Here is a 57,671-nt window from a genome sequence, read left to right as displayed (position 1 = left end):
ATTTTACTATGCCATTTCCTCCGTAAACCCCTTGGGTGACAATAGCCATAAACCTTTTGCCGTACATGTTTGGCCTGTGAAAAACAAATGCCAGCCTGTCTAAAAGACTCTTTGCCAGTGCAGGCACCTGAAGTGAGTAGTTGGGAACAGCCATTATCAATCCGTCAGCAGCCATGATTTTTTTATATATTTCATCCCTGTCATCCTTAAGTGGACATTTATCCTCCCCTTTAAAGAGACATACAAAGCATCCTAAACAGTTTTTAATACTTCTATCTTTTAAAAGTATCCATTCTATCTCGATACCTTGCGTATCAGCAAACTTCCCGGCAACATATTCGGCAACCTTATATGTTGCTCCCTTTCTGTGGCCGCCATGTATTATAACAATCTTCATAATATATCCTCCCTTACTATAAATTATATCGACAAATTCCATAATTTTATAATTACATTCTAATTATACTATGTTAAGCCTTATTAGGTAATATGGGAACGCCTTTCGTAACTCATTATTTACTCATGCACTCAAAATATTGTAATGCGTCATTTACAAACGTGATAATTTATGATATTATTATCTTAAATTAGTTTCAATATATTATGTATAGCCAACTCGGGGATTCCACTCACTGTGTATAACTAGTTTTACAGTTTGATATATGTTGGAAAAGGTTATGAATACTACCTATGCTATCAAGCAATTTACACAACACCTGAATATATATTATATTTTTTAAGCAGATAGAATTTTTTCGATCTGCTCCTTTTTATTTCATCGTATATGTTTATAAAATATGTTCACTTTTAAACCTAAACTTACCCTAAAACGTGATACCTTAAATATTCTGCCATTTATTATCAATAAAGTGCTGGCATTATTTCTAAATATAGTGTAAAATACTTTTAACATATACTATAGGTTGTTTTGCATTATACTGTTAAATGAACTACAGCTATCTTTAGAACAATGTACGAATCTTAAATAAAGAGGTGTCAGAATTGTTTATCTTAAGCAACGCAAAAAAGCTTTATAGTTTAATCGATAAAAAAATAGCCCTGCAATTTATATTAGTCCTATCCTCTAGCCTTATACTATCTATATTATTATCCAAATTTTTATGGATAAAATACTTGGGTATGTGTCATACCATATTGGAAGTGACTTGTGTTTTTATTGCATTGTCCTCATTTTTAATAATATGGCTTAGCCATGATGTGCGGAAGTATTCGCTCACGACTCTTGGCTTCGGCTTCCTGTCAGTGGCTGTTTTCGACATTTTTCATGTTATTTATTACCCGGAATTAAAATTATTTCCCATAGGATACGATGATTTATCAACAAGGTTTTGGGTTGTTGGCAGAATTTCCGAAGCAGCAATATTAACCCTATCTACATATAAAGCAGGTATATTCTCAAAAAACAAGTATATGCTTCTTACCATTTCATTATTTTACTCCTTTGGGGTTTCCATGGCACTTATAAATTTTCCCTCAATTATGCCGACTCTTTTTATTCCTTCTATAGGTGTAACTAATGTGAAAATAGTTCTCGAGTACGCAATTATAGCCCTATTTATCTTTGGAATATATCGCATTTCAAAGATGAAAAGAAAAAGCAAGATGATTTCTTACAGGCATATTTATTTATCTATACTTTTACTGATTTCAGCAGAGTTTTGTTTTACAAAATATGTATCCTATTCATCGTTCAGCACTACAATGGGCCATGTACTTAAAGTAGCAAGCTACTTTTACGTATATTATGGTATTTATGTAAACAATATAAAATACCCTTATGAAAAAATGAAAATAGCAAAAAGTAATCTTAAAGAAACAAAGAAAGAATTGTATGCTATCTTAAACGGATTGCCTTTAGCACTGGCTACATATGACAATAGCCTGCATGTGGCTTTTATAAACGACAAAGCCCTTGAGCTTTTAGAATGTAATCGTAAAGATGTATTAGGCCTGACTGCTGATGAAATGGCAAAGAAGTTTATGTGCACAGACTTTATTCAAAAGAAAAACTTGATTGCACATTCTATCACCAGCAATAAAAATATTCCCCCCGCACTAAGCCATTATACAACACAAAAGGGAAATCAGCTTGATTTAAGTATAAGTACCTTCAAATACAACCGGGGTTTAATGGTCTCATTCTCTGATGCAAAAAAAGATCAGGAGCTTGCCGACCTAGAGATTCAGACATTAACTATTTTAAATTCATTAAGTAATCTTGTATTGTTGACAGACAGCAATGCAAGAATTATTCTTGCTAATAAGGCTCTCTTGGAGTTTATTGATATGGATTTCAAAAATATCGAAGGTATGCATATAAGGGACTTTAATACCCTTCTTAGCTTCAGCATAGATGGAATTCCTTACAGTTCCATTAAAGGAAAAATCAAAATGAGCAAGCCCACTGAAGCTTCATTAAAAACATTAGACGGCAATACAAAACATGTCCTTTTTCACAGTAGCCCGATCAAGAATACAAAGGGGCAAACTATTGGACATATTGGAGTATCATCAGATATAACACAATACAAAAAGGAGCAGGAAAAGATACTCCAGCAGGAAAAATTGGCAATAATGGGACAAATGGGAGCAGGTATAGTTCATGAAACCAAGAATCACCTAGCTTCTATTAAAGGGTACTGTCAGCTTTTATCCATATCCTCAAATGAAAAGTCAAAAAAATATATTGAGAGAATAGAATGCATTTCTGGAGACCTTAACAGGGTTATCATTGACTTCCTTACTATAGCAAAACCTTCCCCGCCGATAATGGATATCGTTTCATTAAATGAAATCATCGAATCAATGCGGTATATGCTGGAGAGCCCTTCGTTTATAAAAGGCGTTAAAATAGACATAGACTTGGCTGAGTTTGATGGTGACATTATAGCAGATGAATCGGGAATAAAACAAATAATTCTCAATATGACCAAAAATGCAATTGAGGCAATGTCAGGCGTAAGTGATGCAAGGCTTTGCATACAAACCAGTTTAAGTCGTACCGGGGATGATGCACTACTCATAATAAGCGATAATGGCCATGGCCTCTCACCAGAACAGATAAAAACGCTTGGCACCCCTTTTTATACAACTAAATCAGCGGGCACCGGTCTAGGTCTTAGTGTATGCTATAGAATTATAAAGGAGCACAATGGGAGAGTGGAGGTGGAAAGCACAAAAGGTAAAGGTACAAAATTTACAATCAGCTTTCCTCTTTACACAGATAACAGCACATACCAACTTTCTAACACATCTATGCTTCTGCCTGCAGCTTATCTTCGTGCAGAAGCTGTAGAAAGGTTTGGTACATATAAGTAGTACTATTAAAATCCAAGCCCTCCCATATGCAAAGCATCTAAATTTCTATCAAAATAGGCAGTATCATAGGCTTTCTCTTAGTTTTCTGGTATATATACTCCCTAAGCGTATCCTTAATCGCCCCCTTCTTGGAGGACCAGTTTCTTCCTTCAGACTTTAAAACCGCTTCCTTGCATACCTGTTTTACTTCATCCATAAAAGGTTCAGACTCCCGAACATATACAAAGCCCCTAGAAATAATGTCCGGCCCTGTAATTACGTTGCCCGTTTCCCTCTGTATAGTCACAACAACAATAATAAGTCCATCCTCAGATAGGTGTTTTCTATCTCTTAATACCACACTTCCAACATCACCAATGCCAAGCCCGTCAACAAGAACTTTTCCTGAAGGTACACTGCCGTTTATTTTTGCTCCATCGGAATTTATTTCAAGGACTTGTCCAATCTCCATTATTATTATATTCTCCTTCTCCATGCCGAGGCTCTGTGCAAGGTTGGAGTGTTTCTTCAGGTGTCTGTATTCACCATGAACAGGCATAAAATATTTAGGTCTTACAAGCCGCTGCATAAGTTTGAGCTCCTCCTGACATGCATGACCAGAAACGTGGATATCTGCAAGTGCTTCATATATCACTTCTGCACCTTTTTTAAAAAGGTCATTTACAACACCCGATACGGATTTTTCATTACCGGGAATAGGTGTAGCCGAAATCACTACCAAATCTCCCGGTGCTATGTCAACCTGCCTATGCTCCCCTATTGCCATTCTTGAAAGAGCAGACATGGGCTCTCCCTGACTTCCCGTGGAAATTATGACAAGTTTATCCTGATTAAGGTTTTTTATACGTTCAATATCAACAAGTACTCCCTCAGGTATGTTGAGATATCCCAATTCCATGGCCTTTTTAGTTACATTTATCATGCTTCTGCCGCAAACAGCAACCTTACGATCGTACTTGACTGCGGCATTCACTGCTTGCTGAATTCTGTGGATATTTGACGCAAAGGTTGCAACAATTATTCTGCTCTTTGCATTCATAAAAATTTCTTCAAAAGTCTCTCCAACGGTCTTTTCAGACATTGTATATCCCCGTCGTTCCACATTGGTGCTATCACTCATAAGAAGTAGTACACCCTTCTTGCCAAGTTCTGCAAACCGTGGTAGATCAATTGGCTCTCCGGAAATAGGCGTATAATCCACCTTAAAATCCCCTGTATGCACAACAATTCCTACCGGAGTATGTATCGCAAGTGCAACTGCATCTGCAATACTGTGAGTAGAACGGATGAATTCCACCTTAAACGCACCAAGCTCTAAAGTTTGGCCCTGCACTACCGTTTCCAGCTTGCAGCTTGAAAGAATTCCGTGCTCTTCCAGCTTGTATTCCAAAAGGCCTAATGAGAGCCTGGTTCCATATACCGGAACATTGATTTCTTTTAATAGATAAGGAAGTCCTCCAATATGGTCCTCATGGCCATGAGTCACAATAATCCCTTTTATCCGTTCCATATTCTTTGTTAAGTATGTAGTATCAGGCAGAACCAAATCTATACCCAACATTTCATCATCTGGAAATGCCATACCACAATCTATAACAATAATATCTTCACCATATTCAAATACTGTTATGTTCTTCCCTATCTCCCCTAATCCTCCAAGGGGAATAATTTTTAGCTTCTTCTTACTTTTCGCCACTATAAACCTCCAAATGTAATTTGTATATTCTTTCTATATATTCTTCCCAAATCCTTTTTAAGGAATTACTATTTTTGAAATCTTTTTTTATTTTTCTAGACATCTTGAATAAAAAAGAACATCGGAGGAAATATCCAACCGGATGTTCTTTTATTATTTAGCCTATTTATTCTATTAAGGACTGGTCATACAGATTTATTGAACTTGGCTGCAACCAGTATAACATCAGACATATTGATTGCTCCGTCACCATTTACATCACATTTTCTGTCATAATTACCGCCTGTTGAAACAGCATTGAAATGTGATGCAATAAGTATTACATCCGACATATTAACCACCCTATCTCCATTTATATCCTCAGGTGCTGACGAAGCCGGAGTGTTAGTCGGGGTGCTTGTCGGGGTGTTTCTCAATGTACTGGTAGGTGTACTCGTTGGTGTGTTTGAAGGTGGTGTGCTTGGTCCGTTATCACCTACAAGGGCTATCTGGGGAATAGGCGGTGCAGCCATACCGCTGCCTATGAAGAACCCAGTGTGAGGCGGCTGATTGTAAGCAACATTCTGCCATGCAACCCCATTTCTGTAAATAGGATCATGCATCAAAGTGTAAATCCTTCTATTTGTAATACTGGTAGTAGTATATATGCGAAGAGCAGTGTTGTCACTTGTCCTGCAAATAAGTTCCTCTCTCCAATCTCCGAGTATATCCGCCTGCAGGTTCGGATTGGACTTTGTGCCGTTGATTTTAGTACAACCGGTAGCACTAAGCAAAGTGCCTCCACCGTGTTTTGTTATTGTAGTGCCGTCCAGAAGCTCTCTTAGTTCATCCCCATCCCACCATATGGCATGGTTAGTTGACCCTGGAGCACTTCCAAGGTTCTGACCTGTAGCACTAAATAATGGTGAACCTGAAGCCCACATTTCTTCCCCGGGAGATGAAGCTACAATATCAGCAGTACAAGCTCTTCCCGTATCAGCATCAGCATTCCATCTGAAAAGAATTGCACCTGTTCTTGCGTCATGCAAGTCAGCTCCGCCTTCCCCTTCATGACAAGACCATACCTCCAGGCCTGCTCTATTGGGATTGAGGTCTCCAAAGTGCATGGAATCCCCATGTCCTAAACCAGTGGTATACATTCCCTTGCCATCATCATCTATAGCACATGCACCGTATATAATCTCATCCTTACCGTCGTTATCAACATCTCCAACACTTAGGTTATGATTGCCCTGTCCTGCAAATTTGGTATTTGTGTTACTGTCAAAAAGCCACCTCTTTGTAAGCTTTCCGCTTCTAAAATCCCATGCTGCAATAGTCAACCTGGTATAATATCCGCGGCACATGACTATACTTGGCTGAACCCCATCAAGATAAGCCACACAAGCTAGAAAACGATCTACACGGTTGCCGTAGTTATCCCCCCATGAGGAAACAGTACCTCTTGGAGGATCATAGTTTACAGTTGCAAGGGCTTCGCCTGTCATCCCGCTGAATACTGTAAGAAACTCAGGACCTGCTAATATGTATCCGTTGCCATTTACATAATTTGCATTTGCATCACCTATTACCTTGCCTTTACCATCCTTCGTACCGTCTGCGGTTTTGCATGCAACCTCTGCCTTTCCGTCACTGTCAAAATCCGCAACCATGAACTGGGTGTAGTGTGCACCACCGCGGATATTTTTGCCGAGGTTTATTGTCCACAAGCGAGTACCGTTCAGTTTATATGCTTCAAGACATACAGGATCAGTAACACCAGAATTTGCATTATCCTGAGTAGCACCTTCCCACTTTATAACAATCTCATATTGCCCATCTCCATCCAAATCACCAGTGCTGCAATCCCCTGCTTGATATCCGCTGATCGGTGCTTTAATAGGTACTGTAAGATAATTCTGCCCCCATACAGAAGCTGTCTCAGATGCAACTTGTTCCTGGCCATTTAGAACAGGACGCACTGTATAGGTTGAGCTTGTGGCTCCGCTTGCATCAAGATAGTTGGTACTTGTAGTAAGCGGTGAATCGTTTAATTTGGTACCATTCCTATAGACATTAAATCCAATGCTTTCCGGGTCTGTACCAAACATACGCCAGCTTACAAAAACCCCATTACTAACCTTTACTGCCACAAGACCCCTGTCCAGTTTTTCCATAAGTCTTAACGGTGCTGCATCAGCCCATTGGCCTGGTATGATCATTAGCCCGATCTGCACCATTACCAATAATAGCAGGAAAAATCTCTTTGTGTTTTTTTTGCACTCGTTCATTAAAATAACCCCCTTTTATATTTAAGCACAATCAAAAAAATATAGATTAAGAGTGATAAGTCTTCATCTGCGAAGGTATACTTATATTTTACTATATTGGCTAAAATCTATAAATATCTTGTTCAATTAGAGATGCGTAAATGGTAAATTTTTTACGGGTATCAAATTAAAATTATTTGAAAAGCACCTCCATTCTATCTATATTGGGTCCGTCTTTTAGAACTGCAGAAGTCCTTATTACATTTATTCCAGCCTTTAAGTTTACCCCAATATATTGCCTGCCCCATTTAGTCCAACTACCTGTTGAATCAAAACTCAGCCGACTGCAAACCAAGCTGTCGTTTATACGTATCTCCAAGGGTCTGTCAATGTCCGCACCATTAGCATACCAGAAGTTTAAAGTATATAAACCGTCATTCTTTATATTTATAACCCAATCAATATAACCTCCTACCTCATTATTGAAATTTATATAGCCGCTGCCGGAAAAACCGGTGTTGGTGGACTCCTCCATGCTTCTTGAAAAGGCTGCCTTTTCTCCCTCATATACATCAGCCTTATGGAATAGCTGGCTCGATGGTATTATCTCTTGCTTTTGTGAGTCACTTCTCCAGGACAGCTTGACTTGACAAGATTTAACATCTTCAAAGTATTCCAGCTTTATTTCATAACACTTTCCCGCCTCCAAGTCGATGCTTCCCTCTGTAAGCACCGGTGATTGGGACTTCCAGTTATCTATAATCAAGGTATTGTTTACCCATAATCTCACTCCATCGTCAGCATATGTACTAAAGGTATACCTTTCGGAAAATCTGGGAACCACAAAGCCTGTCCATCTTACCGAAAAAGTATCTTCTCCAATCATAGCATCCGGGGCGTTTTCAGCCCACCTGAAGTTAACTTCCGGATCAATTCTGCTTATAACGTATTGGGTAAAATCACTGCAGTTATAATACTCTCCAATAAGCCCTTTACTCATAATGGTTTCGATTTGCTGGGGTGTTGGCACCGGCTTGGGTGTTGGTACCAGCTTGCTTGTTTGTAACTTCAGCGGAGTTGATTGAGGTAAAGTTGGTATAATCATTGGTGTTGGTAATGTTGAAACAGCATGTGTCACAGGTAATGACGAAGATCTCTCCTTTGGAGTGGGTTTAATGCTTTCGGAAGCAGACGGCTGTTTTGTAACTAGTTCAGCCTTTTCATTATTTACATTGGTATCTGTATTATCAGAACGAATCCTTCCTAAAAGCACTCCTAATTCTGTTGTATATAATTCTTCAATAGATATTTTCCTGCCATTCTTTCCAGCCTCTGAATAAATATAATACCTTCCCATGGAAAGATCAATTCTCTCAGCCTTTTCCCTGAGTCCTTGCGGAACTTTGACAACCTCTGCATTCAAGAGGCTGCTGTATGTCTTATTTATATCTTTTTTTATTCTATTAAGAAATTCATCAAACTTTTTTTCCCCTTCAGTTTCTTCCTTAACATTGTCATTTTCCAATTCAGCCGCAATCAATATGGTGCCCCTCTCGTCATTTCCCTTAACATAACCCATTTCCCTTGATTTCTCTATGATCAACCTTATAGCATTATTGATATCTATGCCTTTTACTTTTATATTTTCCATTAGAATCTTTCCATCTATGTTTAAAGCCCTGATATCATCTATGCATTCGTTGTCATCTACTTCTAGTTCAATACTTGGATTAATGTCTATGCTCATATACAAGTAGGGCTTGCTGGTATCAAAAAAGAAATGGAATGAAGCCAGAATAATCAGTAATAAGGAGGCTATAGCTGCAAATACAGGATAAAAGTATTTTTTGTTTGCCTTGCTATCCTGAATAATATCACTATCACTTATAAGGATTTTTTGCCCTTTATATATCCCCGGTCTCTTCTTGATCCTTTTAAACACCACATCATCAGTCATTACAATGGCTTCATCTTCATCAATCCTGATAACTACCCCTATATTATCCAAATCATTCATATTTATCCCTCTTTTCCATGTTCACAACAAACCCCTTAAGATCATCGAGCCTGCTCCTTAGTATCAGGCTCACTGCGATAATGAATTTTCTATTTCTGACAACCGTTTTTTTGCTGATTTGAATTTTTTTAAGGAGATCTGATAACGGAATACATCTTTTTCTAATCATCTTTTGGTATAATACCTCATCTTCAGCCAAAACCCTTGCAATTTTAATGGACATCATCCTTGAGTCCTTATGTTTCGGTGAGCTTGATATCAAATCCCCTAAGGAAATTTCATAGTCTGAAAGACTCTTCTCAAAAAGATCAATTTCTTCAGCCAGTTCAATTTTTTCAAACTGATAATGAGAATTGGATATCATATACTTATTGCTAAAATCATGATCATCCTCTATTGAAGAAAACAGAAGATTATTTTCATGCCTCTTATTCTTTCTCAAATTGTCAATAAGCCTATGCTTTATAACCATGTAAGAGTATTTGTAAAAGTCCCCGTTTCTCTTATTGTCAAAATTATCAATAGCTTCATTGAAAGCTAATAGTCCTATACTGAATTCTTCACTGTTCTTATTGTCTATATATGACCCTACAATATTGGAAACTAACTTGGTTATATATAATATGTTATCTTTAATGAATTCTTCTTTTAGATTTGTGTCTCCTGACTTAATCTTTGCAACTATGTATTCAACACTGTTTTTGTCTTCCCTAAGATTAAAACCCAATTTAAACAAATACTATCACACCCCTGTTATTTATGCGTAGCCGCTGATCTTTTTGGGATATATTTTATGTGAAACGCTTTTCATACACTCATATTAAACTTCAATGCAACCTTTATTACATCACTCATGTTAATTACGCCATCGCCATTTAGATCGCAGTTTCTGTTACTTTCAGTCACCTGGGTGTTAAAATTTAAGGCAATCAGTATAACATCCGCCATGTTTACTGCCCTGTCCTTGTTTATATCTTCCACCGGTAATTGGGCAGTAGCAGTTGGTGTATTTGTTGTTACAGGTGTATTGGTTGGGACTTTTGTAGGGGTAGAGGTGTTTGTGGGAGTCGGTGTATTAGTATTCTTTGCAGGTGTAGGTGAATTAAGAGGCAGCTTCAGGTTTTCGTATACTAACCTTGCAAGCTGTGTCGCTCCCTGTCGGTTAGGGTGCAATGTATCTCCCGTCATGTAAAGTGCAAGGGTAGCATCAGGCCCTATGGATGTGAAATATGCCGAACTTAAAACATTAAGGTCCAGCAATTGTACATTCTCTTCCTTTGCCAAGGCGATGGTAGCTTGCCTGTACCATCTGCCGACAGCAGTATGTACATTTGCAGAATTAAAGTCCGTCGCCCTTCCCTGGGGAGTTGATAACACAACGGTAGCACCAGCTGCCTTTGCCTTTACTACCATATCTCTCATTATTTCTTTAAACTGTGCTTCTGTAGTGTTGTTTTTTGTATTTGTATCATTTATACCAAGCTGTAGAATAAAATAGTCACCGGGCTTTATATATTTCATGATTGCCTCAAATTGCCCGTCATCGCGAAAACCCCTTGCAATCTGTCCACTTGTCGCCATGTTTCTTATTTGAAAGTAGTCGGTGCTTACATACTTCGGAAGCATCTGTCCCCATCCAGCCTGTACGCTTGTGTCTAAAGGGTAATAATTACACACAGTTGAATCTCCGCCAATGTATATGGTCCTGTTTGTTACCGGACTATCCGACAGCTTCCTGATTTCCAGAGCACTAAGAGTAAATGCCGTACCCGCTTTACCCTCGGTTACCAATAAATTTAACTGGCCATCAGTTATCGGTATCTGGAATTTATCCACTGCATTGTTTCCGGTCATGTTCATAACCTGGAATACACCTTCAGCTGCCACGCTTGCCCTGCTTGTGTTTCCCAGTGTGACCGTCACCTCATATAAACCGTTGGGAAGGTCTACATTAAATGTGTTTGTACTTTTTGTCCCAAAAGTCACAAATTGGACAGCATCGCTAGCCGCTCCACTGCCCGATGCTGTGACATTTTTCATATTTTGAGGGGTATTAAACCCATATCCCAAAGACTTACTATATGCGGTAGATGCACTTACCCCGACATAGCCAGGTTGTACTGCACCGCCTCCAAAATCAAATTTATAATCTGCTGCAGCCTTGACACCAGAGCCGCCTGTATTAAAGCCTATTACTGTAAAGATAACAAATGAACTTACAAATTTGCTTAGTTTTTTCCATCTATACATATTCTAACTCCTCCACTTTAATCTATTATTACATTAAACTTCAATGCCACCCTTATTACATCACTCATGTTTATTGCCCCGTCATTATTTATATCGCACCTTTTGTTGCTTTCATTAACCGATCCGTTAAAGCTTTGGGCAATTAGTATAACGTCTGACATATTTACTATTTTGTCTCGGTTTATATCCTCAGGAATAAAAATCGGTGTGTTGGAAGGCTTAGGTGTTGGAGTAATTATTGGCTTCTGAGTAGGAGTACTTGTTGGAGTGGATACATCAGAACTTATTAGATATTTTGCCATGTCCAGCCCTGCTTCCTTTACCCCCTCCGAAACTATCCTTGCTATCTGTGTGGCACCAACGTCAGTAAAATGTGTATAATCCGTTCCATTGGATGAAACCATATAAAAGGGATAAACCTTATCATATCCTAAAGATGTATAGTAGCTGATACTTTTACTCATTAAATCAATACAGGGTACATTCTTTTCCTTTGCCACTTCTTTCATGGCTGTACAATAGGCAGGGAAATCATTTTTAAAAATCCCATTAGAATAATTCAATCTTGCTACAGGCGTAATAAGAACCGGTATTGCACTTTTGGCCCTTGCTCTGTCAATAAATTGTCTCAAGCATTCCTTGTAAGTGGTATTGGGTTCTGCATAACGCTCAGGCTTGCTTATGGTTGCATCATTGTGACCAAACTGCACAAATAGATAATCATTAGCCTTTATTACATTTATGATCTCATCCAGGCGACCATCAGCTATAAAGCTTTTGGAACTCCTGCCCGCTATAGCTTTGTTTACAAACAAAATATCTGTGGTAAAATACTTGGCAATAAATTGCCCCCAACCCGCCTGGGGTGCATAGCTTGCTGAATAGGTCTGAACTGTGGAGTCCCCGCAAATATATACAGTAGGCTTTGCCGCTGCTGCCTCAGTATTTAACAGCCCTTGCGGAATCATCATAAGACATGTAAACAATACAAACAATATCAAGCTTATACTTATAACTTTTCTCATAGTATGTACCTCCCGTAAATTAAAAAAAGCTTCCATAATATAATGCGTATAAATTTTTTATTTAAGGGTGCTTTTTTAAAAAATAATTCGCATATTTACCGGAGACTTATTATTGAAAGCTCCTTACGGTAAATGTATACTTAGATTATTCCTTTAATAATTTCCAGTATGGTAATCAGGGAGGTTGCAAATAATGATAAAAAACTATAAGAAGGTTTTGTCCATACTCTTGGTATTTTTTTGTTCTTCCGCAGTTTTTCTATTCCTTGGCAAAGCCGTATCTGCTGAAACCTATTCCGCATACATCATGGGGTACTTTAAGCAGGAAACAGGTGGTTATGGCCTAAATCTCTGCTACAGCACCGATGCTATGAACTGGAAAAATATAAATGACGGTAAAGCCGTGCTCTATGCAAAGTTAGGTACAAAAGGAATTCGAGATCCATACATTCGTAGGAAACAGGACGGAACTTTTGTAATAGTAGCCACCGACATGCTTGGAACCAATTGGTCGGATCACAGCCAGTACATACATGTTTGGGATTCCGATGACCTCATAACTTTTAAAAACGAGCGTTTATTGAAAGTGCACTCAACAAACATGCACGCATGGGCACCTGAGGTATTCTATGACTACAATAAAAAGCAATACGGCATCATATGGTCGGGAAACACCAACTATAATCGTACATATGTAAACTATACCACTGACTTCAATACAATAACCGAGAGCGAGGTATTTTTTGATCCGGGATATGACGTAATAGACTCTGACGTAATTCAGCATAACGGTACAGCTTATTTGTTTTTCAAGGATGAGCGTTCCAGCGGAAAATCAATTAAAGCTGCCAAATCCACAACATTAAACCCAAACAGCTTCAACGTATTTACCCCGAATTTTATCACGTCCGCAGGCACTGAGGGCCCCTTCGTATTCAAGGACAACAACTCCAACACATGGTATATGTATGCTGATCTTTTCAATCAAAATGGCAAATTCGAATGTTGGAAGACAACAGACTTAGGTGCTACTTCCTGGACAAAAGTGGCAAACATCAGTGTTCCGGCAGGCGTAAGGCACGGAAGTGTTGTTAGCGTGACCCAAACTGAATTGGACGGCATACTTGCAGGAAAGCCTATTGCCACGCCCACCCATACACCTACACCAACCGCTGCACCTACTTCCACACCAACCGCTACTGCTTTTTCCTACAGCGTTTCAGGTTATATATCTCCCGACTTTTCTTTCCCTGAAAGTTCAAAATCCATACTGACTTCAGGGTTTAGGGTTGAGATTACACAAACAGGCAAGTCAACATCTACCGATCAAAACGGGTATTTTATAATTAGGGATGTACCGAAAAGCAGTTCAGGCTATACATTGAGGATAAGCAAGGGAGGCTATCTGACTCGAGAATTAAAAGACATTATAATAGACTCAAACCTTCAGATTTCTACACAGATTTCTCCAATAAAACTCTGGGGTGGGGACTTTAATAAGGACAATTCCATTAACATGGCAGATATTATAATATTGGCAAAATGCTTTAGCAGCATAACCAATGATTCCAATTATGATGCAGGTATTGACCTCAACATGGACGGATCTATCAACATGAGTGATGTAATTATTGTTGCAGTAAATTTTAATAAGACAAATTTTAATTATTAGGTTATTAGGTTAATAAGAAATCTTTAAAATGGTACCATCTATTCTATTTGACCCAAATTAGTATGTTAAAACATTTATAAATTTTCTAGAAAGGAATTGTTAAAATTATAGCGAATATTGATATACTAGTAAATTTTTAGAATAGTTATATTTTACTGATCGTTATAAACTGAAATTAATAGGTGGGTTAAAGATGGTATTTACTAAAATAATCACTCCTGATAATACGAATATAAAAAAGGATGATTTGAGGTTTTACTTATTTTCAAGTCATTTATATCTTCTTTGCCTTATAATTCATGCAGCACTTGCTACATTTTAAAAGAATTAATGATACTTATGGGCATTTAACAGGCGATAATGTGTTGGTTCAAGTTGTTGAAATTATAAAAAATAGCATTTTTTATAAAGATTTAATATGCAGGTATGGCGGAGAAGAATTTATAATATTGTTTACAAGAACTTCTATGGAGAGGGCAATAACAGAGTCTGAGAGAATTCGTAAAGAAGTTGAACAGTATAGTTTTATTTTTAACGATGAAATAAAAGATGGTCAAGTAACAGTAAGCATCGGTTTGGCATATTTTGATGAAAATATGCCAAATGGTATCGAGAGTATACTTGAGCTCGCAGATAAACGACTTTATACTGCTAAAGCTTCAGGAAAGAATAAATTGATTTATCAATAGAATTTGAATAGCTAGGTCTAAAAAATTTCCTGCCCAAATTACCTGCTTATACAGGATTTGGGCAGGTGTTTTATATAGATACCAAACTGATATATAACTTTTCAGTTCGGTATCCATAGAGGGAATAATCTTATCATTACGGTCTTCTTATTGGTATTGGTCCCGGAGTGGGTATTGGCCCTGGTGTGGTTTTTTGTATAATACCCGTAGCATTTGGAGGCGGCATCTTGTGATCGTCAGGCGGTATATCTGGCCTCCTTGAGGGTACTGCAGGCGTGGAAATTGGTCCGCCCGGCACCCATGTAGGCTTTGACCCTGGCGTTATTTCAGGTTTCATAGTAGGCACAGGCACCCATGTAGGTATATTTCCCGGTGTGATATTAGGCTTTCCTGGCGGTTTACCGGGCTCTGTTCCTGGAAACGGACCCTTCCCATGTTTGTCTCCAATATGCTCATGCCTGTCTTCGTCATCAGGAGGTCTTTCTCCTTCCTTTGGGCCTTCACTTGGCATTCCCCTTGTAGGAGTAGGTGTTGATTTTACTGGCTGCATGCCCGGTGTCGTTACTGTTATAGGTGTTGAAACCGAATTTGAAGTTGGATATGGGGTAGACTGATATATAGCAGTATGCAAATCCATGGCCGCAGGAGTAACCGTAGCCGCTGCAGGAGTACATAAACTGCTTTTGGGAGTTTCCTGCATATTATCCTTAGCTTGTGTTACTTGTACACCATCTTCTTTGTTAGAGCCCCAAAAAGTATGTTTTTCTTCGGAATCGCCTTTGTCATTTATTCTGGAACCCGAAAAGCCATTATCGTCCGTGCTTACATAATCCTTTTTGTCATGATTGCTCTTTGGCGACTGATATGTTCTTGCTGATGATATAGGCAAACTAGTATTGTTTGTCATATCATTTAAAGCTGTCTTCCCCTCGGTATCTCTTCCATGATTATTTGTAAAATCATGATTGGTGTCTGTTAAATATGATACCAGCTCATCTAATGGTGCATCTTTTGCTTTTTGTAATGATATTTTAACTCCACTCTCTTTTACAGTCTCATAAAGAGCATACCTGCCCATGGACATCTTATTCTCCAGGCTGCTTTTCCTTGCCTCAGGATTAATGCTTATCGTCTTTACAGATAAGTTTGAACCCTTCTCTTTTGATAGAGCTTCTTTTATGATCATCATTGTTTTATCAAGCCTTTTATAATTGTCCTTTTTTTCATGAGGGCTTGTGCCTTGAGACTCAGGAGCTGAACAAATCAATATTATTTGCCTTTCTTTGTCTTTTATAAAACCTTCCGATTGAAGCCTCATAATGACATTTTGAATTGCTTCATCTATAGGTTTTCCTCTGGTTTTCCCAAGTGCTTTAACAATCTTCTGTGCATCATAGTTTAGCGGTGCAAGTCCTATTACAATATTCTTTTCATCTATTGAAAACTCAATGCTAGGGTTTATATCCAAATCCACGTACGCAAAAATCTCAGGCTCAGCCCTGGTTGCAAACCAAATATAAAAGCCAAATATCAAAATCAAAGCCGCTGCTGCACCTGAAAGCATTTTAAATTTTTTGTAAATAATCTCATATTTCGATGTTCTATACTCAACTGTCTGTCCTTCAAACATGCCATCAACTCTTCTTATCTTCTCGTACTCCAACATTTCATTGAAAACTACTGCTTCTCTTTTCTCCAGCTTAATAATAACTCCCCTTTTAATCATAACTATCCCTCCTTTCTAAAATTTCCTTATAAAGCCCTTAATGATTTCAAGATCGCTCTTTAAGGCTAAGCAAACCGCTATTATATATTTCCTGTTTTTTTCAACAGTTTTCGGGTTTACAGTAACAAATGCAATAAGATCAGACATCGGTAATGTTTTCTTGCTTATAAGCTTGTTATATAAATTATCATTGTCTGCAATAATCTTGGCAATGCCAACCATAAGCTCCTTGGAATCTTTATGCTTTGGAGACTTCTTAACCAGGTCATTCATTGTTATTCCAAACATCTCTAGCTTCTCGTTGTAAATCATTATCTCTTCCCGCATTTCAAACCTGTCATAGTGGAGGTAAATAGATTTTTCAGAAATGGAGTTCTCTATTATCTGCTCGTTTTCTCCCCCAAAATAAGAAAATGGAATTACCTTTGAATTCTTAATCTCTTTTTTTCTGTGATTTATGAGCCTTCTATTAATTACCAGCTCTGCAAAGCTCAAAAAATGCCCTCCCTTTATACTGTTATAGCTACTAATGGCTTCGTCAAAAGCCATTAGCCCTATACTGAATTCCTCACAGTTCTCTATATCAATAAACCTGTTCATATGCTTTGAAACACAACCTAAAATAAAAGGTCTATAATCATTTATAAATCTTTCCCGCAGCTTCTTATCCCCGCTTTTTATCCTTTCAATAACCTCGGAAAAATCTTCACCCTTTTTTGAAGAGTGCTCCTTTTCCTTTCTACTCCAAAACACTACACTCCAAACCCCTTTATTTATTATTTTACAAAACATATAATTTTGCAAGGTCAACCTGCAAACTTTGATGGATTTCCATGCCAATGTGTATACGCCTCAAGGGTTTCTCCCTTCATAAGAAGCGATGAGCATCCAAGTTTAGAACCTTCTTCCATAAAGGTATCGTAAAGCACTACAGCCCCGTTTCCGACACTTGCTCTCCTGCAAATTGTCAGATATGCCATCTTCAAAACCCTGTCCTCAAAAAGGTGTGTCTGCATTGTAGCATTAAAGTTAACTGCTGCCTCATTTCCTATCCTTACAAGGTCAAACTCCGACATGAAAATGGTATCTAAAAACACCTTTTTACCGATTCTGCAGCCAAACAGCCTCATAACTACAGGCAGCATTGGGGTTCCTGAAAGTGGTGTGAGAATATAGTCACCAAGAAGGTTTTCATAAATGCCCGTTACAAACTCCGTTTTCCACACAAAATCACTCCACAACGGATTTACACAAGGTTTATAAGTTCCAATAAGCGAGAACTTCAATAGCACTACAAAAAGTATCAATACCATCTCTCCTATAACAGCAGTTGCTGTAATAAGGCCTATAGATGCCAGAAATGAAAAGTTATTTGCAAAGTAATGGAACAAATAAGCCAAACCATATGTGGCCGCTATATATACATTAGTAGGAAGTATTACGCGAATAAATTCTATCATAAGCCTTTTTAAATACAAAAGTTTTCCAGGTGAATAGGTGGTTTCATCGCTGAAATCCTTGTTGATATCACGCTTATGCAGGAACATAGCCGGTGTTCCAAGCCAGGAAGTTCCGTTCTCCGTCCTGCCTTTCTCAGGCGGCACTGAAAGGACCCCAAGTAGGCAATCATCCCCTATAGTGGTGTTAATGGGTACGAGTGCACTATTTCCAATAAACGTTCTTGAGCCAACCCTGGTCTTTTCATATATAATCTGATTGTTAAAAGCCTTAGGTGTACCTGCCATTGATGCGTCGGCAAAGAAACTTCCGTCGCCCACCTCAAAAAGTTCGGGGGAAATGTGAGTTACGGTAGATACCTCCACTCTTTTTCCTATTTTTGCACCCAATGCCCTCAAAAACGGGATAGTGTATAAAGTAGCATAAAGTGTATGCAAAAATTGAAGACTTACATGTACTATGTTGTCTGCTATCCACTTCCTCACATAGCAAGTTGAATATACGCTGTAAATTCCTGGTTTTATCTTGTTCATAAAAAGCCTTTTAAATATGATTATTTCCAGGCATAAGAGCAATACCATAAGGGTTGCTGTAATAGGACTTATGAGAAGCATCCATGACGGTGTGGTAAAGTAAAAATAACCGAAAGCAAATCCCTGTGTAAAAATCAAAGTATTAAACAAACCAAGAAACATCAATCCTAAAATATGCAGAGCCCCACATACAATTTTTTTAGATAACCCTGCTTTTTCCACTGTATTTTGCAGCCTTAAGATATCCTCGTCGGCAGTAGAAGGAATTGCCGGTGAGCCTGCCCATGTCTCTCCTGAAGGAATAACAACCCTTGAGGGTATCATGGACTGTTCCTTAATCATAGATCCGTCTTCCATGGATGAATTTATACTAAGTGTTGAGTGGGTCCCTACATAACAACCTTTTCCGATTTCTATCCTACCAAGCTTTAGATAGCCGCATTCTACTACGTACCCTAGAGCCTGGGTGTCCTGGCCTATGCTGCTGTTATCGCCAATTTGTATAATATCAAAGGAACCAAAATGATGTGTTCCTATGAAGCAATCCTTACCCACTTTCATTCCCATTAATCTGAGATACAATGGCATTAGCGGGGTTCCGCTCAAAAGATGCATCGGAAAAAGTCCTTGCAATAGTCTTGAAAGCCACCAGCGGAAATAGTACACTCCCCATAATGGGTAACTTCCTTCCTTGTACCTTCCTATTATAAGCCACTTTGAAAGTATGGATGCAAAACATGTGACAGGTATATATGATAAACCGTAGACAAGAAGTACCCGTATCGTTTGTTGAACATCAAAGCTTCTATTTAACACATTGATTATAACATATCCGGCAGGAATGCAGATAAAAAACGTCAGCAAAACTATGGATATTGCCTGGAAAACCCCACAGATAAAATGTGCAAGACTGGAGCTTTCTCTATAAATATTTATACTCTTTTTCATATTCCTTTTATCTTTATTATAATTTTTTTTGGCTATGCTTTTAGCCGACTTATTCTTATTTGATTTACTCTTTTTCCCACCTACTTTAGATTTACTGTTTTTATTGCAGTCAGCAGCCTCAGCTTGACTTTTTATACCAAATTTCGCCGACAGCATTTCAATCGAGGGACATTCATATAGGTCGGATATGTTAAGCCCTCGGAACTCCGGCTCCTTCCTGAGCCAAGACACGGTCTGTGCCGCAAAGAGGGAATGCCCCCCTAGATCATTGAAAAAATGATCCTCCCTTGAGATATTATCAATTTTAAATACCTGCTTTAATATATTGGCTATTTTCTGTTCCGTTTCCCCGGTAGGAGGAGTGCCGGCACTTTGGCTTGAGAAATTGCCTCCCGCAGGCTCAGGAAGTTTGGAACGGTCTGCCTTGCCGCTTGGAAGCATAGGAATTTCATCCAGCAGCATTAAGTGCTGAGGCATCATGTATGCAGGAAGCTTTTCCTTCATTGTCCCAAATAGCTTTTCCCTGTCAAATCCATTTTTATCGCCGTCAATAACTATATAAAGGCATAACCCTTCTGAAGAATCACTGAATTTGTTAAGCTTTACGACAGATGTTTTTATATCGGGAAAACTGTTTGCAACGTTTTCTATTTCCGAAAGCTCAACCCTGAATCCCCTGATTTTTATCTGATCATCGATCCTGCCATGGAACTCCAGATTACCTTCTTCATCCATAACCACCAAATCTCCCGATCTATAAAGTATTACGGGAGAATCGGGGTCCTCATCAAATATGTTTTCAATAAATTTTTCTCTGTTTAAATCGTCCCTTCCTATATATCCTCTCGCAAGTCCTATCCCTCCGATAAGAAGCTCTCCAGGCTCACCAATTTCAGCAACCCGGTTATTCTCCTTAACTACATATACCGAGTAGTTGGAAAGGGGCTTACCGATTGTGACTTTTTCCTCAAGCTTCATCTCTGACCAGGTGGCTATTACAGTAGCCTCTGTCGGCCCATAAGTATTTAATATACGCCTTCCGGGCTTGCCAAACCTTTCAACAACCGACTTGGGACATGCCTCTCCCCCAAGTATAAGAAGCTTTAACGATGGAAGTTCATCACTTATCATTGACAGCAGCGTCGGTACACATGATATGATGCTGACATTATACTCTCCAAGTATCTTAAATAAATCAGGACCGGACTTTTTCATTCTATCTGTCTGCGGAACAAGAGCAGCTCCGTTTAAAAATGCCATCCAAAGTTCTTCCACCGATGCATCAAAGGCCAGGGTAAATCCCTGGTACACCCTGTCTTCCGCCTCTACCTTATATATTTCCTGAGATGCACGTATAAGGTTGCATGCAGATTTATGCTCAATCATTACGCCCTTTGGTCTACCTGTAGAACCGGATGTATATATGATATATGCAAGAGAGTCTTTATTTGCTCCGCTAACAGATCTTGGTATATCGTCTCCAGAATATTGCTTTAGCTTATCCTGACTTATGGATATGATATTTTCAATCTGGCCGATATTGCTATAACCATCTAGTGCAAGAACATACCTGGCTCCGCTGTTATGGGTTATATAATTAATCCTGTCTTCAGGATAACCAATGTCAAGGGGTATGTAACATGCTCCTGCCTTCATAATTCCTATAATAGCTGCATAGCACTCTATGGCCTTAGGCATCAATAGAGCAACCCTGTCCTCTTTACCGACACCCTTTTCCCTTAAAAGGTGGGCAATCCTGTTTGCCATTACATTAAGATCTCTGTAAGTTATTCCAGTATTTTCAATTATTATGGCTATATTGTCAGGAAACTTTTTGGCCGTTGCTTCAAATACTTCGAAAAGGCACTCATCCCTAATTAGCTTCGGCACCCTTCGACCATGCATTATAGCGGAGTTTTTGGATACATTTGTTCCTTTAATTCCCTCAGCTTCCTTCTCTAATTTTGACTGTAAAATCTTAGGTTTTTTAATCAACTTCATTATGCTGCACCTCTATATATCTTAAAATTATGTATTTACGTAGATAACTTAATTCAAATGAGGATTTAGTGCAGGATCATTACGTTCACTTATCCTGTCTTTGATTTTTATGTACAAATCAGTAATGTGATTGGTAAAGAATACTACAATAAACATGGCTATTATGGTATTTGCAAGGCTTAATTCTTCGATAAACAAGAATTCAGCCCATCCGACGATCAGCCAGTGTACGACATATACAGCAGTAACAGCCTTACTCCAGAATAAGAGTTTACCTTTAACAACTTCGGGGATTATTGAGGCAGCCATATACCAAATTGACAGCCATATAACAACAAAAGGCACAAATAACAAATTGGAGAGGATTCCATGCTGGAAATAGTTGTTGATGTCACCCACTACAATACCTAGATCAATATCTGAGTGTGCCATGTAATATATTAGTGCCGGAACACCAATGAAAAAAGATGTGAAAACTGCTTTTGTATAGAATTTATTCTTGTTTTCCGTTCTAATCAGCATCCACCCAAAGAAGGAACCCATCAATGGATAAACCATCCATGAAAAGAACGGATGAAATACATATCCGTATCTACCGAATATAGTCATGAGGAATGTGTCCAAAAATCCTATTCCTGTGCTAAAGCCTCCCACAAGAGGCGTCACTGCAGCAATTATAATTGCTATCAGAGGATAGAAAAATTCTTTGATCTTAAGCTTCTTAAGTAGTGCGGTAAACATCATCGCAATACCTGCGAAATGTAATATATCACCTTCGATCAAGAAGTAGTACCATGGAGTTCCATCAACATTGAGGTCATAATATCCCATTTTACTGCCGATGAAAAGCGGTAAGAAACCTCTGAAAAAATTAAGGATATACCCGCAGGCAAATATCATAATTCCTCTTTTAAAAAGATTGAAGGGCCTTTGACTTCTTGAATATACAAAGCCAACACCCATTAAAAACATAAACACAGGTGCTGCAGGAATTGTTCCGAAAAAGTCTACTGTCTTGCCAAAAAGAGTATCCCCGACAGCACTGCTTGATAAATCCCCGGTTACATGCACTAAAATCATGAAAAATACAGCAAGCCCTCTGGCAATATCTACCTCTATCTGCCTTTTTGTATTAACCGGATGTTTGCTTAAAATGTTATCTAACACCCTCATAAAACTGACCAACCTTTCATACTAAGGTATTTTTTGTGCATTTCGTTTCACGATATAGGTATTCAGACAACTTGTATTTTTTTGAGGGGGTAATTTTAAAAAATTACATAGTGTTTTTTAACCTTGGTCGGTCCTCGTCGTGAAAAGTCGTAGTGTAGAATACACCATAATTTCCTAGACATTAAAAAACACCATATCCTGTAATAGATATGATGTCTTCCGTTAATTTCAATAATTATGACTGACACTAATGCCTTTTAAGGCTTATTTTTATATGTCTCTGCCAGAACCTTGTCTATAAGAACACTATTGAACATCTGAGGTTCTTCAAAAAAGGGAAAGTGAGCAGAATATTCAAACCATACAAATTCTTTTTTAGGTGCCTCCATTACATTAAAGTATTCCTGTGCCAGTGCAAATGGGGTATCATAGTCATGCTTTCCAGCAAGAATATATGCAGGTACCTCTATTTTCTTTATCTGCTTCCTGAGGTCCATGTTTAAAACCTCTTCATCCTCAAATAACCATTGAGAAAATTCCAGTCCTTCTTCCAACTGATCTTTCTTTCCCTTGTAAATGGGATCGCTTTGCATAAAGTACTCCATTTCTTCCGGACCGGTCTTGCCATAGACGTCTCCACCAAAGTACTCAACCCAACTCATTGTGATCTCATAGCCCTCATCATCCTTGTAATTCCCATTTTTGTCGGGCTGCCCTATATTGTTGAGTTCTTCAATAGCCTGCGTTACGTTATAGGTCTTTGCCATATTCAATGCAAATTCATAGCTCAATTTCTCATTGTCAGCAATATCCACAACCTGACCTATACCGACATATGCCCAATAATCCTCCGGATAATCCTTCACTGCCCTAAGTGCCAATACTGTTCCAAAAGAATGCCCTACTATATATATTTTCTGCTGGTTAAACCTTGATTTCAAATACTGCGTCAGTTCATGAACATCCTTATCAAATTGCCTTAATGTCATGGACTTTTTTGAAACCTTGTCAGAATATGAAAGCCCTGCACCTCTCTGATCCCAGTTCACTACCACAAACTTATCCTCCAACTGGGAATTTTGCTGATGCAGTATAGGCATCATGGCATAACCGGGTCCGCCATGTACAAACAACAGAACAGGATTGGTGTCATCATTGCCGTTAATATATATCCATTGCTCCAATCCACCTATTTTGACCTTCTCCAACGAGTTTACCTTATCTGGATTTCCATCAGCGTTGATACCCGGCGTCTCGGTGTTATTTCCGTTTTTTCCGGTACAGCCTGTAAAAGTACTCATCATAATAAACCCAGCTATCATTAAAGTTAGCATACTTCCTAGTCGTTTCATCAGTTCTACCTGTTTCCTTTAATATTATGTTTGCTTAAAATAATACCACTATTTTATTCCGTATGCTACATATAAATCAAGTACACTCTTTAAAAAACACCTTTTAATCCGTCTTAATTGCTTCTAGTGCGCTGAGTTTCATGGCTCTAATTGCAGGATAAATACCTGATAGAACACCTATAAATGATGAAAATGCTACAGCCATAACAGACAACCATATGGGTATAACCGATGCGATTCCTGGGCCTCCTCCACCTCCCATTTCCGGGCTGGTTTGTGACATTGAGTTTATAACAGCATTAATAATATAAGATGCACCATAGCTCAAGCCAATTCCTACCATACCTCCAAAAAATCCTATCAATGCCGCTTCCAATAAAAACAACTTTCTAATATCCCCAAAAGTAGCACCAAGCACCTTCATAATACCTATTTCCCTTGTTCTCTCATAAACCGACATAACCATGGTATTTCCTATACCTATAGCTGCCACAAAGAGTGATATGGCCCCCAGTGCTCCCAGTATCATCTGTATGACGTTTGCAGCCTTTTCCATTTCCTTTGCCATATCCATTACACTGAAGGCACTAAGTCCCATTCCCTTAAGCCTTTCTTGAATATCCTCTATATACTTTACGTCTTTCACCAATATCTGACCTCTCTGGTATTCATTCAGGTTTGTAGAAGGCATCCCTCCCATAACCATCATTCCAGAGCCCTGTTGGTTCTTTGCATTCTCTTTTAAAAGTTTTTTCAGGCTCTCCAGGTTCATATATGTGTTATAGTCTTTGTCACTACTTCCTTGCTTGATAATACCTACCGCCTTGGCCTTATAAAGTTTTGGCGGCTTTTTATTTTCTGTAGGCTGGGGCACCATTGGATCCTTTACTACTTTTTCCCCATATGAATAGTCAAAGGTCAGTACCAACTTTTCCTTCATAAGATCAACAGGAGGCTTGGGATTCTGCCCCATCATCATCATTCCCTGATAAGAATTCATCCTTTTGGGGTTGTAGAAGTTCATAGGAACCATTGATCCTACCAATAAGTTATACTCATCGGTCTTATTTAGAAGTCTTCCTTCCTGTACCGAAAACTCAAATTTTTCAAGGACATCCGGATTTATTCCTAAAACCATTAAAGAAGACATATACTTTCCTGCAACACACTTTATATTGCCTTCAAGTAGTGGCGTTACCGCCTCTATTCCTTCCCAGCCTGCTATCCTTCTAATGAGTGCATCATCCAACTTTTCTTTCTTTTTTACAACATTTGGTTGCCCCATTTCAGGCATATATCCAAAGTTCTGTATCTCTATAATCCTCATGCTTCCAATATTAAGCATTTGATTGTTTATATTTGTTTTAATCCCAATACCGAATGATATCATTATAACTATTGATGCGGTTCCGATAAGGACACCAAGCACAGTCAGAAAGGTACGAGCCTTTCTTCTTTTTAAGTTTTTCAAACCGGTTTTCAATAGATCAACATTATTCATCGAAGGCCATTTCCTTCCTGCGTCTGGATACTTTCCTCACCACAACAAATACAATTATTCCGATTACCAGCAGCCCCACTCCACCGCCAATGGCCAGATAAAGAGTATTTATTCCTCCCTTTTTAGCTGCCTCTTGTCCTGGCATTTCAGGCATTCCAGGCATTTTTTCGTCCATCGGCATTTGATCCATGACATTTATTGTGAAAGGTTTCTCAATACTCTGACTTTTTCCATTAGCATCTTCAAAAGCAAGTATGATTTTTCCATTCTGACTCCCAGGTTTATCAGGGGTTAATTGCAGCTCATAGTTGTCGGACTTTCCCGACTCAAAGTTACCTCCGTAGTATTCGGGAGACTGGATCTGAAAGTCACCTGTTGCCCTTATAAGTACATTATACACCGTTGTTTTTCCCATATTGAAAAAGTTAATCGGTATTGATACAGGCTGCCCTATAAAAGCATCAGGAGGTATACTGAACTCTCCTATAACCATTCTTGCTTCAACATTTACAGGTACACTGACAGTATCCTTCGCAGTAATGGCAGTAGCCTTATCATCTTCATAGTCATAGTCCACCGCTATAGGGTGTGCTTTAGTCTGTGCATCAGGTTTAACATACATGGTTATACTCTTTTGAACTGAGCCGCCTTTAGGAATGCTGTCTATAAATATGGTTCCTCCGCTGTTGACAGGAATAAAAACTCCTTCAGCAGGCGTCAGCACTATCTTAAGGTTGGAGATATCCGATACTTTACTTGTGTTTTGGAATGTGATATCCAGATTGAAGTTGGTACCGGGCTTAATTAAATCTGGGCTGCATACACACCTGCTTATTATGACCTTAGGTGCAGACTTCTTATCTGTTTCCTTTGCCTTTCCTTCAACATATACCCCCACAAACTGGTTTGCAGTTTGCTTTGTCTTGTTTTGATCCGTACCTGTTTCATACTCTATGTTTATTGATATGGGGTAGTTTTTTGTGACAGCCTCATCGGTTACCAGATAATCAAACTTCAGTCTCTGGGTTTTCCCGGCTTCAAGCACAGGTATAATCTTTGTACTTAATGATTTTGGAACAATTTCCTTATCGCTTGTAGTTGTTACCTTGAGATTGGGCAGCTTAGCTGTGCCTGTATTTGCTATATCAAAAACTACTGAAAAACTTTCACCGGATTTTAATGCATTTACCGGTGCCGTTAGATTTGTTATTGACACATCAGGTAAAGATTCCGACTGCTCCCTTTTATTTACGGATACAAAAAACTGGGACTCTTCAGATAATTGGGTGCCGGAAGTGTCCTTGTATTCAACCTTGACTCCGAGCCCATAGCTTCCAGATTCCATCTTCGAAGATGAATTAAGTGAAAATTCCAGGGTCTGCTTATCTCCGCCGTTCATTTTTTCTATGTACCTGGAGTCGGTAGAGCCTGAAAGCCCAAAGCCATCGCTTTTCAGCCCTGTCAATGAAACCTTTATATCATTTGCAGATAAATTTCCATAGTTCTGAATATTGACTGTAACCTTCGTTCCTTCTCCTGCATTTATTGAAGAAGGGTATGACGTTATGGAAGAAACCATTACCCTTGAATTTTTTAAAGAGTTCAAAAGCTTGATGTTGATACTGTCCTTTGCGGCAAAGGCATCATTATATGAGTTTGTGTATTGAAGGTTCAGCTTCAATGTATAGACCTTTTCCTGGGCATTGGAAGCTACATCAAATGTTACGGTGGCCTCCTTGGTTTCTCCTGACTTTATAGAGTCGATTATCTGTGCTGAAGCCATTTTATCTGTAGCAATAGGCAGCTTGTCGTCAGCCTCGGTTGTTATTATCACATTCTTCGCCTCATGTGAGCTTATGTTTTTTACTGGCAGGGTAATTGTAATTTTTTCTCCCGCCTTACCTGAAGGTATTGCTTTTGTATCGGCTATAACAAGGCTAGGAACATATTTTGACGTATCCACAGGCTGAGGGGCTTGTGAAACCACCGGTGCCGGCTCTGTATAGGGTACAACAGGGAGGTTGATGAAGTCGCTGGCTGTTGAAACCGTTTGTGAATCATGTTTTTTATATATAAGGCTTATTGGAAGCTTTGAATCAGGACTGCCATTATACTTAATCAAAAATTCATTTACCGTTTCCCCTTTAGGACCAGGCAAGTTTTTCGCCAGTATCCTCGAGCCTTTGGAAACTGGTGAAAACGAATTGTTTGCTCCAAATTCGACGTACATGTAATCAAAACTGGATTCTGAATTGTTTTTTACTGTTAATTCCAGTGTGAACTGTTGATTTTTTGTTATGGATGAAGGTGCCTTGAAGTCTGTTATAATAAGCTCAAGGTTCGTTCCTTCGCCCTCTGAATTAACGCACACCCCCATAGCCGAAATGGCAAAAATCAATATCAACGCGACTAATTTCCTCATAAAATTGACTCCTTATTTTTATATAATATTTATATTTACTGAGCACACTGCTCTTGCGTTTTTTCTACAGTCTCCACTCGGGATATGTTTCCATCAAATATGTGTATTATCCTGTCGGCATATCTTGCAATATTAACATCGTGGGTAACAATAATCAATGTCTGATTATTTTCCTTTACCTTTGATAAAATAAGCTCCATAACTTCCTTTGTAGTTTTTGAGTCCAGGTTTCCTGTGGGTTCATCTGCAAAAATAAGCTTGGGATTTGATACCAGGGCTCTGGCTATCCCAACCCTTTGCTGCTGTCCTCCGCTCATCTGGGAAGGCTTTCTTTTTATCTGTTTATGCAGCCCTACAAGCTCGAGCATCTCTTTGGCCTTCTTTTCCCTTGTTCTTTTGGAAACATTTTTAAGCATTAAAGGAAATCCTACATTTTCCAACGCCGTAAGATGAGGCATCAGGTTGTAGGATTGGAATACAAAACCCATTGTTACCCTTCTAAATAGGGCAAGCTGGTTTTCATTCATTTTGGCAATGTTCTTTCCATTTATTATGATTTCTCCTCTGGTAGGCTTTTCAAGACCTGCAAGCATGTTAAGTAAAGTAGATTTTCCAGAACCTGATGTGCCTAGAATACATATTATTTCCCCACGTTCAACTTCAATATCAATATTGTCAAGTGCGATAACTTTTTCACTGTTTCCTATTCTATAAACCTTTCTCAATCCAGATACTTTTATAAAGCTCACAAAACACTCTCCAATCTAACTGGAATAAAATGCAACTATTGCGTACTTTTATATATTGGCAGTTATTATAACATATTATATTTTATAAATGGTTACAAAATTGTTAATTATTATGGTTATAGTAATATTTTAATATCACATTATATTTAAAAGTGATTTTACTATAGCAATATATAAATATAAGCAGTAAGGTCACGTTATCATTTCGCATTAACGAAAATTATACAATATATAACAGTAACTGTCACCGAAATTATTTAATTGTATAAACCGCAAAGTTTTAAATATCTACTTGCGTGAAGCCGCAATTCTTTTTGCGGTATCACGCAATATATAATCCTCTATAACTAATAAAATTTCATTGAATTATCAGTTTTGTTAATGTAAAATTAGACTATTGAAAATAACTTTTGCGAGGTAAAAATGGCCAGAATTAAGGACAGAAAATTCGATTATAAACTTAATATATTTCTTGGAACAATTTTTTTAACAGGAGGCATTGTTTACTTAAAGCTATCAATGTCCTCCGGAGTCAGAGCCGATACAATAAAATGCATTGTGTCATTCATATTATCAGGAGCTTGGTTTGCTCTTGCTTTTTTCAATTACAAAAAGAGCAAAAACATATAACAAGTAGTATTTAATTTGATGCACGTTTCATGTTAATTATTTAATTTGCCAGATATTATACAATTTGGTATATTAATATTATTAGACCTTCAAAACGAAAGAGGTGTTGATTTTGAAAGTACGTAAAGCCATAATTCCAGCCGCAGGATTAGGCACAAGGTTTTTACCTGCGACAAAAGCACAACCCAAAGAGATGCTGCCTATAGTGGACAAGCCCACGATACAATACATTGTTGAGGAAGCCATCGATTCAGGTATAGAAGATATCATCATTGTTACCGGAAGAAACAAACGTGCCATTGAAGACCATTTCGACAAATCATACGAGCTTGAGGAAGAGCTCAAGAAGAAGGGAAAGCAGGATTTGCTGGCCCAAGTACAAGACATATCCAATCTCGTAGACATTCATTACATAAGGCAAAAAGAGCCAAAAGGCTTGGGACATGCTATATATTGTGCAAAGTCCTTTATAGGAAACGAACCCTTTGCAGTTTTACTGGGTGATGATATTGTCAACTCAGAGGTTCCGTGCCTCAAACAAATGATTTCTATTTATAATGAATATAAAACCACAGTTCTCGGTGTCCAGCAGGTTCCACTGGAAGACGTACCCAAGTATGGAATAGTAAGCTGCAAACAGGTTGACGACAGGGTTTACAAGGTTAAGGATCTGGTAGAAAAGCCTGATATTGAGAATGCTCCTTCCAACATTGCAATTCTTGGAAGGTATATAATATCTCCCCATATTTTTGAGTACTTGGAGGGTGCTGCCCCTGGTAAAGGCGGAGAAATACAGTTGACTGACGCACTTAAGAGCCTTATAAGCAATGAGGCTATATATGCATATGACTTTGTGGGCAAGAGATATGACGTGGGAAACAGACTGGGTTTCCTTGAAGCTACTGTAGAATATGCATTAAATAGGGACGATATAAAGGATGATTTCAAAGACTATCTTCAAAAGGTCATAGAAAAGTTTTAATATAGGATTTAAATAAGGCTTGCATGCCCGAAACGGTATATGCAAGCCTTATTTATTTGTGATTACAATCTTTGCTCTGTCCTTTTATGACTCTTTGGCTCCTTCACATTTCATTGACATAGTTTTTTTTTAATGTATAATAATTATTAGTTTTTACATATATTTTAATAATATGGTAATTATTAATATTAATGATTTATTTATATCTACTTACAATATTTTATACATTTACGAAAGGAATTATGAAATGGATAAACGTAAAATTTCAATCCCAAAATCAATTTTCAGAATAATTCGACTTATCATAACAACTATTCTCATTATAATTTTGCTTAGGATTTTTAGAAACTTTATCCCCTTTATAAACATAGACAATAGCTCAATACTAATTCCCGGGCTAATTTTGTCCGTTCTTGTCTGTACTGTTTTATTCGATAAAGTAAGACTTTCAAATTTGGGTCTGGCATTTACATCCAAAAGTATATTTACTTTCATTTATGGACTGATTATTGCCTCAGTATCGGTAATTGCAATCGCTGCATATGCCTTTTTTCAAAACATTCAAGGGACTGAGCTTCTGATTACACCCAAATGGTTCAATGCCGACAACTTATCCCTACTGGTATTTTATCTTATGGTTGCCTTTGGAGAAGAACTGTTTTTCCGTGGGTATATTATATCAACCTTAAGAAGTTCAGGCCTGAAAGTATTCGCAGTATTAATGTCTTCATTCATTTTTATGCTCATACATCTTGTTAATTCTGAGACTACATTGCTGACATTAATCGGTACATTTATGGCAGGCCTGCTTTTGGCAATACTATATGTCAAGTTCAATAATCTATGGGTTTGCATCGGTTTCCACCTGGCATGGAATTTCCTGCAGGATTCTGTTATACATGTTCCGACTAAAGGGACCGAAGTGATATCTATAGTTGTCCTTGCGTTTATGACTTTACTTGCATCCCTCAGTTTTAAATCTTCCGAAAGCTTTGAGACAAAAACAACTTAGGTGTAAAATCATTCCTGGTTTATTTTAAGCTTTAGGTTTATCTTTAGAGGACTTTCAGCCGCAGCCTTGTTTATTACGTCGCTAAAGGATTTCTGTTCCAAAAGCTCAATATTGGATAAGTCATCTGTAAGAACGTATTTTTTATCATTCACCTCAGTCACCTTGCTTTTGATCTGGTCAACTACCTTTTTGCATTGGTGGCTTTGGGGCATATTCTTTATGTTTTGGTTAAACTGCTCCAGGCCATAATTATTCATAGCGATAAGAATAACATTATTGTCAGTTGTTTGATAGGAATAAACCTTGTTCATACAAGCCCTCAATGTGTGCTGTAGGTATTGAGATACCGACTTTTCATTTGTAGAGCCTATGCTGATATTCATTACAATAATGCCATTTTCAGTCAGACAGCTTTTTACTTCTTCATAAAACTCTTTAGTGGCCATATGAAACGGTGTACTGATATCATGATATGCATCAATAAATATAACATCATACTTTTCTTTGCTGGTTTTTACAAAAACCCTTCCATCAGAAATGCTGACCTTTGCCAGCTCATCTTTAAAACCAAAATGCTCCTTTGCTATATAATTAACCTTTTTATCAATTTCCACGCCTTGGATTTCACTGTTTGGAAATACATGCTTTACCTGTTTTGTAAAGGTACCGGTTCCATGACCCAGCACTAAAACCTTAATTTTTTCTAGCTTATCCACGTCTTTTAGAAAAAATGGTGCCATTGATGCATAGTCATAATAGTAACCTGTGAACAAGCTGTCTTTTTTTGAAGCTGATTGAAACCCAAATCCTACATTTGTGCTCAAGGTTGTGACATCATTATTCTCAGATACTATCAAATAATTATAGTTTGATTCATACTCCGCCTTTACTTCCTTCCAGAAAGCAAGGTTGCTTCCAAATGGAATTATCAGAAATGCAAGTGTTAAAACACCTGTAATTACTGTTCTCTTTAATTTCACCCTTCTTCCAATATAGTAATATAGGCATAATATATGTAGTACCATGGCAAAAAATAAAAATGTCTTCTGGGTGCCGATGGTAGGTATGGTAATAAAAGTTGGAATGAGCGTGCCGACTAAACTTCCAATAGTCGATAAGGCATATATTTTACCTACTATTTCACCGTCATTGTCTTGATGGTCTAGTGCAAGCTTAACAAGATAAGGTGATACCATTCCCAGCTTTATTAAAGGGAACGAAAATATTACTAAACAAGATAGGGAAGCCCCTGCGATTATCAAGCCGGAAGGTGCTAGTGCCATTAATCCCATGAAAATTACCGATGCCAAATATTTTCCTAATAATGGGATCAATGTAATCCACACAGCAGCTTTCCATATTGTTATAAAAAGCTTATCCGGATTGTTAAACTTATCTGCGGTTTTTCCTCCTCTAAAATATCCCCAGCTTAGTGAAATCATTATAATCCCTATAACAATTGTCCATACTATTTGGGATGCACCAAAATATGGTGCCAACAGCCTTGTTGCAGCCATTTCTACCCCCATTACCGACATCCCGCACAAAAAAGCAGTTGAAAATACCAATAGCTTATTCATTTTTATATTTCATCCCCCTTCATAGCACTTTTCATTTAGTCATGATCAAAAAATAACTTCCGCCATTAATTTCGCCCATGTGTTGACTTAACTCGTCAATACGTGCTCAAAAGCGGAAGTAATTTTTCATTCGTGCATTAGCATAGAAAATCTTGTTTGCTACTCCGCCCTCAATAAAGTATTGAGCTGTTTTATTTTTATACCCGGAATGATCATACCTGTTGATATGGTAACAATACTAATAGATATCAACAGCAATTGCACAAAACTTATTAACTTGAGTTCATAGGGCGTCTTTAAGAACATATTCATAAAAAAGCTTGTTGCTACTTCCGATAAAGCTATGGCGAAGCAGCCTCCCACTATACCGATAATTAAGCTTTCCCAGAAAATTATTTTTAAAAGGTTCTTGGTTTTTGCACCCATAACTTTTATAAGTATGAATTCTTTTATTCTCTGCCTGAAAGTCATAAGTGTGATATTGGACATTAGGAAAATAGCTGAAAGTATACAGAATATCGCTATATACATAAACAGGACAATCTGTTGATTAATTACCTTATTTAGCGATGGAAGCAAGTCGTTTATGTCTTGTACAAAAATTGAATCTATACTTGAATTTAATTGCCTTACAAGTCCATCCGAATCCTTGCCGTCAGTATTTACATAAAACAGAACTGAGTTCCAATTTGTATTGTCCTTTAAAACATTCAGAGGGACAAATATTTGAGCTGAATTTATAAGGCCGCTTTTTCTGATGCCTATGACATTAAATCCATAGTTCTTACCATTTATAGCGATTTCCAGTGTATCATTGATTTTAATACCCATTTCGTCAGATAATTCCTCCGACAATATTACTACATTTTTATTCTTTTCCTCGTCACTATAATAACGACCTTTAGTAAGCTCAAAATAATCCTTGCTTTTTTCAATCTGAACACCTTCAACTGCCAATTCCTTGATTTTGTTAGCCTTTTCAGATTTCTTAAGAACATCAATGTATTTCTGCTCAAGACTTATACCATTTAAAGACTTTAAATAGGTATCAATTCTCAATGAATAGGAATACCCTTTAACAGTTTTATCTTTATCAAGTATATCTTTTATATCGTTGCTGCTTTTATCCGATGCTGAGACTATAACATTATATCCAAATTGGTTTTCGACTACGCTTTTTAACCCAGGCAGAACCGAATTGCTTATATTGATTATTATTCCTATAGACATAACTCCCACTACAAGCGTGATTAGAACTATTGAGATGCTTTTATACTGCCTTCTTAAATTTTTCGAGGCAAAAACGAACAGATAGTTATTAACAATAGTTATCCTTGAAATTAACCTTATAATTATAGACATAGTAATATAAAGAATGCATCCAAGGAAAAGAAGGAGAATACTATACAAAAGCCCTAACAGACTGCCTGAATATATTGAAAACAGAATACCTATACCAAATGTAATAAACATTACGGGAAAGGCAACCCTGATTTTATCCTCAGCCTTAACGTACTGTTCTCTCAGAACAGAAATTACATTCATTCTGTTGCATATTGATACAGGTATTACTGAAAACAGAATACTTACTATTATACTCATAGCTACTGCGATAGCTGCAGGGAATAAAGCAAAGGATATATCGGAAAAGTCCATCCACGAGTCATATATCATATAGTTTATCACATTGCTGAATATAATCCCCATGGGAACGCCAATTAAGCTGGATAATATGCTAAATAAGGCACTCTCCATCATAATAAGCCTTTTGATCTTTTTTCTTCTCAGCCCAAACACCCTTAAAATGCTGATTTCCTTTTCCCTTCTTAGGATGGAAATGATCATTGTGTTGGCTATTCCAATACCTCCAATTATAAAGGTTATAATACTTATTACGCTTAAAGCACTTTTTAAATTTCCGATTTGTCCTTTAAATGCTTCATAAACTTCTTTTGATGTCTGAATGTTACAGTAAGGAAATATTTTTAGTAAAGACTCTTTCAGGCTGTCTACTTTATCAAGATTTGATGCCTTCACATAAACCTTATCTGCTTTAGTATCATGATCTCTCACAAAATTCGGTGCATATTTCATATCCATATATGCATACCCAAAAATGTTCATATCCATGGCCGGCTCGCCATCCGACTTAACTATTTCTGCTATCCTGTATGAATTGGCTTCACCAGACGATGAATTAAAGATTCTTACCTTTTTATCCTTTATTACATTGAGCCTAGAAGCAACATTTGAACTTATAATAATATCATTCTTACTGTTCAATTTATCAAAAGATAGCTCGGAATCCTTGTATAACGGATACTTCTTAAAGTCAACAAATCTTATTATTATCATGGAAGACTTCTGGTTATAATTGATGTTGGTCTTATAAAACACTGTTTTGGTATATTGTATATCACCGCTTTTTCCTAAGCTTTCAAGGTAATCAACCTGCTCTTTTTTAATCCGGCTGTCCTCCGATACTATGCTGATATCTCCGCCGTTCACCCTTTCTGCATTAGCTTCAAGGTTTTTTACATTATATGCCGTAATAAGCTGTATAGCCAATGCAATAGCCAATCCCATGGCGATGGCCAGAATGCTCAACGCAACCTGAATTTTCTGAGTCTTCCAGGAACGGATATGATAAATATAAAAAAATTGTAATGTCTTGATCATCCCTCCGAAAGCCCTCCCTTCAGCTTGCCATCCTCCATATAAAGGATCCTGTCGGTCCTTTTTGCTACATTCTGATCATGGGTTACCATAACAACCGTCATCCCATACTTATCTCTGAATGACTTTAATATATCCAATACCATATCCCCATTCTTGCTATCCAAAGCACCTGTAGGCTCATCAGCAAGAAGTATTTGAGGCTCTGCAGACAGTGCCCTTGCTATTGCAACCCTTTGCTGCTCCCCTCCTGAAAGCTGTCTTGGGAACACCTTGAATTTATCTCCAAGTCCAACCATTTCTAAAAGCTCTGCTGCCCTTTTCTTTATATTGTACCTCTTCTTTGAAAAGAACAACGGCACCTCTACATTTTCAAGAGCATTCATAGTGGGAATCAGATTAAACGATTGAAAAATTATTCCTATGTTTTCGTTTCTGAAGTCGGTAAGGTTGTTTTCATCCATTTTGGATATATCCTTGCCATTTAGCTTAACAATCCCTTTTGTAACATTATCCAATCCTCCAAGTATTCCAAGAAGCGTACTTTTTCCACTGCCGCTCCTACCCATTATGGATATGTATTCCCCTTTTTGTACCTGAAAGCTGATGTCGTTAAGTACCGTAAATTTGCTTCCATCGTTGTTAATTTCTTTTGTCACATTGCTGACTTCAATCGCATACTGCATTGTGGTACCTCCATTTACTAAATTTTTATGATACTATAGCCTTATTTTTGTTTGTATCCCTAAATCTGTTTCTATTTTTTATCCTATGTATATTATAAATTATCATAATTATAAAGTAAATAAGTGGAAGTAATAGAACCAATAGGTTATTCATTCTGCTTAGAAATCCAAGAATATCTTTATTTCCTATACACTCTTTTATTTGCCCCAATAAACCAGTTATCTCAGGATAGTTTACAAGTAATTTGCCAACAATGAAAATTCCAAAGAAAAGAGCTATCAGGGTGGATGCTACATATATAAACGAGTATATGTATACAAACATCCTTACATTCTTTTTGATGTTAGCACCATAACCCAAATCGATATCCTTCTTTGTGAATATCTTCTGAATTACCTTTACCAACATGTCAAATGCCCTGTCATTAACATTAACGACACCGAATAAATCAGATAATATCCAATATCCATCAAGCCTTAAAATGGGATCTAAGTTCATTAGCACTGAAACCACAATAAGTATTATCGATATCTTTAATATAAATGCATCGGTAAATAATAAAATAACAGATAAAATAGCCGCATAGACTATTTGGAAATACAGTCCTCCAAAGTTTGTCACCATTCGCTTTTTCCTGTTCAATTTCCATGCTTCACTCAAGTCTGTGTAAAAAACAGGCCTAAAGAGGTATATTCCAAGCCCCATGTTTCCTATCCTGATATTGTAATAGACACCAGCTGCCGCATGGCCCATCTCGTGCAGAATAAACGATACAAAAACTATAACCAGGGTTCCTGCAGTATTCATATGTAATACATTGCTAAAGTTTATATCACTGTAAAATCCGTTAATCACAAAATATATTTGCAGCACAATAAACAAAAGGATGCTGGATATAACAGCAACCTTTTTAAACAGAACCGAAACTGGTTTTAATATCACATTGATTCTTTCACCGCGAAATAACGGAAAATGGAACCACAGCTGGCTTCCATCCGGAATTACTCCACTTTTACTGTTATATTCCTCGTTAGTAAGAAGGCAGTTTTTTGAAAGGTTTTCATATATAAAAGATTCAACCTGCTCCTTTCTAAGATAAATACCCTCTTCTTCCTTCAATTCCTCAATAATATCATCTATGGGCTTTGTCCCATCCAATCTGGATACAAACTTCAGGGTGCTGTCCGATACTTTTAGATAAACACCGTTTGCAAAGCTCAGAACGAAGTTATTCCCTTCTTCAGCAACATCCAGAGAATGGGCTTCATAATCCTTGATTTTTAAAAGATCCTTTTCAGTAAGCTCCATAATATTACGCAAACCTTTCTAAAATGGTATCCTTTATGCTATATATGTATTCCGAAAGTACTTCCTTTGCACCGTTACACACCGGATCATCGATATTTCCGTTTGTTTTTACAGCTGCATAAGCACATCCGCCGCCGCAAAGAGGGGCAATTTCACATTCCCTGCATTTTGGTATCCTGAATACACTTCGACCATTCCATACATTAACTTTACTGTCATCCAACACCAAATCATTTCCATATTTTCCAATAGCCATCTCAGGCTGCCCTACTGTCTCAGGACATGCATATACATACCCGCTTGGATCAAACACATAGAATTGCATTCTATTTGCTTCGCAATATGAAAATTTTGAAAAGCTTACCTTTTCATTTGTAAATCCCAACCCCTTAGTTATATGATCCAGTATTCTAAACATTGACAGATTAAAGAATGCACGTTTATTTTCATCTTCCGGGTATACTTCCTTAATCTTTTTTACAATCTTATGTTCTTCCATCAAGTCATCTATTTCACCTTTACCATGATGGTCGGTAACAGGTGCCACATCAGATCCGAAGTTTTTAAACTGATTCCATCCTCTTTCTACCATATAGCTCTCAAATGCTTTTAGGTTTTCTACATTACTGGAATCAACGTTCACCCTCAATCTAACACTTATTCCTATGTTTAACAAGGAATCTATACCTTCACTTATTATATCAAAAGTTCCGGATTTGTCGATTTTTATTCTTCTTTTATCGTGGAATTCCTTTGTGCCGTCCATTGTTATTTGCAATGAAATAACTGTATCCTTGTATTCTTCAAACAGCTCTTTATACTCATTTATATGAGTTCCATTTGAAATTATCGAAATGAAAAGCTTATTATCCTTTGCAAATTTAAATATCTGTTTGTTTACTTCGAGTGTACTTGGCAGAAGAGGTTCTCCACCAAACAACTCAATATATGATTGTTCAGGCTTTCTTTCATCCAAAATCTGCTTTATATGCTTGAATATATTTTCTATTTGTTCATCGTTTATTACATTAGGATTGCTTTTTACTTCTTCACTTTCAAAACAATAGGTGCAACGCAAATTGCAAAATGTTGTTGGACATATAACAAACATTACAATTGATTTGTCCACCGATTTTATTCTTAATGCATTTAGCCTGTCCAATATAGCATCCTCATCCTGTTTTGTATCAAAAAGATACCCTCTTTCCTTTAAGCTGGTCAGAAGTCCATCATCCAAATGATTAATGCTTTGGGTAGATTTAATAATTTCTATCTTTTTATCGGTATCCCTATCCACCAAATCAAGTGCTCCTGACAGTGAATTAACCAGGAAAATATTATTCTCATCAAGTTCAAATCTTGATAAATATCTTGTTAATACTGGCATGTTCTTACCCCCTAATTTAATTTAAGTTATTAAATATATTAAGAAATTTTTAATTCATTAAAATCTAGATTGATTAATTAATACCTACCCCTATCGATTTGATAAGGGTAGGTTATCCTGTATGGGTTGATAAATATTACCTTACATAAGTTGTATTAAATTAAAACTAAATTATATTTTCCAGCAGCAGTTTGCACATACTTTCCAGCAGCAATCTGCACAGATGTGGAGATATTCTTCTCTCTTTTCGAGATTCTCAGCTGACAAATTTGTCCAGAGTTCTTCATTCTTGTTGATGTTTTTCATGCGTATCCCTCCTCTTTATAAATAGTAAAATTAATTAAAAAATTATGTATACCCCCCTTACAGGAAGTTTTATAAAAATGCTAATTACATCACTATAATTAGCATTTTATTTACATTTTATCTCTTTTTTTATGTTTATTTGCTTGATTGGTATATTATTCTTATTAATGATATTATAGCAAAAATCGAAATATGTCAATGCATTATATGTAAAATTTTTATAATTATTATAACAACTCCCTTAATTGACAAATACATTGCACCCTGTAATTATCATATTTCTTTGCTCATTACATTATTTTAGTGTAAAATAATAATAAGCCACTTTGTAGCTGGCTTATCGGAACTTATCCAAACCAAATCTGAATAGTTCACCAAACGGAATGAAACTTTTGAGGGAGGAATTTTTTTGAAAAGACTGGTACACCATGCACTTTCATCTCTGCTTCTTGTTTCTCTTTTGCTGACTGGCTGCAGCAGCAATAATAAGAAGCCCCAAGCCACCGCTTCTGTAAACCCGGCAAACACAACCCAAAACCCGGACAGCACAACCGACAATCTGAGACAATTGGCGGACCAACGCGGCATTCTTGTAGGTGCTGCCATTGAGCCAAATTTCCTGGATGAACCGCAATACGCCAAAATCCTTAAGGAAAATTACAACTTTATAACTCCTGAAAACAGGATGAAATGGGGGTTTATTCAACCCAAAAAGGGTATCTTTGATTTTAAAGGAGCAGACAAAATTGTTGACTTTGCTTTAAGCAACAATATGAAGGTGAGAGGTCATACACTTGTGTGGCATATCGAAAACCCTTCCTGGCTAACCAGCGGAAACTTCTCCAAGGAAGAAATGCTAAAAATTCTGGAAAATCATATCAAAACTGTGGTAGGCCACTACAAAGGCAAGGTCCATGCATGGGATGTGGTGAATGAGGTTATTGATGTATATACATTAAGAAACACCTTATGGCTTGAAAAAATAGGACCTGAATACATAGAAAAAGCATTCCAGTGGGCTCATGAGGCAGATCCTGATGCCAAACTCTACATGAATGACTTCTTTATAGAAGAAAAGGGAGTTAAGTCAGACTATTATTACAAGTATGTGAAAGAACTCCTTGCAAAAAAAGTACCCATACATGGAATCGGATTCCAATGCCATTTCGATATGCAGACACCTCCCGATATGGGAAGTATATATGACAATGTGAAAAGGTTTGCAGATTTGGGTCTTGAAGTTGATTTTACTGAAGTTGACTTCCGAATATACGGTTATGCAGACGAAGCTCAGCTTAAGAACCAGGCGGAAGCCTACTCTCAATTAATGAACATCGCATTAAACTTTGACAAGGTAAAGGTATTCACCATGTGGGGTCTTACAGATAAGCACTCATGGGTGCCTGTTACTTACCCTGAGTCAGGGGATGCACATATTTTTGACAAGGAATATAAGCCAAAGCCCGCATATAACGCTTTAGTAGATGCTTTGAAAAAAGGTCCTGTAAAAATAGACTATGAAGCTCTCAAGAAGGAAGCATTGAAGAAAAGGGTTATAGTTCCTCCGTTTGCCGCAAACCCTGTTACAAATCCACCTGTCATAGACGGTAGGTATAGTGCTGAAGAATGGAAGGATGCGGTGGTATACCCCTTTGCATATAACCAGCTAAATGAAAATGACTTAAGACCGCCTCAAGATTTGAAAAATATAAGCGGTACCTGGAGGGTTGTTTACAATAAAAACAAGCTCTATGGAATGATAGAACGAAATGACAATAAAACAGTTTCACAGGCTGCCACAGAATATGAAAATGACTGTATAGAGTTATTTACCGAACACAACGGAGAGGTCAACCAAATAAGAGCACTTATAGGCGAGGATTGGTCCTTTAATCCTGCTGCCGGTGAAAGAAAGGCTGTTTGGAGTAAAGATGGAAAAATTGTTGAGTTTTCTATTGAAGTCCCTGCTGAAAAGGATTTAGCCGGAATAACAATGGGATGGAATACAGCTCTTACAGACAGTGACGACTTTACAGGTGGAAGGACATTTCAGTTGTACCCTGTAAACGGAGCAAACACCAGCTGGCAGGGCAAAGATCTCTCTGCATTGTATTTTGTGGGCGAGCCCAAAAAGCCAGCCCCAAAAGAATATACTCTACCTCCCTTTATGGCACGCAAAGCCTTAAGGGCCCCAACCATTGACGGAACAGAAGATCCGGGTGTCTGGGATAATGCAATTAAATACAAACTTGCGTTTAATCAGCTTAATCCCAAAGATCAGTCGTCTCCAAAGGATGCAAAGGACTGTTATGCTGAGTGGAGGGCCATATTTGATAAAAATTCCGTTTTCCTCTATATTACAAGAATCGATGATAAAACAGTTACAAATAATGCCAACCCTGCAGAAAACGATAATGTGGAAGTATCTATAAGGCCTGAGGATACTGTAAATATTCTTCGAACTGTTGTAGGAAAGGATTTTGACCCAGGTTCTTATAATGGTAAAGTTAAAGCGGCATGGAATAAGGAAGGCACTGTGCTTGAGTTAGGTATCGAGTTGCCTGTAGAAGACCTTGCCGGCACCACAATACCTTGGAACTTATCCATATCTGACAATGATTCGGAAAACGGAAAGAGAAAATACCAGCTCTACCCTGTACACACTGGATCTGCTGCAGGCGAAAACAGCTTGTGTGAGCTTAGCTTCGAGAAATAAAGACAAAAAAGAGCATAAGAGTTCTTTATCTATAGGGGGAGTGTATCAAAGATACACTCCCCCTATATTCATATCTATTCCAACTCACTGTCAGCTTTCATATAAATTATTTTGTATTGTTTACTAATGCGGCCTTGCTTGCTTTGTCTCTGTATGATATTATAGTGCCAAAATTGCATTTATTTATAAATTTATATTATTATTAATATTTATAATTTATAAGTTAATAGAAAATCAGGATATTTGGATTAAAAGTGATTAATTTGGAATAATAGCATTTTACAGAAATAATTTTTATCTCTAATAAGTTTATTTTGGACAAGATAAATGCAAAATCTTTCAAAGAGGAGATGAGTATGAGAAAAACTAGTTATGCAAGGCCAGTAATATGTCTTATTGTTATGATTTGCTTAACCTTAAGTTTCTGCCTTCCGGCAAGTGCTTTAAACTCTCAGATTTTTATCACTTTAAAGGTAAACAGCAAATACATCAAAACCGATGCACCGCCTTATATTAAAAACGGGCGTACATTTGTATCGCTGCGGATTATAAGTGAGGCTCTCGGAGCAGATGTTTGTTGGGTGGCTGGAGAAAAGAAGGCCATGGTAGTAACCCAACAAAGTCTCATGGAACTGTTCCAAGATAAGAAAGAAATACTTATTAACGGCGAAAAGTTTAATATGGATTGTGCTCTAGAGATTAGTAATAACCGTGCCATGGTTCCACTGAGATTCATATCTGAAACCCTTGGCTGCAAGGTTGATTGGGACCCTAAGTATTATACATTGTCAATAACCAATGATAAAATGGCTGTACCAGCCTCAGCAATTTATAAAAGGCCATATACCGATGAAGATTTACTATGGCTTGCAAGAATAATCCACGTTGAAGGTAAAGGCTTATCTATCAATGCCAAAGTAGCAATCGCTAATGTAGTATTAAATAGAATAAAAAGCCCAGCCTATCCAGACACAGTTCAAGACGTTATATTCCAGCGAGGTCAATTCCCACCAGCATATAAATCCGGATTCAAAACCCTTAATCCCACCCAGGAATGCATTACTGCAGCAAAAATGGCTTATGAAGGTGTTAACAATATCAGCAAGTGCTTATACTTCTGTGATGTACCTTTTAAAAGCAAAAGAATCACACTGTACAAAAGGATTGACGGAATGTATTTTTATTATTAGGACCTATATATAGTTATAAATGTAAATGATAGTTTACCACTTTGTAATAATTTTTAACTTTTTTGTAATTTCTTAAGGCTGAATACATTGTATTATATATTCAGCCTTATTTTATTGACAACACTACGGCGGTAGTAAAAACTCTCTACAATTACTCTTTGTAACCATAATGTTTGAAACTCTAAATAGTCTATCGACTTGCCATGGAGGAAAAATTTTTAGGTTTAATAATAACTTACCTCGCTGCCGCCGGTTTTTTTAATTATTTATATTTGGCTTCCGATACCTATTTAATAATGAGAATCTCTATGAAATAGCAAAACCCGAAACACTAAGTTTCAGTACTCAAAAATGTCATCTCTTCATAATTCAATAAATCCAGATTACAAAATTTAAGAAGATATATGGATATTTTTGTATAATTTATGCAAATTATTATTTATCTTTTTCTCGTTTGTTTTTTAACTCCTTTTGGTCTTTTTTCATCATAACAAAAGCATATTTTATGGCATTTACTACAATAGCAATATCTTCATCGGATAGCTCATCATTGTTGGTGCTTAATATAACATCACCCAAAGCACCTTCGATAACTTTAGCAAGTGTTTTTTTATCTTTTGATGTCATCTTATTTCCATCAGCATAAGCCTCCTTTGATAAGCCTTTAGCCTTTTCAAGTTCAGATTTATATGGAATGTTTTCTTCCTTAAATTTATTAGAGTCTCCATAATAAAGCCAATCCGCATCAACTTTAAAAAAGTTTGCAATTTTTTCTGCTGTATCATAATTTGGATTCCAATGACCTTTTTCGTAATGGCTTATATTGCCTCTTTGAATCTTTGCACCATCAGCTAATTCATTCTGAGTTACTTTATGTTTTTGACGCAAATATTTAATTCTTTCACCAATAGTATTCATAATTAATATATCCTCTAAAATTAACGTAATTAAACGCATTTTCACGCAAAACGAAGGTAATAGGACGAATAAACCAACAAATACGTTAATATGCGTTAATGTAAATTTGAATCACGCATCATCACGTATTATAATGTAATTAATTACATTTTAGGTTAATTACTAAAACTAAAATATACCAAAAATAAGCTAAAAGTCAAACTTAAAATTAACCCAAAATAACGCATAATCTCAACATTACTCGTGTTTGGTGGTAAAAGCAGAAAAAACCCCACTGGGTCTTATTAATTCCCCAAGTGTCAAAGAATAGCATAGCAATATTAATTGCTTACTTGAAAATGAAGGGCTGGCATTATTTACAAATTCTTTTACTTAGGCAGCCGGAGGAAGGAGGTTTTTTATGAGAAGCTTAAGATCATATTTAAAGAGCTTTATAGAAATGCGAGTTGAAATAGCAGGCATCAGAGCTAGACAGAATAAGAGGGCCAGGAATTTGGGACTCAGGATAGAAGAGATTCAAAGGATGATTCTATCCAAAATATCATTTGAGGATGAAGAGCTGCTTCTTCAATATGAGGAAGCTATTTCTGCAAAGGATGTGATCATTTATGAACGTGTCTATTGGCAGGGTCTTAAAGATGGAATCAGGATAGCCAACAGATCAAGGAATATTACCCAAATGTAAAAAGCTATTGGCTGTATATATTCATGTGAGTGCTGTCAATTTATATCGAAGTTGGCACAAAGCTTGATATTCTTTACCCTCCCATCGCCCCTGCATGTTCTTTGACTTGACTTGTGATATTTTTCGCCTAGATGAGGCTAAAGGAGACTCAGGGCATCACCCTTCAAGGAAGGCGTGTTACACTTACACCAACAGGTACAGCTATTCTTGATGCATTTGAATATGTCAGCCAGTAGCTCCGAACTTTTATCACTTGGACTAAAAAAGTATATTAACAATGTTACAATAATTGGTACTCCAACAGTTGGTAAAGGTGTAGGACAAGTCACTCATTACAGGCTTTTTTAAATAATACTATGGTTTCTTTCATTTTAGGAACATCAGTATGAAGCTTAAGTACCGTGCTTCCTACAAAAACTCCGTCAGCACCGGCGTCCTTTGCCATTTGTATATCTTCAGGGGCATATATGCCTACACCGCAGTATATCTCCCTTTTTATCCCCAGCTTCTTCAAATGCTCAATGCAATGCCTAAGAGTCGGGAATTGCGGATTAATATTATTTGTAGTAGGTTTGGCCTGCATGTAAACAAAACCGTTAGACAACAGTGCTGACTGGATTTCCTTGTCGTCCATGTGGAATTGCACGTAGCATGATATCTTGATACCGCTTTCAATAAGCTTGTTCTTTACTTCTTCATTATGACTTCCAACATAGATAAGGTCCATTAAATCATTTTCTACACAGAATTTGATGAACTGATCAACGCCTATTTCCAGAATGGTGTTCTCATATGAAAGAAGTATGAACTTTGTACTAGGATGATTGTTTTTAATCTTTATTATTCCATCCATATATTTACTGTAGTCGCTACATGCTTCAAGAGCTTCCTTCATGCGATTGGCTATATATTCGCCTTCAAGGTAAGGATCGGAGGACGGGAAATCCACCTCTATAATATCGCACCCTGCCTGTATATAGTTTTCAGCCATTGCAATGCTAGACTCAATTGTGGGGTATCCATTGGATAAATAACATATCAGTTTCATAGTAGCCTCCAAAAGCTATAATTATTTTACCTGAGCTTTATATATTTTTATAAATAATGCTTTCATTTGTTCCCTGGTAGGAATAACCGGATTGGTTTTTGTGCATCCGTCATTTAACGCCATTTCCGACATGACCTCCAGCTTTTCCATATACTCATTCTCATCGGGTATCAGATCTGAAATATGTGACGGAATACCTATGGAGTTGTTCAGATCTTCAACAACCCGGATCAAATCGTTGGCTCCCAGTTCCTTTGCTAATTCTGAATAGGCTGTTTTAGCTGTTTCATCCTCCAGATTGAACTCCATAACATATGGAAGTATTATTGCATCGGCAAGCCCATGGGATATACCGAAATAACTTCCCAGCGTATGGGCCATAGAATGGACTATTCCTAAAGATACATTTGTAAACGCAAGACCTGCAACCATAGATGCATTTATCATTATTTCACGGTATTCAATTACATTTCCATTGGCATAAGCCTTTGGAAGATTTACAATTATGTCTTTAGCAGCATTTCCCGCCAATATATTACTCAAATAATTGGCTCTTTTTGATACCAGTGCTTCCATAGCATGTGTCAATGCATCCATACCGGTCTCAGCAGTGATTTTTGCAGGCATGGTTACAGTTACCTCGGGGTCACAGATGGCAATATCGGGCATCATCTCCATATTGCCTATACCGTATTTTACATGAGTCTCATCATCGGTAATCACCACAGAGCGGCTTACCTCACTGGCAGTTCCGCTGGTTGACGGTATGCAGACCAGTATGGCCTTGTTTCTCAGCTCAGGTATGGGATTTGGCGGTACTATATCCTTTAATGTCGTCAATTCAGGATGCTCATAATAAACCCACATGGCTTTTGCTGCATCCATTGCTGATCCCCCTCCAAGCCCGACTATTATATCAGGCTGTTCTTTCTTCATTGCTTCGGCTCCTCTATATACGGTGCTGAACAGCGGATCGGGTTCTACACCCTCAAAGACAGAACTGTCTATTCCCGCTTCTTTCAAATAATCTATGGTTTTCTGTAAAATTCCGCTTTTCTTCATGCTTGAGCCACCGGTTACAATAAACGCTTTTTTCCCTTTCAGTGTCTTCAGGTGTTCAAGTGATCCTTTTCCGAACATTAGCTGGCTTCCGGCAAGTTTCATCGGCCTCATCATAAACATCAGTCCTTTGTTCTGTATTATTTTGGTGAATAAATTATATATTTGAATTCATATTGATTAAAGTGTTTTCAGGAAAACTGTCTACGAATTAAAAGCTTTAATAAGTTCCATGCAAAGCTCCGGAGAAACAGGGTTTTCTATAATGCCGCCTTCCTTCAGGCTGGAGCCTACTATGGCACCGTCCGCAATTTTCAGCTGTTCCTTTATATTGGAGGTTTTAACACCGCTTCCGGCAATGACCGGCAGTTTTGTAACCTGTTTAACTCTCTTTATAATGTCAATGGGGGTTTCAATACCTATATGAGTACCTGTTACAATGATAGCATCTGCTCCGCAGGCCTCTGCCGATTTTGCAGAATCTTCTATCGTCACGTGAGGAAGCAGCATATGAGTGTGTTTGACCTGAATGTCGGCCAGTATCTTCACATTCTCAGCACCGAGATTTTTTCTAAACTTCATAGCTTCCCGTGCACACGGTGTGATAATTCCTCCAAAGAACTCAACCGTGTCCACAAAAACAGGTATTCTTACAAAATCGGCGTCAATAGCCTTTGCTATGGAAAATGCAGTTGCATAATCATTCATTGCGGCATCTATACCTATGGGTATGCTGACGTTTTGTGCTACAATGGCACTGATAGCCGCCAATGCACAGGATTGTTCAATATCAAGATTTATACCGAAGGTTCCGTCACCCATATTTTCTATAATAATAGCGTCCATTCCTGAATTTTCAAGAGTAATGGCATCCTTCACGGCCTGTTCGGTTATTTTTTTCATATCACCGCAGAAACTCGGTGTCCCCGGCAGTGCAAGACAATGTACCATTCCAATTAATATACTTTTATCATTAAAGTTTAACCCTTTCATTTTCCAGCCACCTCTCTGTCATATATTGCAAGCCCGTCGAGAGCTATTTTGCAAAGGTCTTGTTCAGATGTTGTGCGTGCATCCCCTTTAAGGTAATCCTTCAGGTTTTCAAGAACTGTCGTCATTGTGACAATACAACCCTTAATACCCATAAGATTAGCCAGTACCAGCATACAGCTTGACTCCATATCCACTGCTGAAATATTGTATTTTTTTAGGGCAGTAAATGTCTCGCTCATGTCTCTGTTCATCTTGGAAGACAGTCGCGAATCCCTCATCTGGCTGTAAAAGCCATCCATAGTACAGGTTATGCCGTTAACATATTGTCTTCCGTTCTCCAGAGTGCTTTTATTCATGCAGTTTATCAGGTCAATATCTGCAACCGCCGGGAAAGATACAGGCACATAGGTCTTACTTGTAGCTTCCTCTCTCATTGCTCCAGTTGGAATAATAAGTTTTCCCAGCAGGTCATCCTTGAGTCCCATGGTGGTGCCCATACGGACGGCAACCTCCATACCGCATTGGTACATTTCCTCCATGGCAATAGCAGCGGATGGAGCTCCTATACCCGTTGATGTGACTGTTATTCTGACCCCCTTATAGTAACCGGTATAAGTGTTGAATTCCCTGGCAAAAGCTATATGCTGTACATTTTCCAACTGTTTTGCAACTGTTTCTACCCTCCAGGGATCTCCTGAAAACAGCACATATTTTGCTATATCTTTTTCTTCTGTTTTGGAATATAAAGTTTGCATGGCATTCTCACTCTTCTCCCTTTATAAATTCGTTAAAACGTTTGAGAAATGTTTCTTCATCAGGTGCATTGGTAGTACAGCCTACTTTCTCTATAATAAACGAAGAAAGAACACTCCCAAGACTGCAGCAGTCTCTGACACCTCTTCCTTTCAGATAGCCGTATAGAAAACCTGACATGAACGCATCTCCTGAGCCGATGGTATCCACCACCCTGCCAAACTCTGCAGCAGTTATATGTCCTGATATGATACAGTCTTCTGTCTTATGGTAATAAATACTTCCCTTCTTACCCAGGGTGGTGACAATTATTTCTGCATTTCCCTTTTCAAAAAGTTCTGTGATATCCTTCAACCCGAAAATTCTTTGTATTTCTCCACGTTCACATTCGTTGCAGAATATAATTTTGCTGTACAGCAGGACTTCCTTGAAAAAATTCTCCGGGAAGGCGTCATAATCACATTTCATTCCAAAAACCAAGGGCACATTTTGGGCTCTGCACTGTCTATAAAATTCCGAGTTGTCTTCATAGGAACCCACGGTCATGATGCCTATGCGGGCCTCTTTAAAAAAACCGGGGTCCATCTCTTTTGCATACTTTTTGTCCATTGCTCCTGGATAAAAGATTGTAACGTGATTATTCTCTGAATCCGCAATGAGATAACAATTTGAAGTTGTCTCATCTGGAACGATTTCAACAGCATCCATGCATACTCCTGCATTTCTCAGATGATCATAGAAGCCTGTCTCAATATAGTCATCTCCTCCCACTCTGATGAGAGGAAGCACCTTCATATTTAATTTCGCCATCACATAGGCAATATTTGTCGAACATCCCCCATATTGAATACGAGCGTTGTCGCTGTTTTCAATAAGAGATGTATAACCGTATCTCAACGGGGCAGAGGTTCTGATTATCCTGTCCAGACTGACATATCCATTTACTAATACATCGTATTTCATCAGACCATCTCTCCTTTATCCAGATTGTCAAAAAGCTCCTGTGAAGTCACAACTTTACCAAGATACTTTTTAATATCCGATAAATGAACCTGATTTACGGTTTCATCGTTGGTGGCTACACAGTCGGACACCACTATCGGAAGGTAGTCCAGGTTATAGGCATCTGTGACTGTAGCACGTATGCAGCAATTTGTTTTGGTTCCTGTTATGATCAGATTTTTTATACCGTTTTCCCTTAAGACCATATCAAGGTCAGTTCCTACAAAGCCGCTGTAACGTCTTTTTTTAATCACATAATCCTTGACAGGGTCCACCTCCAGCATTGGATCAATGGAATCTCCTCCTGTACCTTCAATACAGTTGGGACGCATATTTGCAAGATTCTTATCAAATTTGTCGCTTCTATAACTGTGCTGAAGAAAAATTACAAGAATACCGTGTTTCCTGCATTCCTCAAGCACATGTTTTATCCTTGGCAGGATTTCACGGTTCTGAGGGTAGAATACCAGTCCTTCCGGGTCTGTATAATCCTTTACCATGTCAACAATTATGAGTGCTGAATTATTCAAGTTTAAACCCCCTTATCTTGGTACGACGGGCTTCAACTGCCGAAACTGCAAACAGTACTATAACAATCATAAGGTAAGGTACAATTTCAAACAGTCCTGAAACAGGTCCGGCAAACAGAGCCAGATTTATGGCCAGGGATTTTGCCAGCCCGAAAATAATGGCATAAATACTTGACTTAACGGGCTTGGCTCCGCCGCAGTATATTGCTGCTATGGCAATAAATCCTCTGCCGGCCGTCATATTATTTGTAAACAGTGCCATTCTTTCAACTGCCAGATTTGCTCCGGCCAGAGCACAAAGAGCGGCCCCGATGAGTACTGCTGTATATTTGATAGCAGCACTGTTGATACCAACTGACTTTGCTGCTTCTTCATTTTCCCCTACAACTCTGACATATACGCCAAACTTTGTTTTGTACATTACAATTGATACAACAAGTATGAGTATGAAGCTGATATAGGTAATAACAGTATGCCCGCTTAAAAGACTGCCTGCTATGGGTATGTCCTTAATAATCGGAATATTGATCTTTAGGTTTGTTACATTAACAATGGAGCTTACATTAATATTGGCCATCCGCAAATACTTTAGAAGGAAGGAGCTTAAGGCTAGAACAAATATATTTATACCAAAACCAGTAATGATGAAGTTGCTCTTCATCGTTATCCCGAAAAATGAGAATATCAATCCAAGTATCAAGGTACAGAAGACGCTTAATAAAACTCCAATCCACAAATTACCCGTAATCATGACAAAAAGTGTACTGCTGAAGGCACCCATGAGCATCATTCCCTCCAGCCCAATATTAAGGACATTTGCCTTGTGTGCAAACAGTCCACCCAGCACAGCCAGGATAAGCGGGGCACTGTGATAGATCATGTCGTATAAAATGTTACTCAATAAATTCATAATTATTTACCTCTGTTTATTAAAGTTACAAAGCCTTATGCTCTCTGCTTTTGGACTTTTTCCATATGGCTTTTAATTTTCCGGCTAAATCCAAATTACTGTTCAAAAACTTTACAGAAAGTAAAAGTATCATAATACCCTGGATAACCCCAACAATATCTTTTGGAACATTTGTAAAAACACTGATATAATCGCTTCCGGTTTTCAATGCTGCATAGAATATGGCGGCAATAAGAATTCCAACAGGATTATGACTTCCAAGAAGTGCAATCAGCATCCCATCCCATCCCAGTCCCGGACTTCCGGAGAAATCAAGAGTAAATCGGAATTTCTCGCTCATAAGGAAACCTGCACCGGCAAGACCGCTTATTGCTCCGCTTATAAGCATGATAACCATAATTTTCTTACTTACCTTCATACCCGTTGCTTCTGAAAACTCAGGATTTTTTCCTATGGCGGTTACTTCATATCCAAGCTTTGAATGTTTAAAAACAACATACATGATTCCAAATACAATAAGTGCTATAAAGAAAAATATTGTCAGATCGGAATTAAATATCTTTTTAAACATTGCACTTTCCAAAATAGGATAGGTTGATACATATCCTGAGCTGGGATCCTTAAATACCCCCTGTGATAAAAACTTGACTATTTCCACCACCACATAGTTGAGCATAAGAGTTACAACCATTTCATTTACATTGAAGTAAGCCTTAAGAATAGCAGGAATAAGTGCAAAAAGCATACCTACAGCAATACCTGTCAAAATGCATAAGGTAATATGGAATAAAGGTGGAAACCCTTTTACACTGAAGCCTACCACTCCGGCAAAAAATGCACCAAGCACTGCCTGTCCTTCAACACCCATATTAAAAATATTCGCCTTGAAGGTAATGGCGATCGCAAGCCCCGTCAATATCAAAGGAGCTGCAAAGTGCAAGGTTTTAAGCAGACCATTGACACTGAAAAGAGATTTCTGGATCATTATGGAATAAGTGGAAAAAGGGTTCTCGCCTATTACAGCTATTATTATTCCTCCCAGAAAGAGGGCACTGAGCACCGGAAACAAAACATTATATATACTTTTTAGAATTGAACTGTGGTTTTTCATAATAATCTCCATTCGCTGCAAAACTATTCTTTCACACTACTCCTCTTATTCTACAGCCAAACCAGCCATCATCAGTCCTATTTTCTCACTGTCTGCGTTCTTACCCTTTACCTCTCCTACAATTCTCCCTTTGTACATAACTATAATTCTGTCACTCAGATTCATTATTTCGCTGAGTTCACTGGAGACAAGCAAAATTGCCTTGTTCTCATCTCTTAAGCCCAGAATCTTCTTATGAATAAATTCTATGGAACCTATATCCACACCACGGGTAGGCTGACTTACTATGAGCATATCCGGATTTGAGTCAAATTCCCTTGCTACTATTATCTTTTGGGCATTTCCTCCCGACAACTGCGAAACATTACCGTTTCTTTCAGCTATTCTGATGTCGTATTTTTCAATTAGTCTGTCGCTTACCTTTTCAATTTCCTGTTTTAATAAAAGGCCTTTTCTGCACAGTTTTTCGTTATTATGATAACCTGCTATCAAATTGTCCGATATAGTCATATCTTTGCAAAGGCCTTGGGCGTACCTGTCCTCAGGTACTATTCCAATACCCGACGAACGGAGCTCTGCAGGCCACTTATTGGTTATATCCCTGCCATAAAGGTAAACCGAGCCTTCGGTAGCTTTCATCAGACCTGAAAGCACTCTGACCAGTTCACTTTGTCCGTTGCCCTCAACACCTGCAACCCCGAGGATTTCCCCTTCTTTTATTTCAAAATATATATTATCAAGAACTTTCTTGCCAAAATTATTTTCTGTACATAGATTTTTAACACAATATACAACCTTGTTTTGGCAGATATCCTTTTCTTCCTTATTTACATTGAGAATAACTTCCCGCCCAACCATCATTTTAGCTATTTCAGCTGCATTGGTTTCTTTTGTAACTCTGCTTCCGACAACTCTGCCGCGTTTTATAACTACTACCTTGTCACTGACTTCCATCACTTCTCTGAGCTTGTGTGTAATCAAAATAATTGTTTTGCCCTGTTTTTTAAGTTCCTTGAAGCTTATAAGCAGCTCATCCACTTCCTGTGGAGTCAGGACAGCTGTTGGTTCGTCAAATATAAGAATATCAACATTACGGTACAGCATTTTCAGTATTTCCACTCTTTGCTTGGCTCCAATTGAAATGTTTTCCACAGCGTCATCAGCATTGAGTTCGAACTTGTAATCATCAATCAGCTTTTGTACAGTCTTTCTTTCCTGCTTACGGTCAATTATTGGGCTTTTGAAGATTAGTTTACCTGATATTTTTATATCCTTTTTTATTTCGGTACCCAGAAGAATATTTTCAAAAACGGTGAGGCTGGGCACCAGCTTAAAATGCTGGTGCACCATCCCTAATCCGCAGGTTATAGCATCCAATGAAGAGTTAAAGGAAACCGGCCTGCCCTGTACTCTCAGTTCTCCGCTGGTCGGATGCTGAAGCCCAAAGAACATGTTCATAAGAGTTGTTTTTCCGGCTCCGTTCTCACCGACTATTGCAGTAATTTCGCCTTGTCCAATGGAGATATTTATATCTTCATTGGCAACAAAATCGCCATATTTTTTTGTTAAATTAACAGCTTCGATTGCGTACATATTTACCGCCTTCATTCTGTTTGATTTTTAATTTATCAGTCGTTTGGCATATTAAGATTTGTAAGTTTTGATTTGTCAAAGCTTTCACCTGCTTGGGCATTTGTGACCTTGATTTCACCGCTACCTATCTTTCCTGACACAGCTTTGATCTGTGCTTTGATCTCATCCCACTTGGCTTTTCCATCAGGTTTGATTTTGCTTTCTATTACACTCAGATCGGTAATTCCTGTTGCTCCGGATGCAAGGTTATAGTTTAAAACCTGCCCGTTAACCTTATCCATGGTTTGTTCGTTGAAGTGCTTTGAAATTTCATAAACAGGTACTTCTGTATTTTTTAATACACTTGTCAATATATACCCGGGTTGATTGTTATCTTTGTTTGCATCAACCTCTATCGCAAGTTTTTTAATTTCCTTGGCCTTAGCAGTAACTCCGTCGCCGACAGCCCCTGCTACTGCATAGACAATATTTGCACCGTCGGAATAATATGTGTTTGCTTTTGTTGCACCAGCGGCAGAATCGCTGAAGCCGGCATTATAATCACTGTAGAATGTATATTTTACCCCCAGCTCTTTTGCTATATAGTTAATTCCTTCTGCATAACCATAACCAAATACTGTAATACCGTTTGACTTTGTTCCTCCAAGGAAACCAACCTTTCTTCCCGCATCCCCTGAGGTAAAGGCATAGTCCGAGGTATTAAACAGACTAGAAGCATTTTCATTTACAAGGGCACTCAAAGCACCAGCAATAAATGATGCTTCATGAACATCAAATAGAACTGAAACAACGTTTTTATGTTTTACACTACCATCCTCATTTACATTTGGATTATCATTGAATATAACAAAGGTTGTATCTGGGTACTGTTCTGCAATCGGCTTGTTTCCACCCACACCTTTAATAAGAGCATCAAAATTGTACTCCAAACTGAAAATTAGTTTATATCCGGCACCGGCCAGCTGTGACAGGCTTCCCGGAATGTCTTGAGTTTCTACCACTTTATAATCTATACCTAATTCATTTTTGACTTTTTCCAATCCCTCAACTGCAGATTGGTTATATCCCTTGTCGTTTGGTCCTGCTGCAGAAGTGATAAGTGCAATTCCTAAATCATTTGTTTTGGTAGAGCAACCTGTGAAAAGCATAGAAGCTAACATAACAATTACAAGTAAAAACGACACCTTTCTTGCAAATTTCATTTTTCCCATGTCGACCACTCCTCTGATTCAGTTTTGATGATTTGATGAATTTTATATTTGTTAGTAGCGAAGTCTTAGCCGCGACATTAAGACTCCTTATAAAGAACCACTTCTTAAGCTTTTTTTGGGTGCAAAAAACTAAGCCGTGGCAAATTATACCTTTTACCTGACGTGTCCTTGGTATTGCATTAATGTATTGTGTTAAGATGCTATTGATGGATTTGATTAATATAAAATTTGAATTTATCGGATCTATAGAAGCTTTTAAAAGTTTCTATAGGAACCTCCCGCCCATTTACCATTCCAAAAGTTACAGCCCTGAACAGGAGTATAGGGTCTCCTTGTTTTACCTCCAGTTCCTTGGCAACCTCATCGACTGCCAGTACAGCTTCAATAGTCCTTGTAGCCTTTGTAATTCTGATATTGTATTTGCTTTCAAGAATGTCATAAATAGAGTGCACTCCAAAATCATAGGTCTCTATTAAAGGAAATGTCTTGCATGGCAAATATGTTGTGGTCAGGTTTATAGGTTCATTGTTTGCATAATAGACTCTCTTTACTTTAAATACCTTTTCCCCATTAGAGAGCTGTAATTTTTTTACTCTCGTCTTATCTGCCTCAATAACTTCGGCCGTCAAAAGACGCTTTGATGGCGTCATGCCTAGTTTTACAATATCTTGGGTACAACTGGTAATTGATATCAAATCCTGGTCAAGGGTATCTTTTTTTACAAATGTCCCTTTGCCCTGGATCCTATAGAGATATCCTTCATTAACAAGATCATCGATAGCCTTTTTGGCAGTGATTCTACTTATCCCAAAGCTGCTCATCAGCTCTCTTTCGCTTGGAATCATGCCGTCTGGTCCTACCTCCTCGTTGTTAATCATCTCTACTATTTTCTGTTTAACCAGATAGTATTTTGGTATCACTCCTATCATCGTTATCCCCCTAATAGAACATCATAGCATATCTACATGTTGTCATGTTGATATGTCCAGTTATATATATATAATATAATATTTACACATAAAAGTCAATGCGGTTTACATAATTATTGTACGTTTTTATAACACATAGCTCCCTCCATCCATTAATCAAGTTATATTAATATTTATAATCCAATATATTTTAATATCGGATTAGTCTTCCTCTTTTGCTGTCTTTATAACATCCTGTGGAATGTTTATTTGAAAATTCCCATTTATCTCGTTAAATGATATATTGGACCTTCCTTTTAGTGATTCCTTTTCTTTGTCATTAGATACTTTACAATCAAACTCCATATTTATGTTTTTTAAAAAGCTGGTATTTTTATCTATCAAAATTCTCAAATTTGACTTATTTACGGTTTCCACTTTGTTTGTAGTTCCATCACTTTTATAGTCAGAATAATTCCTATAGTATATATCACCTGTTAACATAATCTCATTACTGTTATTTTTATCGGAAATAACAAGTCCTGCAGCTAAGGTATCCACATTATCAAGAAAATCTATTACAGTTTCCTCTTTAAATACATTGCTGTACTCAGCAGATGAAAGTGTGTTTTTAATCCAACCTTCTGAAAACAGCCCTCTAGTAAAAATTGTACTATTTCCGTAATAGGCTTCTACGTTCACATTTTCTTCTCAGACATTTATATTCATTTGCATATAGGCCATTTTATTACTGTAATCCATTTAAGAATTAATATTGATTCTGGTAGATATGCTGTTTTTTGCTGTAGATTCTTCCGACTCAATATTCCTATATACCTTTACCTTGTTTAGAGCTTTCATTGTTCCCTGTGCCCTTTTGAAAACTTCCTTTACATAATTGTAATCCTCCAAGTCTTTTATCAGGACCATTCTTGATTCGCTATCCCACACCACTTTCTTACCAAGGCTTTCAGCAATAAATCTCGCAGGTATGTAAGCTCTGCTTTTATATATTACAGGCGGAACATCAAGTGTAAGTTCCGAGCTATCCACCAATGCCTTTTCATTTCCCACTTTTAACATTATTTTTTTGAATCTTTATTCACCAAAATACTTTGTTCATCCGGATTCCACGCTATATGGCTATCATCATTTTGGACACCGAGGTTTGTCAAGACTACCCTTAATGGAAGCAAAGTTCTTCCGTCCTGCACTATTGGAACCTCTGAGTATATGCCCATCTTCCCATCAATTATAATCTTAATATCCAGACACTCTCCTTTATTTTTCCTACCGCAAAGGAATTAGCAGCTCCAAAAGCCGACATTATTAAAGATGCAGTCAGAACAATAAAAAACTTTTTCACATTACTTCCCCCTATGCAATATTATTTTATATTTATATTCTAAACAATTGTATTCTAAATACATTTGGCATTCAATAGGTTAAATACCTATACTTGTGTATATTACCCATTAGTTAAGTATGTAAATATACAATTTTGTATGTTAAAGAGCTACTGCTGCAGTATAACAAAACAGAGCCTTATGCTATTTGCATAAGGCTCTGATATAAATCTGGCGACTACCTATTTTACCAAGACGCGACCGTCTAAGTATCGTCGGCACTAAGAAGCTTAACTGCCGTGTTCGGGATGGGAACGGGTGTGACCTTCT

The 57,671-nt window shown here is 37.7% G+C and carries 43 protein-coding genes, 1 rRNA gene and 1 pseudogene (1 of these 45 running past the window's edge); 9 read left to right on the top strand and 36 right to left on the bottom strand.

Going from position 1 to position 57,671, the window contains the following annotated elements; genetic code table 11:
* A protein-coding gene (locus VIO64_RS10350) for an NAD(P)H-dependent oxidoreductase (protein ID WP_331917826.1) crosses the window boundary here: on the bottom strand, nt 1-397 show its 5' portion. Its footprint begins 371 nt before the window's first position; only the first 397 of its 768 coding nucleotides appear in the window; it begins with the start codon at nt 395-397; the stop codon falls past the left edge of the window.
* 743 nt (nt 398-1,140) lie between these two features.
* Between VIO64_RS10350 and VIO64_RS10345 the strand changes: the two genes are divergently transcribed.
* The gene (locus VIO64_RS10345) at nt 1,141-3,339 is read left to right on the top strand and encodes an MASE3 domain-containing protein (protein ID WP_331917824.1); all 2,199 of its coding nucleotides are present in this window, start codon (nt 1,141-1,143) and stop codon (nt 3,337-3,339) included.
* 37 nt (nt 3,340-3,376) lie between these two features.
* On the opposite strand, the gene VIO64_RS10340 is transcribed toward VIO64_RS10345, so the two are convergent.
* From VIO64_RS10340 to VIO64_RS10315, 6 genes are all read right to left on the bottom strand, one after another.
* Entirely contained in the window at nt 3,377-5,035 is a 1,659-nt protein-coding gene (locus VIO64_RS10340) for a ribonuclease J (RefSeq protein ID WP_331917822.1), read from the bottom strand.
* 185 nt (nt 5,036-5,220) lie between these two features.
* Complete coding sequence (locus tag VIO64_RS10335; protein ID WP_414705257.1) at nt 5,221-7,305, bottom strand: dockerin type I domain-containing protein; 2,085 nt, start codon at nt 7,303-7,305, stop codon at nt 5,221-5,223.
* A 172-nt stretch (nt 7,306-7,477) separates the two neighbouring features.
* Nucleotides 7,478-9,301 (bottom strand): anti-sigma-I factor RsgI family protein, encoded by a 1,824-nt coding sequence (locus VIO64_RS10330; RefSeq protein ID WP_331917820.1) that lies wholly within the window; start codon nt 9,299-9,301, stop codon nt 7,478-7,480.
* Entirely contained in the window at nt 9,294-10,037 is a 744-nt protein-coding gene (locus VIO64_RS10325; protein WP_331917818.1) for a sigma-70 family RNA polymerase sigma factor, read from the bottom strand. Before VIO64_RS10325 ends, VIO64_RS10330 begins: the two co-directional genes overlap by 8 nt.
* A gap of 71 nt (nt 10,038-10,108) precedes the next feature.
* On the bottom strand, nt 10,109-11,551 hold the full coding sequence (locus tag VIO64_RS10320; protein WP_331917816.1) for a GDSL-type esterase/lipase family protein: 1,443 nt from the start codon (nt 11,549-11,551) through the stop codon (nt 10,109-10,111).
* Nucleotides 11,552-11,568: 17 nt separating this feature from the next.
* Nucleotides 11,569-12,576, bottom strand: coding sequence for an SGNH/GDSL hydrolase family protein (locus tag VIO64_RS10315; RefSeq protein ID WP_331917814.1), 1,008 nt, complete (start codon nt 12,574-12,576; stop codon nt 11,569-11,571).
* 193 nt (nt 12,577-12,769) lie between these two features.
* Here VIO64_RS10315 and VIO64_RS10310 point away from each other — a divergent pair, with 193 nt between their 5' ends.
* Nucleotides 12,770-14,248: a dockerin type I domain-containing protein gene (locus VIO64_RS10310; protein WP_331917812.1), complete on the top strand. Its 1,479-nt coding sequence runs from the start codon at nt 12,770-12,772 to the stop codon at nt 14,246-14,248.
* A gap of 299 nt (nt 14,249-14,547) precedes the next feature.
* Nucleotides 14,548-14,937: a GGDEF domain-containing protein gene (locus VIO64_RS10305; protein ID WP_331917810.1), complete on the top strand. Its 390-nt coding sequence runs from the start codon at nt 14,548-14,550 to the stop codon at nt 14,935-14,937.
* A gap of 136 nt (nt 14,938-15,073) precedes the next feature.
* On the opposite strand, the gene VIO64_RS10300 is transcribed toward VIO64_RS10305, so the two are convergent.
* The 8 genes from VIO64_RS10300 to VIO64_RS10265 form a co-directional block, all read right to left on the bottom strand.
* On the bottom strand, nt 15,074-16,663 hold the full coding sequence (locus VIO64_RS10300) for an anti-sigma-I factor RsgI family protein (RefSeq protein ID WP_331917808.1): 1,590 nt from the start codon (nt 16,661-16,663) through the stop codon (nt 15,074-15,076).
* Nucleotides 16,664-16,678: 15 nt separating this feature from the next.
* Entirely contained in the window at nt 16,679-17,416 is a 738-nt protein-coding gene (sigI, locus tag VIO64_RS10295) for an RNA polymerase sigma-I factor (RefSeq protein WP_331917806.1), read from the bottom strand.
* Between the two features lie 53 nt (nt 17,417-17,469).
* Complete coding sequence (locus VIO64_RS10290; protein WP_331917804.1) at nt 17,470-21,603, bottom strand: Pls/PosA family non-ribosomal peptide synthetase; 4,134 nt, start codon at nt 21,601-21,603, stop codon at nt 17,470-17,472.
* Nucleotides 21,604-21,651: 48 nt separating this feature from the next.
* Nucleotides 21,652-22,776 (bottom strand): heparan-alpha-glucosaminide N-acetyltransferase domain-containing protein, encoded by a 1,125-nt coding sequence (locus VIO64_RS10285; RefSeq protein WP_331917802.1) that lies wholly within the window; start codon nt 22,774-22,776, stop codon nt 21,652-21,654.
* A 257-nt stretch (nt 22,777-23,033) separates the two neighbouring features.
* Nucleotides 23,034-24,080: an alpha/beta hydrolase gene (locus VIO64_RS10280; protein ID WP_331917800.1), complete on the bottom strand. Its 1,047-nt coding sequence runs from the start codon at nt 24,078-24,080 to the stop codon at nt 23,034-23,036.
* Nucleotides 24,081-24,231: 151 nt separating this feature from the next.
* On the bottom strand, nt 24,232-25,629 hold the full coding sequence (locus VIO64_RS10275) for an ABC transporter permease (protein ID WP_331917798.1): 1,398 nt from the start codon (nt 25,627-25,629) through the stop codon (nt 24,232-24,234).
* Complete coding sequence (locus tag VIO64_RS10270; protein WP_331917796.1) at nt 25,622-28,051, bottom strand: COG1361 S-layer family protein; 2,430 nt, start codon at nt 28,049-28,051, stop codon at nt 25,622-25,624. Before VIO64_RS10270 ends, VIO64_RS10275 begins: the two co-directional genes overlap by 8 nt.
* A gap of 35 nt (nt 28,052-28,086) precedes the next feature.
* On the bottom strand, nt 28,087-28,800 hold the full coding sequence (locus VIO64_RS10265) for an ABC transporter ATP-binding protein (protein ID WP_331917794.1): 714 nt from the start codon (nt 28,798-28,800) through the stop codon (nt 28,087-28,089).
* A 423-nt stretch (nt 28,801-29,223) separates the two neighbouring features.
* Between VIO64_RS10265 and VIO64_RS10260 the strand changes: the two genes are divergently transcribed.
* From VIO64_RS10260 to VIO64_RS10250, 3 genes are all read left to right on the top strand, one after another.
* Nucleotides 29,224-29,430 (top strand): hypothetical protein, encoded by a 207-nt coding sequence (locus VIO64_RS10260; protein WP_331917792.1) that lies wholly within the window; start codon nt 29,224-29,226, stop codon nt 29,428-29,430.
* A gap of 112 nt (nt 29,431-29,542) precedes the next feature.
* Nucleotides 29,543-30,412 carry a UTP--glucose-1-phosphate uridylyltransferase GalU gene (gene galU / locus VIO64_RS10255; RefSeq protein WP_331917790.1) on the top strand — a complete coding sequence of 290 codons (870 nt, stop codon included), beginning with the start codon at nt 29,543-29,545 and terminating at the stop codon, nt 30,410-30,412.
* A 247-nt stretch (nt 30,413-30,659) separates the two neighbouring features.
* Nucleotides 30,660-31,424 carry a CPBP family intramembrane glutamic endopeptidase gene (locus tag VIO64_RS10250; protein ID WP_331917788.1) on the top strand — a complete coding sequence of 255 codons (765 nt, stop codon included), beginning with the start codon at nt 30,660-30,662 and terminating at the stop codon, nt 31,422-31,424.
* 8 nt (nt 31,425-31,432) lie between these two features.
* On the opposite strand, the gene VIO64_RS10245 is transcribed toward VIO64_RS10250, so the two are convergent.
* The 6 genes from VIO64_RS10245 to VIO64_RS10220 form a co-directional block, all read right to left on the bottom strand.
* Nucleotides 31,433-33,004 carry a fused MFS/spermidine synthase gene (locus VIO64_RS10245; RefSeq protein ID WP_331917786.1) on the bottom strand — a complete coding sequence of 524 codons (1,572 nt, stop codon included), beginning with the start codon at nt 33,002-33,004 and terminating at the stop codon, nt 31,433-31,435.
* Between the two features lie 159 nt (nt 33,005-33,163).
* Nucleotides 33,164-35,683: an FtsX-like permease family protein gene (locus tag VIO64_RS10240; protein WP_331917784.1), complete on the bottom strand. Its 2,520-nt coding sequence runs from the start codon at nt 35,681-35,683 to the stop codon at nt 33,164-33,166.
* Nucleotides 35,680-36,366 carry an ABC transporter ATP-binding protein gene (locus VIO64_RS10235; RefSeq protein ID WP_331917782.1) on the bottom strand — a complete coding sequence of 229 codons (687 nt, stop codon included), beginning with the start codon at nt 36,364-36,366 and terminating at the stop codon, nt 35,680-35,682. The genes VIO64_RS10240 and VIO64_RS10235 overlap by 4 nt, the downstream gene beginning before the upstream one ends.
* A gap of 25 nt (nt 36,367-36,391) precedes the next feature.
* Entirely contained in the window at nt 36,392-37,675 is a 1,284-nt protein-coding gene (locus VIO64_RS10230; RefSeq protein ID WP_331917780.1) for a hypothetical protein, read from the bottom strand.
* Between the two features lie 4 nt (nt 37,676-37,679).
* A complete protein-coding gene (locus VIO64_RS10225) occupies nt 37,680-39,062 on the bottom strand; it encodes a radical SAM/SPASM domain-containing protein (protein WP_331917778.1) in 1,383 nt (460 codons plus the stop codon).
* A gap of 171 nt (nt 39,063-39,233) precedes the next feature.
* Nucleotides 39,234-39,368: a hypothetical protein gene (locus VIO64_RS10220; RefSeq protein ID WP_331917776.1), complete on the bottom strand. Its 135-nt coding sequence runs from the start codon at nt 39,366-39,368 to the stop codon at nt 39,234-39,236.
* 409 nt (nt 39,369-39,777) lie between these two features.
* On the opposite strand from VIO64_RS10220, the gene VIO64_RS10215 reads away from it, so the two are divergent.
* Nucleotides 39,778-42,084: an endo-1,4-beta-xylanase gene (locus tag VIO64_RS10215; RefSeq protein ID WP_331917774.1), complete on the top strand. Its 2,307-nt coding sequence runs from the start codon at nt 39,778-39,780 to the stop codon at nt 42,082-42,084.
* A 356-nt stretch (nt 42,085-42,440) separates the two neighbouring features.
* A complete protein-coding gene (locus VIO64_RS10210; RefSeq protein ID WP_331917772.1) occupies nt 42,441-43,274 on the top strand; it encodes a stalk domain-containing protein in 834 nt (277 codons plus the stop codon).
* A 435-nt stretch (nt 43,275-43,709) separates the two neighbouring features.
* Here the strand turns inward: VIO64_RS10210 and VIO64_RS10205 are convergent, their stop codons facing one another.
* Nucleotides 43,710-44,192 (bottom strand): helix-turn-helix domain-containing protein, encoded by a 483-nt coding sequence (locus tag VIO64_RS10205; RefSeq protein WP_331917770.1) that lies wholly within the window; start codon nt 44,190-44,192, stop codon nt 43,710-43,712.
* A gap of 400 nt (nt 44,193-44,592) precedes the next feature.
* On the opposite strand from VIO64_RS10205, the gene VIO64_RS10200 reads away from it, so the two are divergent.
* The gene (locus tag VIO64_RS10200; protein ID WP_331917768.1) at nt 44,593-44,877 is read left to right on the top strand and encodes a hypothetical protein; all 285 of its coding nucleotides are present in this window, start codon (nt 44,593-44,595) and stop codon (nt 44,875-44,877) included.
* Nucleotides 44,878-45,202: 325 nt separating this feature from the next.
* Here the strand turns inward: VIO64_RS10200 and VIO64_RS10195 are convergent, their stop codons facing one another.
* From VIO64_RS10195 to rrf, 14 genes and pseudogenes are all read right to left on the bottom strand, one after another.
* Nucleotides 45,203-45,925 (bottom strand): tryptophan synthase subunit alpha, encoded by a 723-nt coding sequence (locus tag VIO64_RS10195; RefSeq protein WP_331917766.1) that lies wholly within the window; start codon nt 45,923-45,925, stop codon nt 45,203-45,205.
* A gap of 21 nt (nt 45,926-45,946) precedes the next feature.
* Nucleotides 45,947-47,101: an iron-containing alcohol dehydrogenase gene (locus tag VIO64_RS10190; protein ID WP_331917764.1), complete on the bottom strand. Its 1,155-nt coding sequence runs from the start codon at nt 47,099-47,101 to the stop codon at nt 45,947-45,949.
* 87 nt (nt 47,102-47,188) lie between these two features.
* A complete protein-coding gene (locus tag VIO64_RS10185; protein WP_331917762.1) occupies nt 47,189-47,977 on the bottom strand; it encodes a BtpA/SgcQ family protein in 789 nt (262 codons plus the stop codon).
* Entirely contained in the window at nt 47,974-48,732 is a 759-nt protein-coding gene (locus VIO64_RS10180) for a nucleoside phosphorylase (protein WP_331917760.1), read from the bottom strand. Before VIO64_RS10180 ends, VIO64_RS10185 begins: the two co-directional genes overlap by 4 nt.
* A gap of 7 nt (nt 48,733-48,739) precedes the next feature.
* Nucleotides 48,740-49,693, bottom strand: coding sequence for a carbohydrate kinase family protein (locus VIO64_RS10175; protein ID WP_331917758.1), 954 nt, complete (start codon nt 49,691-49,693; stop codon nt 48,740-48,742).
* The gene (locus VIO64_RS10170) at nt 49,693-50,262 is read right to left on the bottom strand and encodes an isochorismatase family cysteine hydrolase (protein WP_331917756.1); all 570 of its coding nucleotides are present in this window, start codon (nt 50,260-50,262) and stop codon (nt 49,693-49,695) included. The genes VIO64_RS10175 and VIO64_RS10170 overlap by 1 nt, the downstream gene beginning before the upstream one ends.
* Nucleotides 50,255-51,172, bottom strand: a complete 918-nt coding sequence (locus VIO64_RS10165; protein ID WP_331917754.1) for an ABC transporter permease — start codon at nt 51,170-51,172, stop codon at nt 50,255-50,257. The genes VIO64_RS10170 and VIO64_RS10165 overlap by 8 nt, the downstream gene beginning before the upstream one ends.
* Before the next feature lie 25 nt (nt 51,173-51,197).
* Nucleotides 51,198-52,283 (bottom strand): ABC transporter permease, encoded by a 1,086-nt coding sequence (locus tag VIO64_RS10160; RefSeq protein WP_331917752.1) that lies wholly within the window; start codon nt 52,281-52,283, stop codon nt 51,198-51,200.
* Between the two features lie 45 nt (nt 52,284-52,328).
* Nucleotides 52,329-53,876 carry an ABC transporter ATP-binding protein gene (locus VIO64_RS10155; RefSeq protein ID WP_331917750.1) on the bottom strand — a complete coding sequence of 516 codons (1,548 nt, stop codon included), beginning with the start codon at nt 53,874-53,876 and terminating at the stop codon, nt 52,329-52,331.
* Between the two features lie 35 nt (nt 53,877-53,911).
* Nucleotides 53,912-55,087 (bottom strand): BMP family ABC transporter substrate-binding protein, encoded by a 1,176-nt coding sequence (locus VIO64_RS10150; protein ID WP_331917748.1) that lies wholly within the window; start codon nt 55,085-55,087, stop codon nt 53,912-53,914.
* A gap of 200 nt (nt 55,088-55,287) precedes the next feature.
* Nucleotides 55,288-56,016, bottom strand: a complete 729-nt coding sequence (locus tag VIO64_RS10145) for a GntR family transcriptional regulator (RefSeq protein ID WP_331917746.1) — start codon at nt 56,014-56,016, stop codon at nt 55,288-55,290.
* A 201-nt stretch (nt 56,017-56,217) separates the two neighbouring features.
* Nucleotides 56,218-56,697 (bottom strand): DUF6612 family protein, encoded by a 480-nt coding sequence (locus tag VIO64_RS10140; protein ID WP_331917744.1) that lies wholly within the window; start codon nt 56,695-56,697, stop codon nt 56,218-56,220.
* Between the two features lie 60 nt (nt 56,698-56,757).
* Nucleotides 56,758-57,236, bottom strand: a pseudogene (locus VIO64_RS10135) (copper amine oxidase N-terminal domain-containing protein).
* A gap of 334 nt (nt 57,237-57,570) precedes the next feature.
* Nucleotides 57,571-57,671, bottom strand: a 5S ribosomal RNA gene (gene rrf, locus VIO64_RS10130); the annotation flags it as partial.

Origin of the sequence: Pseudobacteroides sp. (assembly GCF_036567765.1) — a bacterium.
GTDB lineage: Bacteria > Bacillota > Clostridia > Acetivibrionales > DSM-2933 > Pseudobacteroides.
This window is presented reverse-complemented; position numbering and strand designations above follow the sequence as displayed.

Coding starts and splice junctions, on each gene's coding strand:
- VIO64_RS10345 (WP_331917824.1), top strand. CDS start 1,141: ATGTGTCATACCATATTGGAAGTGACTTGTGTTTTTATTGCATTGTCC.
- VIO64_RS10335 (WP_414705257.1), bottom strand. CDS start 7,305: ATGAACGAGTGCAAAAAAAACACAAAGAGATTTTTCCTGCTATTATTG.
- VIO64_RS10330 (WP_331917820.1), bottom strand. CDS start 9,301: ATGAATGATTTGGATAATATAGGGGTAGTTATCAGGATTGATGAAGAT.
- VIO64_RS10320 (WP_331917816.1), bottom strand. CDS start 11,551: ATGTATAGATGGAAAAAACTAAGCAAATTTGTAAGTTCATTTGTTATC.
- VIO64_RS10315 (WP_331917814.1), bottom strand. CDS start 12,576: ATGAGAAAAGTTATAAGTATAAGCTTGATATTGTTTGTATTGTTTACA.
- VIO64_RS10310 (WP_331917812.1), top strand. CDS start 12,770: ATGATAAAAAACTATAAGAAGGTTTTGTCCATACTCTTGGTATTTTTT.
- VIO64_RS10305 (WP_331917810.1), top strand. CDS start 14,548: ATGCAGCACTTGCTACATTTTAAAAGAATTAATGATACTTATGGGCAT.
- VIO64_RS10300 (WP_331917808.1), bottom strand. CDS start 16,663: ATGATTAAAAGGGGAGTTATTATTAAGCTGGAGAAAAGAGAAGCAGTA.
- VIO64_RS10290 (WP_331917804.1), bottom strand. CDS start 21,603: ATGAAGTTGATTAAAAAACCTAAGATTTTACAGTCAAAATTAGAGAAG.
- VIO64_RS10285 (WP_331917802.1), bottom strand. CDS start 22,776: ATGAGGGTGTTAGATAACATTTTAAGCAAACATCCGGTTAATACAAAA.
- VIO64_RS10280 (WP_331917800.1), bottom strand. CDS start 24,080: ATGATGAGTACTTTTACAGGCTGTACCGGAAAAAACGGAAATAACACC.
- VIO64_RS10275 (WP_331917798.1), bottom strand. CDS start 25,629: ATGAATAATGTTGATCTATTGAAAACCGGTTTGAAAAACTTAAAAAGA.
- VIO64_RS10270 (WP_331917796.1), bottom strand. CDS start 28,051: ATGAGGAAATTAGTCGCGTTGATATTGATTTTTGCCATTTCGGCTATG.
- VIO64_RS10260 (WP_331917792.1), top strand. CDS start 29,224: ATGGCCAGAATTAAGGACAGAAAATTCGATTATAAACTTAATATATTT.
- VIO64_RS10250 (WP_331917788.1), top strand. CDS start 30,660: ATGGATAAACGTAAAATTTCAATCCCAAAATCAATTTTCAGAATAATT.
- VIO64_RS10245 (WP_331917786.1), bottom strand. CDS start 33,004: ATGAATAAGCTATTGGTATTTTCAACTGCTTTTTTGTGCGGGATGTCG.
- VIO64_RS10240 (WP_331917784.1), bottom strand. CDS start 35,683: ATGATCAAGACATTACAATTTTTTTATATTTATCATATCCGTTCCTGG.
- VIO64_RS10235 (WP_331917782.1), bottom strand. CDS start 36,366: ATGCAGTATGCGATTGAAGTCAGCAATGTGACAAAAGAAATTAACAAC.
- VIO64_RS10230 (WP_331917780.1), bottom strand. CDS start 37,675: ATGGAGCTTACTGAAAAGGATCTTTTAAAAATCAAGGATTATGAAGCC.
- VIO64_RS10225 (WP_331917778.1), bottom strand. CDS start 39,062: ATGCCAGTATTAACAAGATATTTATCAAGATTTGAACTTGATGAGAAT.
- VIO64_RS10220 (WP_331917776.1), bottom strand. CDS start 39,368: ATGAAAAACATCAACAAGAATGAAGAACTCTGGACAAATTTGTCAGCT.
- VIO64_RS10210 (WP_331917772.1), top strand. CDS start 42,441: ATGAGAAAAACTAGTTATGCAAGGCCAGTAATATGTCTTATTGTTATG.
- VIO64_RS10205 (WP_331917770.1), bottom strand. CDS start 44,192: ATGAATACTATTGGTGAAAGAATTAAATATTTGCGTCAAAAACATAAA.
- VIO64_RS10200 (WP_331917768.1), top strand. CDS start 44,593: ATGAGAAGCTTAAGATCATATTTAAAGAGCTTTATAGAAATGCGAGTT.
- VIO64_RS10195 (WP_331917766.1), bottom strand. CDS start 45,925: ATGAAACTGATATGTTATTTATCCAATGGATACCCCACAATTGAGTCT.
- VIO64_RS10190 (WP_331917764.1), bottom strand. CDS start 47,101: ATGATGAGGCCGATGAAACTTGCCGGAAGCCAGCTAATGTTCGGAAAA.
- VIO64_RS10185 (WP_331917762.1), bottom strand. CDS start 47,977: ATGAAAGGGTTAAACTTTAATGATAAAAGTATATTAATTGGAATGGTA.
- VIO64_RS10180 (WP_331917760.1), bottom strand. CDS start 48,732: ATGCAAACTTTATATTCCAAAACAGAAGAAAAAGATATAGCAAAATAT.
- VIO64_RS10175 (WP_331917758.1), bottom strand. CDS start 49,693: ATGAAATACGATGTATTAGTAAATGGATATGTCAGTCTGGACAGGATA.
- VIO64_RS10165 (WP_331917754.1), bottom strand. CDS start 51,172: ATGAATTTATTGAGTAACATTTTATACGACATGATCTATCACAGTGCC.
- VIO64_RS10160 (WP_331917752.1), bottom strand. CDS start 52,283: ATGAAAAACCACAGTTCAATTCTAAAAAGTATATATAATGTTTTGTTT.
- VIO64_RS10155 (WP_331917750.1), bottom strand. CDS start 53,876: ATGTACGCAATCGAAGCTGTTAATTTAACAAAAAAATATGGCGATTTT.
- VIO64_RS10150 (WP_331917748.1), bottom strand. CDS start 55,087: ATGGGAAAAATGAAATTTGCAAGAAAGGTGTCGTTTTTACTTGTAATT.
- VIO64_RS10145 (WP_331917746.1), bottom strand. CDS start 56,016: ATGATAGGAGTGATACCAAAATACTATCTGGTTAAACAGAAAATAGTA.